The 57671-nt window shown below is 62.2% G+C and carries 41 protein-coding genes (2 of these 41 running past the window's edge); 36 read left to right on the top strand and 5 right to left on the bottom strand.

Going from position 1 to position 57671, the window contains the following annotated elements; all coding sequences use genetic code 11:
- From BLW71_RS09200 to BLW71_RS09175, 6 genes are all read left to right on the top strand, one after another.
- Nucleotides 1–2557, top strand: the 3' portion of a protein-coding gene (locus BLW71_RS09200; protein WP_091795406.1) for a bifunctional diguanylate cyclase/phosphodiesterase. Its footprint begins 242 nt before the window's first position; 2557 of the gene's 2799 nt are visible here — the last part of the coding sequence; the start codon falls outside the window, past its left edge; the stop codon is at nt 2555–2557.
- An 82-nt stretch (nt 2558–2639) separates the two neighbouring features.
- A complete protein-coding gene (locus BLW71_RS09195; RefSeq protein WP_091795404.1) occupies nt 2640–3773 on the top strand; it encodes an acyltransferase family protein in 1134 nt (377 codons plus the stop codon).
- A gap of 170 nt (nt 3774–3943) precedes the next feature.
- The gene (locus tag BLW71_RS09190) at nt 3944–5206 is read left to right on the top strand and encodes an MFS transporter (RefSeq protein ID WP_091795401.1); all 1263 of its coding nucleotides are present in this window, start codon (nt 3944–3946) and stop codon (nt 5204–5206) included.
- Between the two features lie 114 nt (nt 5207–5320).
- Nucleotides 5321–6238 carry a LysR substrate-binding domain-containing protein gene (locus BLW71_RS09185; RefSeq protein WP_091795399.1) on the top strand — a complete coding sequence of 306 codons (918 nt, stop codon included), beginning with the start codon at nt 5321–5323 and terminating at the stop codon, nt 6236–6238.
- 163 nt (nt 6239–6401) lie between these two features.
- A complete protein-coding gene (locus BLW71_RS09180) occupies nt 6402–7709 on the top strand; it encodes an MFS transporter (protein ID WP_091795397.1) in 1308 nt (435 codons plus the stop codon).
- Between the two features lie 60 nt (nt 7710–7769).
- Nucleotides 7770–9017, top strand: a complete 1248-nt coding sequence (locus BLW71_RS09175; RefSeq protein WP_091795394.1) for a metal-dependent hydrolase family protein — start codon at nt 7770–7772, stop codon at nt 9015–9017.
- A gap of 34 nt (nt 9018–9051) precedes the next feature.
- Here BLW71_RS09175 and BLW71_RS09170 read toward each other — a convergent pair whose 3' ends face one another.
- Nucleotides 9052–9963: a DMT family transporter gene (locus tag BLW71_RS09170; protein ID WP_091795391.1), complete on the bottom strand. Its 912-nt coding sequence runs from the start codon at nt 9961–9963 to the stop codon at nt 9052–9054.
- Between the two features lie 125 nt (nt 9964–10088).
- On the opposite strand from BLW71_RS09170, the gene BLW71_RS09165 reads away from it, so the two are divergent.
- From BLW71_RS09165 to BLW71_RS09150, 4 genes are all read left to right on the top strand, one after another.
- Nucleotides 10089–11018, top strand: coding sequence for a LysR family transcriptional regulator (locus tag BLW71_RS09165; RefSeq protein WP_091795388.1), 930 nt, complete (start codon nt 10089–10091; stop codon nt 11016–11018).
- Nucleotides 11019–11149: 131 nt separating this feature from the next.
- Entirely contained in the window at nt 11150–12244 is a 1095-nt protein-coding gene (locus tag BLW71_RS09160; protein WP_502686817.1) for an asparaginase, read from the top strand.
- Nucleotides 12245–13240: 996 nt separating this feature from the next.
- Entirely contained in the window at nt 13241–13819 is a 579-nt protein-coding gene (locus BLW71_RS09155; RefSeq protein ID WP_091795383.1) for a lysozyme, read from the top strand.
- A 49-nt stretch (nt 13820–13868) separates the two neighbouring features.
- Complete coding sequence (locus BLW71_RS09150) at nt 13869–14216, top strand: hypothetical protein (protein ID WP_286161957.1); 348 nt, start codon at nt 13869–13871, stop codon at nt 14214–14216.
- 338 nt (nt 14217–14554) lie between these two features.
- Here the strand turns inward: BLW71_RS09150 and BLW71_RS09145 are convergent, their stop codons facing one another.
- On the bottom strand, nt 14555–15535 hold the full coding sequence (locus BLW71_RS09145) for a chemotaxis protein (protein WP_091795377.1): 981 nt from the start codon (nt 15533–15535) through the stop codon (nt 14555–14557).
- 424 nt (nt 15536–15959) lie between these two features.
- Here BLW71_RS09145 and BLW71_RS09140 point away from each other — a divergent pair, with 424 nt between their 5' ends.
- From BLW71_RS09140 to BLW71_RS09130, 3 genes are all read left to right on the top strand, one after another.
- A complete protein-coding gene (locus BLW71_RS09140; protein WP_091795374.1) occupies nt 15960–16523 on the top strand; it encodes a DUF4142 domain-containing protein in 564 nt (187 codons plus the stop codon).
- Nucleotides 16524–16708: 185 nt separating this feature from the next.
- Complete coding sequence (locus tag BLW71_RS09135) at nt 16709–18442, top strand: tetratricopeptide repeat-containing glycosyltransferase family protein (RefSeq protein WP_091800648.1); 1734 nt, start codon at nt 16709–16711, stop codon at nt 18440–18442.
- Nucleotides 18443–18530: 88 nt separating this feature from the next.
- Nucleotides 18531–19556, top strand: a complete 1026-nt coding sequence (locus tag BLW71_RS09130) for an aldo/keto reductase (RefSeq protein ID WP_091795371.1) — start codon at nt 18531–18533, stop codon at nt 19554–19556.
- A gap of 113 nt (nt 19557–19669) precedes the next feature.
- Here the strand turns inward: BLW71_RS09130 and BLW71_RS09125 are convergent, their stop codons facing one another.
- Nucleotides 19670–20413 (bottom strand): SDR family oxidoreductase, encoded by a 744-nt coding sequence (locus BLW71_RS09125; protein ID WP_091795368.1) that lies wholly within the window; start codon nt 20411–20413, stop codon nt 19670–19672.
- Between the two features lie 137 nt (nt 20414–20550).
- Here BLW71_RS09125 and BLW71_RS09120 point away from each other — a divergent pair, with 137 nt between their 5' ends.
- A complete protein-coding gene (locus tag BLW71_RS09120) occupies nt 20551–21450 on the top strand; it encodes a LysR family transcriptional regulator (protein WP_091795365.1) in 900 nt (299 codons plus the stop codon).
- A 139-nt stretch (nt 21451–21589) separates the two neighbouring features.
- Nucleotides 21590–21907, top strand: coding sequence for a single-stranded DNA-binding protein (locus BLW71_RS09115; protein WP_091795362.1), 318 nt, complete (start codon nt 21590–21592; stop codon nt 21905–21907).
- Here the strand turns inward: BLW71_RS09115 and BLW71_RS09110 are convergent.
- Nucleotides 21877–22803, bottom strand: a complete 927-nt coding sequence (locus tag BLW71_RS09110; protein ID WP_091795359.1) for a LysR family transcriptional regulator — start codon at nt 22801–22803, stop codon at nt 21877–21879. The two genes, BLW71_RS09115 and BLW71_RS09110, sit on opposite strands and share 31 nt — an antisense overlap.
- A gap of 122 nt (nt 22804–22925) precedes the next feature.
- On the opposite strand from BLW71_RS09110, the gene BLW71_RS09105 reads away from it, so the two are divergent.
- From BLW71_RS09105 to cuyB, 4 genes are all read left to right on the top strand, one after another.
- Nucleotides 22926–24692: an acyl-CoA dehydrogenase family protein gene (locus BLW71_RS09105; protein ID WP_091795356.1), complete on the top strand. Its 1767-nt coding sequence runs from the start codon at nt 22926–22928 to the stop codon at nt 24690–24692.
- The gene (locus tag BLW71_RS09100; protein ID WP_091795352.1) at nt 24689–25918 is read left to right on the top strand and encodes a CaiB/BaiF CoA transferase family protein; all 1230 of its coding nucleotides are present in this window, start codon (nt 24689–24691) and stop codon (nt 25916–25918) included. The genes BLW71_RS09105 and BLW71_RS09100 overlap by 4 nt, the downstream gene beginning before the upstream one ends.
- Before the next feature lie 57 nt (nt 25919–25975).
- Entirely contained in the window at nt 25976–27289 is a 1314-nt protein-coding gene (locus BLW71_RS09095; RefSeq protein ID WP_091795349.1) for an MFS transporter, read from the top strand.
- Nucleotides 27290–27442: 153 nt separating this feature from the next.
- Complete coding sequence (gene cuyB, locus BLW71_RS09090) at nt 27443–28939, top strand: cysteate racemase (RefSeq protein ID WP_091795346.1); 1497 nt, start codon at nt 27443–27445, stop codon at nt 28937–28939.
- Between the two features lie 361 nt (nt 28940–29300).
- Here cuyB and BLW71_RS09080 read toward each other — a convergent pair whose 3' ends face one another.
- Entirely contained in the window at nt 29301–29795 is a 495-nt protein-coding gene (locus BLW71_RS09080; RefSeq protein WP_091800645.1) for a tlde1 domain-containing protein, read from the bottom strand.
- 484 nt (nt 29796–30279) lie between these two features.
- On the opposite strand from BLW71_RS09080, the gene uvrA reads away from it, so the two are divergent.
- The 17 genes from uvrA to BLW71_RS08990 form a co-directional block, all read left to right on the top strand.
- A complete protein-coding gene (uvrA, locus tag BLW71_RS09070) occupies nt 30280–36165 on the top strand; it encodes an excinuclease ABC subunit UvrA (protein ID WP_091795337.1) in 5886 nt (1961 codons plus the stop codon).
- Between the two features lie 978 nt (nt 36166–37143).
- Nucleotides 37144–37854, top strand: coding sequence for an energy transducer TonB (locus BLW71_RS09065; RefSeq protein ID WP_091795334.1), 711 nt, complete (start codon nt 37144–37146; stop codon nt 37852–37854).
- Between the two features lie 76 nt (nt 37855–37930).
- On the top strand, nt 37931–38836 hold the full coding sequence (locus tag BLW71_RS09060) for a MotA/TolQ/ExbB proton channel family protein (protein ID WP_091795332.1): 906 nt from the start codon (nt 37931–37933) through the stop codon (nt 38834–38836).
- Nucleotides 38837–38848: 12 nt separating this feature from the next.
- Nucleotides 38849–39271, top strand: coding sequence for an ExbD/TolR family protein (locus BLW71_RS09055; protein WP_012432473.1), 423 nt, complete (start codon nt 38849–38851; stop codon nt 39269–39271).
- A gap of 206 nt (nt 39272–39477) precedes the next feature.
- Nucleotides 39478–39906 (top strand): ExbD/TolR family protein, encoded by a 429-nt coding sequence (locus tag BLW71_RS09050; RefSeq protein ID WP_011487696.1) that lies wholly within the window; start codon nt 39478–39480, stop codon nt 39904–39906.
- Between the two features lie 9 nt (nt 39907–39915).
- On the top strand, nt 39916–41100 hold the full coding sequence (locus BLW71_RS09045) for a tetratricopeptide repeat protein (protein ID WP_091795329.1): 1185 nt from the start codon (nt 39916–39918) through the stop codon (nt 41098–41100).
- A gap of 303 nt (nt 41101–41403) precedes the next feature.
- A complete protein-coding gene (locus BLW71_RS09040; RefSeq protein WP_091795326.1) occupies nt 41404–41979 on the top strand; it encodes a helix-turn-helix domain-containing protein in 576 nt (191 codons plus the stop codon).
- 305 nt (nt 41980–42284) lie between these two features.
- Complete coding sequence (locus tag BLW71_RS09035; RefSeq protein ID WP_091795323.1) at nt 42285–45026, top strand: TonB-dependent receptor plug domain-containing protein; 2742 nt, start codon at nt 42285–42287, stop codon at nt 45024–45026.
- A 282-nt stretch (nt 45027–45308) separates the two neighbouring features.
- On the top strand, nt 45309–47258 hold the full coding sequence (locus BLW71_RS09030; RefSeq protein ID WP_286161956.1) for an extracellular solute-binding protein: 1950 nt from the start codon (nt 45309–45311) through the stop codon (nt 47256–47258).
- 8 nt (nt 47259–47266) lie between these two features.
- The gene (locus BLW71_RS09025; RefSeq protein ID WP_091795321.1) at nt 47267–48319 is read left to right on the top strand and encodes a microcin C ABC transporter permease YejB; all 1053 of its coding nucleotides are present in this window, start codon (nt 47267–47269) and stop codon (nt 48317–48319) included.
- Complete coding sequence (locus tag BLW71_RS09020; protein WP_091795318.1) at nt 48273–49388, top strand: ABC transporter permease; 1116 nt, start codon at nt 48273–48275, stop codon at nt 49386–49388. The genes BLW71_RS09025 and BLW71_RS09020 overlap by 47 nt, the downstream gene beginning before the upstream one ends.
- Nucleotides 49385–51052 carry an ABC transporter ATP-binding protein gene (locus tag BLW71_RS09015; RefSeq protein ID WP_091795315.1) on the top strand — a complete coding sequence of 556 codons (1668 nt, stop codon included), beginning with the start codon at nt 49385–49387 and terminating at the stop codon, nt 51050–51052. Before BLW71_RS09020 ends, BLW71_RS09015 begins: the two co-directional genes overlap by 4 nt.
- Nucleotides 51045–52481 carry a TldD/PmbA family protein gene (locus BLW71_RS09010; protein ID WP_091795312.1) on the top strand — a complete coding sequence of 479 codons (1437 nt, stop codon included), beginning with the start codon at nt 51045–51047 and terminating at the stop codon, nt 52479–52481. Before BLW71_RS09015 ends, BLW71_RS09010 begins: the two co-directional genes overlap by 8 nt.
- Nucleotides 52481–53842 (top strand): TldD/PmbA family protein, encoded by a 1362-nt coding sequence (locus BLW71_RS09005; protein ID WP_091795309.1) that lies wholly within the window; start codon nt 52481–52483, stop codon nt 53840–53842. The genes BLW71_RS09010 and BLW71_RS09005 overlap by 1 nt, the downstream gene beginning before the upstream one ends.
- A gap of 7 nt (nt 53843–53849) precedes the next feature.
- Nucleotides 53850–54431, top strand: coding sequence for a GNAT family N-acetyltransferase (locus BLW71_RS09000; protein WP_091795306.1), 582 nt, complete (start codon nt 53850–53852; stop codon nt 54429–54431).
- A 4-nt stretch (nt 54432–54435) separates the two neighbouring features.
- On the top strand, nt 54436–54984 hold the full coding sequence (locus BLW71_RS08995; protein WP_091795303.1) for a GNAT family N-acetyltransferase: 549 nt from the start codon (nt 54436–54438) through the stop codon (nt 54982–54984).
- Nucleotides 54985–54997: 13 nt separating this feature from the next.
- Nucleotides 54998–57671, top strand: the 5' portion of a protein-coding gene (locus BLW71_RS08990) for a multidrug efflux RND transporter permease subunit (RefSeq protein WP_091795300.1). 533 nt of this gene lie beyond the right edge of the window; 2674 of the gene's 3207 nt are visible here — the first part of the coding sequence; its start codon is at nt 54998–55000; its stop codon lies off the right edge, out of view.

Here is a 57671-nt window from a genome sequence, read left to right as displayed (position 1 = left end):
GCGCTATGTCGGCGCGCTGAATCTGGACGCGAATTTTTCCGGCGTCCATGCCGTCGGCGTCGTCGAATGGGTGCCTGCGGCGCACAAGGCGAGCCACGTGGCGAGAATGCGCGAGGAAGGCATTGCCGGCTATACGATCGAGCCCGCGGGGCAGCGCGAGGACTATGCGCCGGTCGTTCAGCGCGAGCCCTATGTCGGCCTCGCACGCAGTTCGCCCGGCTTCGACGCGTGGAACGATCCGGTGCGGCGCGCCGCCATGGAGCGGGCGCGCGACTCCGGCATGGCGGCGCTTTCGGGAACGGTGCATCTGTCGGTCGACATGGATTCGGACCGGCGGCCGGGGTTCATCATGTACCTGCCGATCTACGCCGCCGGCGAAACGCAGGAGAACGCCGCGCAGCGCCGGGCCCACATTACGGGTTGGGTCTATGCATCGTTCCATATGCACGATGTGATGGCGAGCCTCTATGGCGAACAGCCGGCCGGCGTCTCGCTGGCCGTCTACGACGGCGTAGCGCCATCGGACGCAGCGCTTCTGTATCGCACCTCGGCAGCGAGCAGCCGGCATGCGCCGGCGCTGATTTCGGCCAACGAATACCTGGTCGTGGACGGGCGCGACTGGACACTGTCGATGAACGCCTCCGACGAATTTCGCTCCCGGCTAGGGAGCAACGCCGAGATGCTGATTGCGGGCGCCGGCATTGGCTTGAGCCTGTTGCTGGCCCTTCTGACGTGGCTCATGGTGACAGGGCGGGAGCGCGCTATCCGGCTGGCTTCGGCCATGACGCGGGAGCTGCGCGAAAGCGAAGAAAAGTTTCGTGCGATTGCCGACTGCACGGTGAACCTGGAGATCTGGTGGGGACCGGACGGGAAACCGCGCTGGATCAATCCGTCCGTCGATCATTACACAGGCTACACAGTCGACGAATGCATGGCCATGCCTAACTTCGCGCGCACGCTGATCCATCCGGACGACATAGCGCGCGTTGCGCCGGAGTTTCAGAAAGGGCTTCAGGGCTTTCGCGGCGACGATCTCGAGTTTCGTTGCGTGCGCAAGGATGGCTCGCTACTCTGGCTTTCAGTGTCATGGGTTCCGATCAGCAATGCGAGAGGAGACTTCGTCGGTTTTCGCACGAGCGGGCGCGATATCACCGAGCGCAAGAAGTCCGAGGAGAAGATCCGGGAGCTGGCCTTCTACGACACGCTGACCCGCCTGCCCAATCGCGCGCTGCTCCTGGACCGCCTGAGAGAGTCGATGTTGGCGAGCCGCGAGAACAACGTGTGCGGCGCGCTGATGTTCATCGATCTCGATCACTTCAAGACGTTGAACGATACGCTCGGACATGACAAAGGCGATCTGCTCCTGCGGCATGTTGCGTATCGGCTGTCCAGCAGCGTCAACAAGGGAGACACCGTCGCGCGGGTGGGCGGTGACGAGTTCGTTGTGGTGCTCGGCAATCTGAGTCTGGACAAGGCGGCCGCCACTGCGGAAACCGAAGCGGTAGGCGAAAAGATTCTCGCCGTGCTGGGCAGAACGTATCAGCTCAATGGCGTTCAGTTCCGCAGTACCGCGAGCATCGGCGTCACCGTCTTCAACGGCGAGCAGACCTCCACCGACGAACTGTTCAAACAGGCCGATCTGGCCATGTATAAATCCAAGGAGCGTGGCCGCAACGCCATGTGCTTCTTCGATCCCGCAATGCAGACCACCGTGCTGAAGCGGGCCGAGCTCGAGGTAGGGCTGCGCGACGCGATCGAGGAGAACCGTTTCGTTCTCCACTATCAGGCGCAAGTCGTGGACGGCGGCTATATAGCGGGTGCCGAGGCGCTCGTGCGTTGGGAGCATCCTGCGTGCGGCCTGATAGCGCCGGGCGAGTTCATTCCGCTGGCGGAGGAGACGGGCCTCATCCTGGAGATTGGGCGAACCGTACTGGAGTCTGCCTGTGCGCAACTCGCGCTGTGGGCAACGCAGCCGTCCATGGCGCATCTGTCGATCGCAGTGAACGTCAGCGCCCGGCAATTTCGCGAACCGGACTTCGTGGAAAGCGTGCTGGCAGTCATCAATCGAAAAGGGGCGAGGGCGGACAGGTTGAAGCTGGAACTGACCGAAAGTGTTCTCGTTGAAAACGTCGAGGACATCATCGAAAAAATGGACGCCCTGCGGGCCCGCGGCGTGACTTTCTCGCTGGATGACTTCGGGATTGGATACTCGTCGTTGTCTTACCTGAAACGATTGCCATTGGACCAGTTGAAAATTGACCGCTCTTTCGTGCGCGATATTCTGGAAGACCCTAATGACGCCGACATTGCGAGAACCATTGTGGCGCTGGCGCGCAGCTTCGATCTTGGCGTGATCGCCGAGGGCGTCGAGACTGAAGCGCAGAGAGACTTTCTTGCCGTAGCAGGATGCCATGCCTATCAAGGTTTCTTTTTTTGCGAGCCGCTTCCGATCCAGGGTTTCGAGCAGTTCGTGCAGAACTTCGGGTCCAGTGGGCAGAGGGAAGTCTGGCCGCGGGGGCGGGATGAGAGAAACGTCGATTCGGGCTCGATGACCTGAGCGATATTGCGCAACGCACAATCGTACGATCGTTTCTGAATATTACAATCCCGCGTATTTCTGTAATCTGTAGAATGCGCGAATGGAAACACACAGCATTCGAGACGCAAGCTCTTTGCGCTACGTAGCCGGCCTCGACGGACTTCGGGCCATTTCAATGCTGCTGGTCGTGCTGTTTCATTACACGAGCTATTTTTCCAGCCGCCTCGCGGGGCTCGACGGTGCATGGCCCGCCATCGTGCGTATTGCGTCGACCGGCTGGATCGGCGTCGACGTGTTTTTCGTGATTTCTGGCTTTCTGATCACCACCACGTTATTGAAGAGGCCGGTCGACTCGGTCGCGTCATACTCGACATTCATTCGGCGCCGTGCAATCAGGTTGCTGCCGGCCTACGTCGCAAGCCTGCTGATATTCACGCTTGTTGCGCTACTGCTCGATCCGCATAGCAAGGTATTGAAAAACGAGTATCTGCTATGGACATTCACAGCCAGCCTGCAGTCGCTGCTGGGTGACCGGGTCGCGCTTGCCGATCAGCATTTTTCCATGGCGCATTTCTGGACACTGGCGGTGGAGTGGCACTTCTACCTTGTCTTCCCCATTCTCGTCGCCCGTTGTCGCTCGTACTTTCGCCCGGCGGTGGCGCTGTTGCTGATCGCGATAGCTTTCAGAGTGATATGCCATTTCGCCGGGATATCCGACAACGGCATCTATACATTCACGCTTTGCCGGATCGACTCGATCGCGGCAGGTTGCCTGCTGGCACTCGTGCCGGCCCGCATTGGCCGCAGGCAGTCAGCAGCGGCGGCGGTGCTCGGCGCGGTGATCTTCATATCGATCTGGTTTGCCCTGGCGCTTGCAGACGTCCCATTCAAGACGCTGGCGTGGCTTCAGACTTTTGGCTATACCCTACTGGCGGTCTCGCTCGCGTTGATGATGTACCGGGTCATCCATTCCTCCCAGCGCTCAATGATCGTGCGTGCGCTGGAATTCAAGCCCCTTGCGGCAATGGGGCGCGCAAGCTATAGCCTGTACATCTGGCATTTGCCCTTTTATCCGGCCATCGTGCTGGCCGCGCAAAACAACTTCACAGATGCCAGGCTCGCCTATCTGGTCGCGGCACTGACCGGCGTCCTGATGACGGCGGCGCTCGGAGGTCTCTCTTATCTGTTCGTGGAATCCCGGTTTACCCGCGCGCGCCCGACCGTGCTTGCCTGAAGACGGAGTGCCGTCGCGCCGCAACGCGTTGCCCGTGCTGCCGATTCTCCTCGATCGGCCACGTCATGTCACCACGGTAAGACTTGCCGCGCGGGGCCGTACAGCAAAACCGATCATCTTGCTCTAAACTGGCTGCCGCCCAAGCAAGCCCAATCAAGACCAAGATACTCATGCCGCCAGAGCCCGCCGACCCATCCGGTTCCTCATCCGTTAGTTTGCCGAAACAGCCTGCATTTCAACGTTTCTGGTGCACCCGCATCCTCTCGTCGCTGTCCTTCCAGATGCTCGCCGTGGCGATGGGCTGGCACATCTACGCGCTCACCCATAGCGCCTTCGCACTGGGCCTCGTCGGCCTCGCGCAATTTCTGCCGATGTTCGTGCTGACGCTCGTCGTCGGCCATGTCGCCGACCGTTACGACCGCCGGCGGATCGCGGCCATCTGCCAGAGCCTCGAAAGCGTCGCAGCATTGCTGTTCGCCGTCGGCACGTTCGGCGGCTGGATTAGCGCGCCGGTCATCTATGTGCTGGCCGCATGCGTCGGCGCGGCGCGCGCCTTCGAGTCGCCCGCGGTGGCTTCGCTGTTGCCGGGCGTCGTTCCGCGCGGACAGTTGCCCAAAGCGACGGCCTGGGCCACGTCCGCGAATCAGACCGCGCAGATCGCGGGTCCGGCGCTGGGCGGTCTGCTTTACGGCATTGGCCCCGGCGCGGCCTATCTCGCCTGCACGCTGTCGTTCGCCGCCGCCGCCACGGCCGTGTGGGGCATTCCGCTGCGGGCCAGGCCGGCGAACCGCGCGCCCGTCACGCTCGACTCGGTTTTTTCGGGCATTGCCTTCATTCGCAAGGAGCCGGTCATTCTCGGCGCGCTGTCGCTCGATCTGTTTGCCGTGCTGTTCGGCGGCGCGACCGCTCTGCTGCCGGTCTTCGCGCGCGATATCCTGCACACGGGGCCGCTTGGCCTCGGGCTGTTGCGCTCGGGTACGGCCATCGGCGCGCTCGCGGGCACCATCTGGCTCGCGCATTTCCCGCTGCGCAACCGCCCCGGCGCGGCGATGTTCGGCGGCGTGATCGCGTTTGGCGCGGCCACGGTCGTGTTCGGTCTGTCGCATCAGTTCTTTGTGTCACTCGCCGCGCTCATGGTGCTGGGCGCGTCGGACACCATCAGCGTGGTAGTGCGCCTGTCGCTCGTGCAACTGCGTACGCCGGACGAAATGCTGGGGCGCGTCAGCGCGGTCAATTCGCTTTTCATCGGGACGTCGAATCAATTGGGCGAATTCGAGTCCGGTGTGACGGCGGGGTGGTGGGGCGCGCAGCCGGCTGTCCTGGTTGGCGGCGTGGCGACCATCGCGGTTGCTCTGCTGTGGATGCGCTTTTTCCCGGAACTCAGGCGCACCCGCTCGCTGGAGCGTGAACAGGAACTGGCGCCGAGCCACTGATCGCCGCAGGCGGCGCAAGGATATGCCGCGGCTCGCGCGACGCCTGCGTGCGCATGATTCGGCACGGGGCTTCACCCGCTATGATGATGACATCGTCACTCGGCTCCTCTCATCATGCGCATTGCCCCATTGCCTCCGCTCCAATGCCTGGTCGCATTCGAATCGGCCGTACGGCATGCCAGTTTCACTAAAGCGGCCGCGGAACTGCATCTGACGCAGAGCGCGATCAGCCGCCAGATCGCGCAACTTGAAGACTTCCTCGGCCGCTCGCTCTTCGTGCGTGAGCACCGCGCGCTACGTCTGACGATCGCCGGTGAAGGTTACGCGAAGCACGTGCAGTGGCTGCTTGCCAATTGCTCCGAGGCCACGCTGGATGTGATGAAGCGCTACGGCGATATGGAATTGACGATTGCGTGTTCGTCCGGCGTCGCGGTGCTATGGCTCACGCCGCGGCTCGGCGCGTTTCGCGCGGCACACCCGAACGTCAAGGTCAGGATGATCGTGCGCGACGGGCTCGCGTCGCTATCGCCCGCGGAATTCGATGTGGGCCTGTACTACATCCGCCAGCGCGCCGAGCCGCATTTCGCCGCGCGCCGCCTGTTCGACGAAGACGTGTACCCGGTATGTTCGCCGGGATATCTCGCCGGCCGGGTGCTGCAACCCGCCGATCTCGTGCACGAAACCTTGTTGATGCAGGAAGACGGCCAGCGGCAATGGATGTCGTGGTCCGAATGGTTCCGTCTCAATGATGTGCAGATGCCGGCTTCGCCGCAGGCGGTGGTCGTCAATCATTATCCGCAGCTCGTGCAGATGGCGATCCTCGGCGAGGGCGTGGTACTTGGCTGGCGGCACATGATCGACGCATGCCTGAGCGAAGGACTGCTGGTGCGCGCCACGCAGGCGTCGGCGAGTCACGGTGGCGGCTATTACGTCGTGTCGCCGAATGACCGCTCGCAGAACCAGGCGGCGCGCCTCTTCACGCGCTGGGTGTTCGAACAGGCCGAAGCACAGACGGGCAGGGCGCCGGGCTGAAACAGGCATGCATGCGCTACACGCATGCATGCATGCGAATCTTTCGTTTCGAAAACAAATCAGGTCTCTCTAGCATCGGGGTTATGCAAGCGAAAGCGCCATTCGATCATGGCGTGGCGCGATGCGACTATCGCCGACAGGCAGCCAGATGAGGAAAGGGACCATGCAAGGAACGCTTTCATCCAACCTTCCACTCTCCGTGGATACGCTCGCGCGGCAACGGCGCCGCGCCATTATCGCCACGGTGCTCGGCAATGGGCTCGAGTGGTTCGACTTCACCGTCTATAGCTTTTTCGCGGTCATCATCGCGAAGCTGTTCTTCCCGACCGGCAATGAGCTGACCTCGCTGCTGCTCGCCGTGGCCACCTTCGGCGTGGGTTTTTTCATGCGTCCGGTGGGCGGCATCGTGCTCGGCGTGTACTCGGATAAAGTCGGACGAAAGGCGGCGCTCTCGCTGACCATTCTGTTGATGGCGGGCGGCACCGCGCTCATCGGCCTCGCGCCGACCTATGACCAGATCGGCTTGTGGGCGCCGGTGCTGATCGTGGTCGCGCGCTTGTTGCAAGGCTTTTCAGCGGGCGGCGAGATGGGCAGCGCGACCGCGTTCCTCACGGAATACGCGCCGCAGGACAAGCGCGCGTTCTATTCGAGCTGGATCCAGGCGAGCATCGGCTTTGCCGTGTTGCTGGGCGCCGCCGTCGGCACGTTCGTGACGGCGAGTCTGAGTGCGGACTCGCTGCATTCGTGGGGCTGGAGAATGCCGTTTCTGATCGGCATTCTGATCGGGCCGGTCGGCTATTTCATTCGCAGCCGCATGGACGAAACCCCCGCGTTCAGCGCGGTGGCCGAAGAAGCCAAAAACGATTCGCCGCTTGCCGAAGTGTTCCGTACCTTTCCGCGCGAGACGTTCGCCAGCTTTTCGATGGTGATTCTGTGGACCGTTTGCACCTATGTGCTGCTGTTCTATATGCCGACCTATTCGGTGCGTACACTGCACTTGCCGCAATCCACCGGTTTTCTTGCCGGCATGCTCGGCGGCCTGATGATCATGTGCTTCTCGCCGGTAGTCGGCAAACTTGCTGACCGCTTCGGCCGCCGCCGTTTTCTCTCGGGCGCCGCTGTCTCGATCCTGCTGCTCGCCTGGCCGATGTTCGCCTATATCAACCGGGCACCGGGCCTCGCTTCGCTGATGGTGTTCCAGGGCGTGTTCGGCGTGCTGATCGCGACCTACACCGGCCCGATCCTCGCTGCATTCTCCGAGCTGTTTCCGACCAAGGTGCTGTCGACGGGCCTCTCCGTCGCCTATAACTTCGCCGTGACGATTTTCGGCGGCTTCGCGCCGTTCTTCATCACGTGGCTGATTGCTTCGACCGGCAGCAATATGGCGCCCGCGATCTACGTGATGATCGCCGCGACCATCAGCCTGGTGGGTACGTTCTTCGTGCGCGATCCGCGCCGGGCCGGCACCTGAAGCGGCGGGTCCGGCCGAGGTTGGCCGGACGCATTTCCTCATCAAGTCAGGAAGATATCAATGAGCATTACGGTAATCAGCGGCGGCAACCTACTCGATCTGGTCCAGGGCGTGTTGATCGAGCATCAGCATGTCGTGATCGAAAACGGCCATATCGTCGAAGTCACCGATCGTCCCGTCGATCTGCCCAACGCGCGCGTGATCGATGCCCGCGGCAAAACGGTGATGCCCGGTCTGATCGATTGTCACGTGCACGTATTGGCTTCGCGCGCGAACCTCGGCACGAACGCGGCGCAGCCGAATATCCTCACCGCGATTCGCGCGCTGCCGATTCTGAAGGCCATGCTCGGCCGCGGCTTTACGAGCGTGCGCGATGCGGGCGGCGCGGACTGGGGTTTGACGCAGGCGCTGGAAAGCGGGCTGGTGCCGGGGCCGCGTATTTTCCCGTCGGGCAAGGCGCTCTCGCAGACGGGCGGACACGGCGATTTCCGTCCGCGTGGCGACATGCTCGAACCCTGCTCGTGCTGTTTTCGGGCGGGCGCGATTGCGCGCGTGGTCGACGGCGTGGATGCGGTGCGGCTTGCCGCGCGTGAAGAGATTCAGAAGGGCGCCACGCAGATCAAGATCATGGCCTCGGGCGGCGTCGCTTCGCCGACCGATCCGATCGGCAACACGCAGTACTCCGAGGATGAAATTCGCGCGATCGTCGCCGAGGCCGAGGCGGCCAATACCTACGTGATGGCGCACGCGTACACGGGCCGCGCGATCTCGCGTGCGATTCGCTGCGGCGTGCGCACCATCGAGCACGGCAACCTCGTCGACGAAGCCGCCGCGAAGCTGATGCGCGAACACGGCGCGTTCGTGGTGCCGACGCTGGTTACGTATGATGCACTGGCCAGACACGGCGCCGATTATGGTTTGCCGGCCGACTCGATCGCCAAGATCGAAACCGTGCGGCAAGCTGGGCGCGATTCGCTGCAGATCTATGCGAATGCCGGCGTGCCGATGGGATTCGGTTCGGACCTGCTCGGCGAAATGCACACGTTTCAGAGCGACGAGTTGCGCATTCGCGCCGACGTGCTCGGCAATCTGGAAGCCTTGCGTTCTGCCACGACGATCGCTGCGGAGATCGTCGATCCGAGCGGCAAGCTGGGCGTCATCAAGGCGGGCGCGATTGCCGACATCCTCGTGGTCGACGGCGATCCGCTCAAGGACATCGGCGTGCTGACCGGGCAGGGCGAACGCCTCGAGTATGTGTTTCAGCGAGGCGAAGTGGTGAGCGAGCGCGGCAGCGTTGCATCGCGCTGATCGGCACACGTGGGTTTTGGCGCGGGCCGTTGTTTCAGGCCCGCGCGGCGCTCACGCGCAGTGCGGTCCATCGCACCGTCGCCAGAATCGATGCCGCGACGATCAAGGCGCCGCCAACCCAGGCGGTCACCGAGACTCGTTCACCCAACCACAGGCACGCAAACAGCGCCCCGAACGCCGGTTCGCTGCCCATCAACAGCGAAACGCGTGTGGGGCTGCTGCGCTTGATCGCGAAGTTCTGCGCGAAGAACGCGAACAGCGTGCACGCGAGCACCAGATACCCCACATAGCCCCAGAAAGCAGCGTGCCCCGCAATCGCGGGCATCGGCTGCCACTGTTTCGGCGCGAATAGCCAGGCGGCCGCGGCGCTGCCGAACGCCACCACACCCGACTGAACCGCGGTCACCGACAAAGGCGGCAGGGCCGAATCGCGCATCGCGCGTTTGGTCACGCACACCGTCAATGCGCGCAGCAGGGCGGCGAACAGAATCAGCGCATCGCCCGGATTGAAACTGAGTGCGCCGTCGCCGGCGAGCAGCCATGCGCCGAGCAGGGAGAGCGCCACCGCCAGCCATTCGACGCGGCTCGGCCGGCGCTTGAGCAGCAACCATTCGACTATCGGCGTCAGCACCACACATAGGCTGATCAAAAAGGCGGCGTTGGCTGCGCGCGTCATCAGGATCCCGAAGGTTTCGCACAGGAAGATGCCCAGCAGCAGCGCGCCGGCAATGAACACGCCGCGCAGCGTGCGGGCGTCCGCAGCGCGCAGGTGGCGCAGGGCCGGCGCCAGGATCACGAAGGTGATGCCGAAGCGCAGCGCCAGCAAACCCAGCACCGGATAAAACTCCAGCGCACTCTTGACCACGCCGTAACTGGTGCCCCACACCACGGCGACAGCGAGCAGCATCAGATCGGACAGCATGAGCAGGCGTTCCTGTTTCGACATGGCGAACCTCGAGCTAAAGAGCCCGTATTGTCGAACTTTGCGTCACGCGTGATAATCGGGTCATCGCGCACAGCGTTTATGTCGCGAATGCATTAATAGACCGCTCCCACTCACGGATCCCGACGATGACCCCAACGGAGCTTTTCGCCTTGCTGCCGGATATGGCGGTGTTCGCGCGTGTCGTCGATGCCGGCAATTTCTCGGTGGCGGCGCGGCAACTCGGCAGCACGCCGTCCACGGTCAGCCGTCAGATCAAGCGGCTCGAAGACGCGCTGGCGACCCGCTTGCTCGAGCGCTCCACGCGCACGGTGCGGGTCACGGAATCGGGTGCTCAGGTGGCGCGCTTCTGCCGCGACATGGTGAGCGCCGCGTCCGGTGCGGTCGACGCGGCAGGGCAACTGGCCGGCAAACCGCAAGGCAGGGTCAGCTTGAGCGCGCCGACCCAGTTCGCAAAGTCCGTGATCCACCCGCTCGTTCCAGGCTTTCTGCGCGCTTACGACGAGGTGGACCTGCAACTCCTTTTCGCCGATCAGGACATCGACCCGCTAGCCGACGATGTCGATCTGGTGATACGTCTGACCGAACATCCGCCGCAGGGTCTCGCGGGTCGCCGACTGGGCGCGGTGCGCTGGCTGCTGGTGGCGTCGCCCGCGTATTTGAGCGAACGCGGCACGCCGGCGCAGCCGCGCGACCTGCTGAAACACGCGTGCATCTACCTCGGCGAGACTGCCGACGACAACCGCTGGCGCTTTCGCCGCGGCACGGAGACACAGAGTGTCGATGTGACAGGGCGCTACATCGCCAATCATGCCGGCGCGCGGGTTGAAGCTGCGCTGCAGGATTTCGGCATTGCATGCGTACCGGAGTTCGCCGTCTCGGAGTCGCTGTCGAGCGGCGAACTCATACAGGTCTTGCCGGAATGGAAACTCGAAGCGCGCGCGTATGTGGGCTCGGTGTGGCTGCTGTATCCGCCGAACCGATTTTTGCCGCCGAAGGTGAGGGCATTGATCGACTATCTCGTCGAGCATCTTCACGATGCGCTTGATACTGCATGAGAAACATTGCGCGCGTGCTGAATAGCGAGGACTTGCCACGCTGTGATGGTCCGAAAGTGAGGCGAACGTAGAATCGCCCGCGTCATCCACGATTCGATGCTGCCGCAACGATTAAACCGATCACGAGGAGAATGAGCATGAGCTTGCGCACTACCGGGCCGATTGCGGCGACTGTCTATCGCGGCGATTCGATTGAGAACACGCATCTGGCTCACGTCGCGGTGGTCGACGCGGATGGGCGCTTGCTGGCGTCATTCGGCGATCCGTCGCGCGTGACGCTGGCGCGTTCGGCGGCCAAGCCGGCGCAAGCGCTGGCGGTGCTGGAAACCGGCGCGTTGGAACGGTTCGGCTTCGACGAAGCCGATCTCGCGTTGATGTGCGGCTCGCACAGCAGCGAGCCGCGCCACATCGAACGCACGCGACACATGCTGGCCAAGGCGCATGCGAGCGAAGCGGACTTGCGTTGCGGCGGCCATGCGCCGTTATCCGACGCGGTGTACGTCGATTGGCTCAAGCGCGACTTCAAACCGGGCGGTGTATGCAGCAACTGCTCCGGCAAACATGCGGGCATGCTGGCGGGTGCGCAGTCGATCGGCGCGGCGATAGCGGGTTACGAGCGACCCGAGCATCCGTTGCAGGTGCGGGTGAAACACACGGTCGCGGACGTATGCGATTTACCCGACGATGCAGTGCAATGGGCCACGGACGGCTGCAATCTCCCGACACCGGCCTTTCCGCTCGATCGCCTGGCACGTTTGTTTGCGAAGCTCGCTGCTGCGCAGGACGTGGTATCGAAGGAGGCGACCGCCACACCGCGCACGAAAGCGCTTGCCCGAATCTACCGCGCGATGACGACCTATCCCGAGTTGGTCGCGGGCGAGGGCCGCTTCTGCACGCAGTTGATGCAAGCCTTCGATGGCGGCCTGGTCGGCAAGGTTGGTGCGGACGGTAGCTACGCGATAGGTGTGCGGGCCTCGGCGCAGACGGAGAGGGCGGGCGCGAGCGGCGCACTGGGTATTGCGGTGAAGATCGAGGATGGTAACGTCGGCATCCTGTACGCGGTGGTCGCCGAATTGCTGGCGTTGCTCGACATTGGAACGCTGGAGCAACGCACGAAACTTGCGGCGTTTCATAGACCGAAGATGTTGAACACCATGGGCATTGAAACGAGCCGGCTGACTTTTTCGGTCACGCTCAGCCGCTCAAAGGAGCACGGAGTGCAATGAACGATCGCGGCGGTGCGCGCGGCGCGGCCAGAAGAATGACTGCCTTGTCTTCGGGGTGAAGCTGCGGGAACGCTGATTCCACACGCGCAACTACCGTGACTGAGCGGGGATACGCAATGGAGCTAGCGGTGCAAAGCCGCTTGGAACGACGCTTCGCATAGAAACGCCAGAAAGGGTACAACGGGATACTGTTCTCATGGAATTGCCCGCGATCCAAAACTGATCGATTAAAGCCATAACGTGCATCAGACCGCGCTGGTTCAATTGAGAGACGATTTACCGGAGGCGCAGGAAAAGACGAAATGTCTGTCAGTGGCTACGGCGGGGAGTTGAATGAAACGTCGTGGCAGCCTGTCCTGTGGTGTCCTGGAAGCGAGGCGCAAAAAAAATAGATTGAGATATGCGTCGCGCATGCCCATTTCCTTTTTCGGACCAGTCTTATAGGAACTGCGCTCCATTGCCGCGAGTCTTGATGGTCTTGTTAATCACAAGCGGGAGACGGCACATGAAAAATAAGGATAACAAAGAGGTATTGCATCTGTTCAAAGATTGGCCCACCAACGCGATTTAACTCCGCCAAGCGTAGACAAACTATGAGACGACGCATTGCAGTGGTCGGCGACACGTTGAGCAGCGGCGGCCGGATTCCGCGCTCGACGGGGATATCGTCCTGTGCCAATGTCCAACTCCGCCTCACGTTACTGCGAGCCTCGCCGGCGAGTCGTGGTGCGATGACCGGGCCGAAGAATTCACGCATAGCGTGAATCCCCCTGGTATGAACGGGGCGACAGCCGACAAGCAGCCCGATCGCTACGATGAGCAATTTTCGCTACTCGACGCGGCTGGTAGCGCGCTACCGAAGACGTATTACACGGTGTTCTTGCCATCGGGCTACCGCGTCCACGGTGTAAAGGATTCGCAGGGCCGAACTAGTCGCCATCATACGGATAGCGCGCAATCCATACAAATCCACCTCGGCCACAAGGAGGAGCACTAATGCCTGATGCACTTGCAACCGCAACAACCAACACCGATCCGAATTCCTCTGTTACGGTGTACACGGACCGATTTGCCAAGCCGTGGATTGTCAGTAGTGGTGGCCTTTCCTTTATTTCTGTGTGGGAGTCGGGGCTACTGAACGGCGTGAACTTTCAAGGGCACTACGTCACGGAGGGTTTTATTTTGCAAGCGTATCTGGATAACGCCGGCATTCCAACGGTTGGGTGCGGGCACCGGATATTACCCACAGACCATATCCAGGTTGGACAGTCAATATCACTGGAGCGGGCGCGGGGCTTTAAGAGGCGGGATGTCGAACGAATGGAAAGAAGACTGAATAGTGATGTAATGGTGCCGCTATTTCAATTTGAATATGATGCTCTTGTTAGCATCGTTTATAACTGCGGCGCGGGCGACGGCGCAACAGGCATAATCCAGAAAGTGAACACTGGGCACTACCGGGCAATGTCTGACTTCATTTGTACCTACCGAGTGGGACACAATCGCGGGTTGCCGCAAAGGCGATATTCGGAGGCACGTCTTTTCGCGTCGGGGGTCTACGATGCCTCTCATTAGCAAAGCGATTATTTTTTGCGTTGTCTTCGCAGGGCTTTGCAACGTGGTCATGGCGAACCCGGATCAAGAGTGTCTAAAACATCTCGGCGGCGGATACGGAGACACCTTATGTTATGGCAATCTAAGCGCCGATTTAGCCAGGAACAACAAGAAGATTTATGAAAATGTTCGTGCGAAGATACCAGTGGCGAATTCTCACGCGAAGCTACTGGACGCATACATGTCTGCACAAGACAATGCACTGAAATTCTGTGAATTGCAGCGCGACGCAGGCGCGGGATGGGAGAGAAGTTCAGATGGTTCCATGTTTCCAGCGCTCTATGGCGAATGTGTTTACAACGTCCGCAAGGCGCAGAATAAATTTCTGACGGATCTTCTGGAAATGTCAAAATGGTGAGAGTGCGCAGAATAACAATTGCCACGCAAGCCATCTACCGGCATTGGTTGGATTGCCAGCTTCGGTGAGCCAATGTCCTGTTAAATTTCATCACAACGCTAGTGCTCTTGCTTTAGCATGATCGTTTGAGTCTGCCGGTCCACGAACAGGACATGCCGATGGCGACCTTCCCCGTCATCCGACGCTGTTATGAAATGCAGTGGACCGGAGCCCCAAAAAACGCCTCGTTTTCCTGAGTTACCGAAGAAGCAGAAGGCCATCCGTAATACAAGGCGCTTGCGGCCTGCAGATCAGGCTGTTCGAGGGTTTACCAGGCATCGCCTCACCGAAAGGAAGACTCAAACAACACCTTCAGCCGAAGGCACGACCCCCAGCGCATTCCGAATCGCATTAGCCAACTCAGCAGCGGCAAACTTGGCCACATACCCATTAGCCCCGGCATTTTTCACATGCGCCTCGTTAGCCGCCCCGGTAAGCGAAGAATGAATAATGACCGGAATATCCCGAGTCCGTTCATCCGCCTTGATCTGCCGGGTCAGCATGAACCCGTCCATCTCAGGCATCTCGAGATCGGTCAAAACCAGCGCAATACTATCCTTCACCCGCGTTCCATTGGACGCGGACTCCCGAGCAACCTGCTGCAAGGTATTCCACGCTTCTTCCCCGGTCTTGGTCATGACAAAGTCAGCCCCAATCGCGCTCAAAGCCTGCTCGATGAGCTTGCGAGCAAACCCGGAATCATCAGCAGCAAGAATCTTCGCCCCACGCCGGATACCCAACGCCTCTCCCACCGAAGCGGGATCGACACTCGGATGCTGTGACGGAAACACGTCACGCAATACCTGCTCCACATCGATTACCTGAGCGAGCCGCGAGTCACCCGTATTGCCGTCGATTCGCGCAATACTCGTGACAAGATTGCCGCCGGCCGCGCCCTCGGCGGACAACACCTGGTTCCACTCCAGCCGCACGATATCGTCGACTTCCTCGACCGCGAACGCCTGCGTGGAGCGCGCGAATTCCGTCACCAGCAAGATGTTCAGACCGCGCGTCGGCTCGCAGCCCATCAGCCGCGGCAAGTCGATAACGGGGATGATCTGCCCGCGAATGTCCACCGCGCCCATCACGAACGGCGACGAACCGGCGATCGGCGTGACCGCCGGCATCGTCGAGATTTCGCGCACCTTGAAGACGTTGATGCCATAGAGCTCGTGCGCGTCGCTGCCGGGCACGGAGCCCAGCCGGTATAGCAGCAGCTCGAATTTGTTGGAACTCGTCAGGTTGCTGCGTTCGTCGCTTGCTCGGTGTTCTACTGCCATTGCATCTCTCCAGGGTTGCGGTGCGTGTGATGCGCCATACAACCGTTACGTTCGATCCCTGGCGCGCGCCCTACCTTTCTGTTATCGGCGCGGCGCGCGGAAAATTCAGCGTTTGCACGCTGTTTTCCTCGCATTCTCTGGTTAACACGCAGTCTATAGCCGAGCCACCACGTGAACACGAAGGGGCGCGACCCCGCTGGTCGCGATACACGACCGCCAGGACATTCATATGAAGGTTACCTGCGGTTACAGAAGCGACAGCGTCGTATCACATGGTCCACAGCATGGCTCCTAGAATGCACAGCGATAAAAGCGTGGCGCCGTCAGTGACTGGAAAGCTGGCTGAAAGGTCATTGTGCAGCCGGCATGCCCCCCGATGCGCACACGCATTGCCGTTGTTTCGCTTCCACCTCAAGGAGAACGTATGATCCGCTTGCCTCTCGCCACCCTCAGCAGCGCCTGCATGGCTGGTCTGCTCATCGTCGCCACTGCGGCCAATGCGCAAAGCTCGCCCGCAGCACCCGCAGCGGATGCCGGCCGTCTGCATGCCGCCGATCAGACGTTCATCGCGGACGGCACCAAGGCCGTCGCAACGCAGCGCGACGCCGCACGCATCGCCACCTCGCGCTCGACCGACCGCGACGTCAAGGCGTTCGCCGAACGTGTCTCCACCGACAATGCGAAAATCTCCGACGCGCTGCGCGCAGCCAGCCCGCGCGGGGTCGATGTGCCGAAGAACGATCCCGACGCGGCCGTGCTCGCGAGCATCAATAACCTGCGTGGCGCCGAGTTCGACAAGGCCTATATCGAACAGGTCGCGCTCGCCGGTGAGCAGAAAGCACTGTCCGCATTTCAGGCGGAAATCGCTTCGGGCCGCGACGAACAGTTGAAGGACGCGGCAAAGAAGGCGCTGCCGACTATCCAGGAGCACTATGCAATGGCGCAGGATCTCGCCAAGCGCAAACATCTGTCGACTACCGCGCAGTAAGCGGCAAACGTTTTGCTACGCGTCACGTCGCGGCGTGACGTGACGCGACGCTTGACAGTTCGAATGCGCTGTTTTCGGCGATAATCGGCTTCGCTCTTTCGGAGTTCGCTGCGCGTGTGACCTCGCGCGACGCGCGCTCCGAAAGCTTCCCCGATTTTCACGCGCATTCGATCAAAGCTCTCCGCATGGGCAAGCCTGCCAATCTGCCACAACAGTTGGACCATATGCTTCGGCAAGCCGTCGGGCTCCAGCAGAACGGCGCATTCGCCGAGGCCGAAGAACTCTATCGCGAGATTCTCGAACTCAAACCCCGTCATTTCGACGCGCTGCAATTGCTGGGTGCGCTGGCGCTGCAAGCGGGCCGTCTGCAAGAGGGCGTCGAACTGCTCAGGAAAGCGCTTGCTGTCAACGCAAAGCAGGCGCCGATTCATTCGAACCTCGCCTATGCGTTGAACGCCTTGCAGCGTTTCGACGAAGCACTGCTGAGTGCCGATCGCGCACTGGCCTTGCAGCCAAAATTCCCTGACGCACTGAACAATCGCGGCACCGCGCAAGCCGGCCTGAACCGGCCGCTCGACGCGCTCGGCAGTTTTGATCGGGCGATCGCGCTGATGCCCGATTTCGCGCAGGCCTGGAACAACCGCGCCTGCGAGCTGCGCGATCTGGGCCGTCCCGCGGATGCGCTCGCGAGCTGCGAACACGCGCTCGCATTGCAGCCGAATTATCCCGATGCGTGGAGCAATCGCGGCAATGCGTTCAGCGATCTGAACCAGCCGGAGGAAGCCGAACGAAGCTACCGTCGCGCGCTCGAATTGGCCCCAGCGTTCGCCGATGCCTGGAACAATCTGGGTCTCACACAAATCGATCTCAACCAGCACGCGCAGGCGCTATCGAGTTACGAACGCGCACTGGCCGCGAATCCCGCGGCTGCCGAGACGCATTGGAACGCGTCGTTATGTCTGCTGCAAATGGGGCAATTCGAATCCGGTTGGCAGAAATATGAGTGGCGTTGGGAGCGCAGCCGGATCAAGGCAAGCCGGCGCACTTTTGCGCAGCCCCTTTGGCGCGGGGACTTTTCGATCGACGGCAAGACGATTCTGTTGCACGCGGAGCAGGGCCTCGGCGATACGCTGCAGTTTTGCCGTTATGCCGCGCTGGTGTCGAAGCTCGGCGCGAAGGTCGTGCTCGAAGTGCCGCCCGAATTGATGCGCATCATGCGCACGCTCGACGGCGTGGACCAGTTGATCGAAGCCGGCCAAACGCTGCCGGCATTCGATTGCCACTGTCCGCTGCTGAGCTTGCCGCTCGCGTTCAAAACAGATATCGACAGCATTCCGTCTGCCACGCCTTATCTCTTCGCGGATGCCGAAGCGGCTCGCCAATGGCACGATCGAATTCACGTGGCAGACGACGGCCGCCTGAAAGTCGGACTCGTGTGGGCAGGCGGAAACCGGCCGCATGTCGCGGAGCTTCGCAAGAACGATGCGCGCCGCTCGATCGCGCTCGAGCGATTTGCGCCGATTCTCGATGTGCCGGACGTGCGGTTCTTCAGCCTGCAAAAAGGGCCGACGGCACAGCAACTCGATAACGCCGGGTTGAGTGGCCGCATCGTCGATTACACAGAAGAGCTGGGCGATTTCGCCGACACGGCGGCATTGGTCGCAAACCTCGATCTGGTGATTTCCGTGGACACGTCCACGGCTCATCTGGCCGGCGCGCTCGGCAAGCCGGTCTGGATTCTGAACCGCTTCGACACCTGCTGGCGCTGGATGCTGGAGCGCGCCGATACGCCGTGGTATCCGCGTGCGAGGCTGTTCAGGCAACCCGCATTGGGCGATTGGGACAGCGTGATGCAGGCCGCGCGCGACGCGCTGGCCGCGTCGAGCGCACCGGCTATGGGCGCCGCTCACTCGCGATAGCGATACCGATCTCGCTCCCGGCGCGTTTGCTCGGACGCGCGTAGACTGATCGTCCGTTTATCGACGGTCAAGCCACGGAGATTCATCAATGGAATACAGACATCTGGGTGCATCCGGTTTCAAGGTGCCGGTGCTGAGTTTCGGCACGGGCACATTCGGCGGCAAGGGCGAATTCTTTCAGGCGTGGGGCGCGACCGACGTCGCCGAGGCGCGTCGGCTGCTCGACATCTGCTTCGATGCGGGCGTCACCATGTTCGACACCGCGGACATCTATTCGAGCGGCGCGTCCGAATCGGTGCTCGGTGAAGCGCTCAAGGGCAAGCGCGACAAAGCGATCATCTCGACCAAGGCGACCTTCCGTTTCGACGATGGGCCGAACAGCGTCGGCTCTTCGCGCTTCCATCTGATCCAGGCGGTGGACGCCGCGCTCAAGCGCTTGCAAACCGATTACATCGACCTGTTCCAGTTGCACGGCTTCGACGCCAGAACGCCGGTCGCCGAAGTGCTCTCGACGCTCGACGATCTGGTGCGTGCCGGCAAGATCCGTTATACCGGCGTGTCGAATTTCTCCGGCTGGCATCTGATGAAGTCGCAGGACGTAGCGGACCGCTACGGTTATCCGCGCTACGTCGCGAATCAGACCTACTACTCGCTGGTGGGCCGTGATTATGAATGGGAACTGATGCCGCTCGGCGTCGATCAAGGCGTGGGCGCGGTGGTGTGGAGTCCGCTAGGCTGGGGGCGTCTCACGGGCAAGATCAAGCGCGGCCAGCCGTTGCCCGATTCGAGCCGCTTGCATAAAACCGCCGATATGGGGCCGCCGGTGCCGGACGAGTACCTGTTCCGCGTGCTCGATGCGATCGACGAGATAGCCGGCGAAACCGGCAAGACCGTGCCGCAGATTGCGTTGAACTGGCTGCTGCAACGGCCGACCGTGTCGACGGTACTGATCGGTGCGCGCAACGAGGAGCAATTGCGGCAGAACCTGGGCGCGGTAGGCTGGAATCTGACGCCTGAGCAGGTGGCCAGGCTCGACGCGGCGAGCGCCGTGCGTCCTGCTTATCCGTACTGGCATCAGGAAGGATTCGCGGAACGTAATCCGAAGGCGGTGTAGGTCAGCGCGCTCATTCGGAAATGGCCTGCATGGCGGGCGCTCCGGTTCGGCGTCGCCTCGCGAGTTCGGCCGGAGCGGTGAAAAGTTCGCGGTAGTGACAGTGGCCGGACGCTTCAGGCGATGCCGCCATTCGCTCGTAAAATCTGACCGTTCACCCAGCCCGCATCCGGTCCGGCGAGGAACGCCACGACCGACGCAATATCGTCCGGCTGACCGAGACGTTGCAGCGGCGGCATCTTCGCGAATGTCTGGATCTGCTCTTCAGTCTTGCCGTCGAGGAACAGCGACGTCGCGATCGGCCCCGGCGCCACCGCGTTGACGGTGATGTTGCGGCCGCGCAGTTCCTTGGCGAATACGTGCGTGAAGGCTTCGACCGCCGCTTTGGTCGCGTTGTAGATCGCGTAGCCAGGCATGTTCAACGCGAGTGCTGTGCTCGAAAAATTGACGATGCGTCCGCCATCGTTCATGCGGGCGGCGGCTTCCCGCAAGGTGTTGAAAGTGCCGCGCACGTTGATGTCGAAGGTCTGGTCGTAGAGCGCGTCGCTGGTGTCGGCGAGCGGCATGGTCTTGAGCACGCCGGCGTTGTTGACCAGCACGTCCACCTTGCCTAGTTGCTGTTCGGTGATCTCGAACAGGCGGCGCACGTCGTCGGCGTTCGATACGTCGGCCTTCACCGCAACGGCTTGCGCGCCGGCAGCAGCGAGTTCCGCCACGAGTGCGTCGGCTTCGGCCGAGCTGGACGCGTAATTGACCGCGACGGCGAAGCCTTCTTTGGCCAGACGTTGCGCGACCGCCGCGCCGATGCCGCGCGATGCGCCGGTCACGATGGCGACTTGAGTATGGGCAGGCTTGTTCATGAGGCGTTCCCTTGGTCCGGTGAGTAGATGAGCTGAATCATGGACGCTTTTCGCCCATAGATAATCCGGTTAGACTGGCCATCATCATTCCATTTGCTTTAACAATGGGCGCGCAGCCCGCCCGCCAGGCACCGAACATGGATCGTTTTGAGGAAATGCGCGTTTTCGTGCGGATCGCCGAGCGGCAGAGCTTCACGCGCGCCGCGGACGATCTGCAGATTCCGCGCGCCACCGTGACCAACCTGATGAAGCGCATGGAGCAGCGGCTCGGCGCGCGGCTGCTCGAACGCACCACGCGTACGGTGCGCCTCACGCACGACGGCGAGGCGCACTACCGCCGCTGTGTGCGGCTGATTGCCGACATGGAAGAGGCGGAGGGCTCGTTTTCGAACCTCGCGCCCAAGGGACTGCTGCGGGCGAATTTGCAGGGCACGCTGGCGCGGCACTTCGTGGTGCCCGCGCTGCCGGCGTTTCTCGCGCGCTTTCCCGAGATCGAATTGACGATCGGCGAAGATGACCGGTTCGTCGACCTGGTGCGCGAGGGTGTGGATTGCGTGCTGCGGGCAGGCAATCTGCAGGATTCGACGTTGGTGGGGCGCCGCGTTGCGCAACTTGCGCAAGTCACCGTCGCGAGTCCGGCGTATCTCGCAGCCTATGGCGAGCCGGCCGATCCGGCGGCGCTGTCCGCGCATCGGGCGGTCAATTATGTGTCGAGTGCAACGGGCAAGGCCGTACCGCTCGAATTCAACGTGGCGGGGCGAATCGTGGCGACGGTGCTGCCGTCGGCGGTGTCGGTGACCGGCACCGAACTCTATACCGGCTCGGCGCTTGCCGGGCTCGGTATCGTGCAGGTGCCGCAATACCGGGTCGCGGCGGAACTGGAAGCGGGCCAGTTGAAAATCATTCTTGCGGACTTTCCGCCACCGCCGATGCCGGTGTCCGTGCTGTATCCGCAGAACCGTCAGTTGTCGTCGCGAGTGCGGGTGTTTGCGCAGTGGTTGAGCGACATCTTCAGCCCGCGTCGCGCGGCGGCTTGAACGTCTGGCGTCAGCCCATACGCCGGGCCGCACGCAATCGCGCGGCTTTTTATGCGGGCGGCGCGGCTTCTCGTGGGATCATACGCGCCGTGCGGGGCGATTCTGCTTTTGCACGGTACGGCACAAAAGGAGCAGGGCAATGATCGATGGACTGGTGGGCGGGCGGTTGTACGGCGAGGCGCAGATCCGCACGGGGCAGAACGGCAGGCGTTTCGTGACCTGCAAGGTGCGCGCGACCACCAACGACGGCGACACGATTTTCGTCAACGTAATTGCCTTTGACGACGACGTGCAAACCGCGCTGCTCGCGTTGAGCGACGCGGACAGCGTAGCGCTGAGCGGCACCTTGACGCCCAAGGTCTGGACCGACAAGAACGGGCTCGTCAAACCCGCGGTGGATATGGTCGCCCACAAGCTGCTAACGGCCTACGAAGGACGCCGCGAAGCGGACGAGTGACGCGTGGCTCCCGGCGCACCGCCAGCATCGCTGAGATACTCGACAAAGCGCTCGGCGACAGGCTCCGCGTCGCCGCTTCTGCGCAACAGAAGCACTTGCGATGACAGCGTCTCGCCCGTTAGCGGCAAAAAACACACGCGCGGATCCTGCACCTGGCGCAACGTGTACGGCACCAGCGCAACGCCCATGCCGAAGCCGACCATCGTCACGACGGTCTGCCACAAGCGCGCCTCATGGCGAATCAGCGGACTGAATCCTGCTCCCACGCACTGCGCGATGATCAGGTCGTGATAGTGCGGCGACACGGTACGCGGAAACAGAATGAACGGTTCCTGCGCCAGCGCGCGCAGATCGACCTTGCGTTTGCGCGCGAGCGGATGAGCGGCGGGCAGACAGCACAGGAACGGCTCGGAGAAGATCGGCGTGGAAGTGACATCGGACGGGAAATTGCCCCAGTGCGCGCAACCCATGTCGATCTGCATCCGCTGGATTGCGTGCACCTGCTCGCTGGTGTTCATCTCCTTCAGGACGATTTCGACGCTGGGGTAATCGGCCTCGAAGCGTTTCACTGCTTGCGGCATGCCGCGGTACAGCATCGAATTCACGAAGCCGATGCGCAAGCGGCCGGCGAGGCCATGCGCCGAGCGAACGGTCATGCGTTGCGCTTCGCTCGCCTGCAATAACAGGCGGCGCGCTTCGCCGAGCAGCACTTGCCCGGCGTTGGTCAGCGACACGGTTTTGTTGGTGCGCGCGAGCAACTGCACGCCGAGTTGCTCCTCGAACTTGCGAATGTCGAAGCTGAGGGCGGGCTGCGAAATGAAGAGTCGCTTGGCTGCGCGGCCGAAATGCAACTCCTCGGCGACCGCGACGAAATAGCGCAACTGTTTCAGGTCCACGGCTGTCTCCCGGTTTCTTATCGATAATCTGTGTCTATCGTACCGGATATAGTTTGTATTAGACGATTATCGTCGGCGCTCATATGCTCCTTTCACTAGCACTATCGTGCATGGAGACAAGCATGAGCGAAGACGACGCGCAGCCGGCACATGGCTCGTCCAATATTCCCGACAGCCGGGGCATCAACTTCTTCACCAGCGATCCCGACTTCGAGCGTCTGCTCAAGCTGCATCTCGGCGACACGCTGTTTCACGAACTCGAAGGTCAGTTCGTTTCGCTGGGCCAGCGCGCCTCCGAAGAACTCGATGCCTGGGCGCTGTCCGCCGACAAGCATCCGCCGCAATTGAACCATCGCACGCGGCGCGGCGAAGCACTGCAAAGCATCGACAAGCATCCCGATTACGTCGCGCTGGAACGCGTGGCATATGCGGAGTTGGGACTCGCTGCGATGAGTCATGAGACGCACGACGGCGCAATGTCACCGCCGCCGCTCGTCAAGTACGCGCTGACCTTCCTGTTCGTGCAGGCGGAATTCGGCCTGTGCTGTCCCGTGAGCATGACCGATTCGCTCACGCGCACGCTGCGCAAGTTCGGCGCGCCAGAGCTGGTCGCGCGCTTTCTGCCGATGCTCGCCTCGCGCGATTTCGACACGCTGTTTCAGGGCGCGATGTTCATGACCGAACAGGCGGCGGGCTCGGACGTCGCGCGTATTGCCACGCGTGCGTCGCTCGGGACCGATGCGAATGGCGAAGAAACGTGGCGCCTCTACGGCGACAAATGGTTCTGCTCGAACGCCGACGCCGATCTCGCGATGGTGCTCGCGCGTCCGGACACGGCGCCGCCCGGCATCAACGGACTCGGTCTGTTCCTCTTGCCGAAGACACTGCCGGATGGATCGCGCAACAGCTATCGGATCGTACGTCTGAAGGACAAGCTCGGCAGCCGCTCGATGGCGAGCGGCGAGATCGTGCTGGACGGCGCGGTGGCCTATCTGATTGGCGAAGTGGGGCGCGGTTTTCATCAGATGGCCGACATGATCAACATGTCGCGTTTGTCTAACGGCGTGCGTGCCGCGGGTTTGATGCGCCGTGCGCTGACAGAAGCGCTGCACATTGCCCGCCATCGTGAAGCGTTCGGCCGCAAGCTGATCGATATGCCGTTGATGCAGCGTCAGTTGCTCAAGATGATGCTGCCCGCCGAACAGGCGCGTTCGATGTTCATGCGCATTGCACTGCTGCTGCAACAGGCCGACGCAGGCGACCGGCAGGCGGCTAAATGCGTGCGCATCCTTACGCCGCTCATCAAGTTCCGCGCTTGCCGCGACGCGCGCCGCGTGACCGGCGACGCGATGGAAGTGCGCGGCGGCACCGGCTATATCGAAGAATGGAGCGACGCGCGGCTCGTGCGCGACGCGCATCTCGGCTCGATCTGGGAAGGCACGAGCAACATCGTCGCACTCGACATCGCGCGCGCGGCGAAACGCGACGGCGCGCTCGAACCGTTGCGCACCTATCTGCAGGATCTGCTCGGCACGGCGGGTTTGCCGACGGCCAGCCTCGCGTTGCTGCGCTCGACGCTCACGCGTGCGTGCGATGCGCTGGCCAAGGTGGCGGATTCCGGCTGCGACGAATGGGTTCGCCAGGCCGGCACCGCGTTGTATCACGCGAGCGCCGCCGTGCTGATGGCTTGCGAAGGCGTGCATTTCGCACCCGATTACCGGCGTCTTGCGCTCGCTCATCTGGTCGTGCGGCACAAGCTGTTGCCCGTGGATCCGCTGGCATTGCATTCGGCATCGGATGAAAGCGCTGTGATCGATGCGTTGGTCAATGGCCGCAGCGTGACGCTTGAAGAGGCGCTGCAACTCTTGCCGGCAGGGAGCGCGCAATGACCACACACGTGAACGACGGCAAGCAAGGCGCGCTGCAGGGCATCAAAGTCATCGACCTGAGCCGTGTGCTCGGCGGCCCGTACTGCACGCAGGCGCTCGCCGATCACGGCGCGCAGGTGATCAAGCTCGAACCACCGGACGGTGACGAAACCCGCGGCTGGGGGCCGCCGTTTTATGGCGACACCGCGTGGTACTTCGCGGGCGTGAACCGCAACAAGCAGGGCATCGCGGTCGATCTTTCGCGCGACGAAGGCCGCGCGATTCTCTGGAAGCTGCTCGAAGACGCCGACGTGCTGGTCGAAAATTTCAAGCCCGGCACGCTCGCGCGCTGGGGCATGGACTACGAGCGCGATTTGCGTGAGCGCTTCCCGAAGCTGATTCATTGCGCCGTATCCGGGTTCGGTCCCGACGGTCCGCTCGGTGGTTTGCCCGGCTACGACGCCGCGATTCAGGCGATGACCGGCCTGATGAGCGTGAACGGCGAGCGTGACGGGCCGGCCACACGCGTCGGCTTGCCGGTGGTCGACATGGTTACCGGCCTGAACGCGCTCGCCGGGATTCTGCTCGCACTCGCCGAGCGCGCGCAGAGCGGTCGTGGCCAGTCGATCGATATTGCGTTATACGACTGCGGCGTATCGCTGCTGCATCCGCATCTGCCGAACTATTTCGGCTCGGGCCGCACGCCGCAGCGCAGCGGCAATGCGCATCCCAACATCACGCCGTACGACAGCTATCGGACCGCGACCGCGCCGATCTTCCTCGCGGTGGGCAACGACCGGCAGTTCGCGAAACTGTGCGCGCATCTCGGCGCAGCCGACCTCGCCGACGACCCGCGCTACGTCGATAACCGCAGCCGCTGCGCGCATCGCGAGCCGCTGAAGGCCGCGCTCGAAAGCCTGCTCGCCGCGCACGAGTGCGAGCCGCTCGCGCACGCGCTGATCAACGCGGGCGTGCCGTGCGGGCCGGTGCAGACCGTCGACGTCGTGGCACGGCATCCGCACACCTTGCATCGCGGCATGGTGGTCGAGATGGGCGAGTATCGCGGCACCGCTTCGCCGATCAAATTGTCGCGCACGCCGGCCACGTATCGAAGTGCGCCGCCGTCGCTCGGTGCGGATACGCGCGACGTGCTCGATAGATTGGGTATCGACTCCGCGACCCAGCAGCGTCTGTTCGAAGCCGGCGTGCTCAAAGCGGGCGGGCACCCAGCATCAGCGCAGCAGTGAGCGGTGACGGCACGAAGAAGCCGCGCCATCCAGAAGAAAGACCTAGGAGACAGAGACATGAATCGCGAGCCCGATGTCCACGCCGCAGGCCGGCAACCCACGCGCGCCGCAGCCGCGGCTTTTGTCGGCACCACGATCGAGTGGTACGACTTTTATATCTACGCCACGGCGTCCGCACTGATCTTCGGCAAGCTGTTCTTTCCCGGCAGCGATCCGTTTTTCGCCACGCTGGCTTCGTTCGGCACGTTCGCGGTCGGGTTCTTCGCGCGACCGTTCGGCGGGCTGGTGTTCGGCCACCTCGGCGACCGTATCGGCCGTAAGAAAGCGCTCGTGGCGACGCTGGCGATCATGGGCGTGGGTACTGTCGGCATCGGCTTCCTGCCGACCTATGCGAGCGCCGGTGTGTGGGCGCCCGTGCTGCTCGTGCTGCTGCGCGTCGCGCAGGGGATCGCGATCGGCGGCGAGTGGGGCGGCGCGGTGTTGATGGCGAGCGAACACGCGCCGCAAGGACGGCGCACGTTCTTTGCGTCGTTCGCGCAACTCGGCAGCCCAGCGGGGCTGATTCTGTCGCTGCTCGCGTTTCGCGCGGTGGCCTCCATGGACAAGGACGCGTTCCTCACCTGGGGTTGGCGTCTGCCGTTTCTCGCGAGCGCGGTGCTTCTAGTGGTCGGCCTGCTGATCCGGGCGGGCGTTGACGAATCACCGGAATTCAAGGCACTGAAGGCGCAACGTCGAGTGGCCACGCTACCGGTCGCCGAAGTCGTGCGTGATGCGTGGCGCACGCTCTTGCTGTGCCTCGGCGCGAACGTGATCCGTGTGGCCGGAGCGTGGTTCGTCAACACCTTCATGCTCAATTACACGACGCAGACCCTCGGCCTCGATCGATCGTTGATTCTCGATTGCCTGTTCGTCGTGGCGTTCATCCAGTTGTTCACGCAACTAGGTTCGGGATGGTTCGCCCAACGCATCGGTACGGGACGATTCCTGAAGGGGGCGGCGGCGTTGGCGATGCTTTCGCCGTATCCCATGTTCGCGCTCGTTTCGACCGGGCGGCCGGTGGCGATCGTGATCGGCATCGCGCTGGCGGTGATGTGCATGTCGAGCTCGTATGCGGTGATGGCCGGGTTCATGTCGACCGCATTCGCCGTGCGTGTCAGGTATTCGGCGATTTCGCTGTCGTATCAGGTGTGCGCCGCACTGGCCGGCGGCCTCACGCCGCTGATCGGAACGTTGCTCGCGCATCGATATCCAGGCGCCTGGTGGCCGCTGGCCGTGTTCTATAGCGTGCTGGCCGGGGTGTCGCTGGTGTGCATCAGTACGCTGGAGCGCCACAAACGCGTGGCGGCGCACGGCGTCGTCGAAGCGGCCTAGCGGGATATCCGTGCCGTCGACGCCTGGAAACGCGAGGAAATGTGCGCTTCGTGGTTAACCCCACGTCATACTCCCCCGACATAATGTCATCCTCAGTGGCGCCAAAGCCGCCTACCATCAAAGCGGATGGCAAGAAAAACAGGGGAAGTCATCATGAATCGCTATCGTTCGCTGGGCGTCGTGACCGGTGCGGCGCAACTCGCCAGCGCCGATGTCCTGTGCAGAATGAACGCTGTCTGGCAGCGACACGGCGCGGCGCGTCCATTCGATCTCGTTCTCGAGCAGCAGTCCTGGCAGGGGCCCGCCCCGCAGAGCGAAGTGAGCGCCCAGTTCAAGATTCATGTGTTCGATACCCTACGCGCGTTTGAAAAGCGGGGTGTCGAAGCGATCGTGTTGCCGTGCTTCCTGAGTCATACCTTCATCGACGAACTCTCGGCGAATGTCGCCGTGCCTGTCGCCAACATCATGACGGCGCTGACGGCGCATGTGCGGCAAGCGTTTCCGTCGGTGCGACGGATCGGCGTGCTGACTTCGGACGCCATCCGCGATAACGGCCTTTTCGAGCGTTATTTCGGCGCTGCGCAGTTCGACGTGCTGCATCCACGTAACGAAGCGGGCTTCGACTGTGTGACGAGCGCAGTCTTTAGCGACGAAGGCATCAGGAATGGCCGCCTTTTTGGCCGCCCGGTCGAATTGTTGCGCGCGGCGTGCGCGGATCTCATTGCGCAGGGCGCGGAGATCATCCTGCCCGGGCTGGTTGAGATCGCGCTGGTCGCGCCCGCGCTCGGGCTGCTCGAAGTGCCGTTCGTCGACGTCAATCTGGTCTACGCGCGCTACGTCGCCGCGGCCCAATATTCGCAGCCGGAGCGGCGCTTCAAGGTAGGCGTGCTGGGCGGCGTGGGGCCCGCGGCGACGGTCGATTTCATGGCCAAGCTGGTACGCAACACTCCGGCCGCATGCGATCAGGATCACATCAAGATCATGGTCGAGCAGAATCCGCAGATTCCGGATCGCACCGCCGCGTTGCTCGGCAACGGCGAGGATCCGACGCTCGCGCTTTACGCCGCCTGCAAGACGCTCGAAGAGGGGGGCGCGGACCTGATCGCGATTCCGTGCAATACGGCGCATGCGTTCGTCGAGCGGATCCAGCCTTCGCTCGGTATTCCGATCGTGAATATGCTGACCTGTACCGCGGATTATCTGCACGAGACCTTTCCGGGTCTGCGCGAAGTCGGCGTGCTGGCGACCACCGGCACGCTCGCGAGCCGCGTTTACGAACGCTCGCTCGAAGCACGTGGCTTTGTGCAGATCGCGCCCGGCGAGCAGGCTCAGGCGCGACTGATGCACGCCGTCTACGGACCGAAGGGCGCGAAGGCCGGTTTTACCGCGGGCGAATGCTGCGATGACCTCGCCGCGGCCGTGGACGATCTGGTCGCGCAAGGCGTGCAAGTGATCGTGCTGGGCTGTACCGAGTTGCCGCTGCTATTGCGCGATGCCGTGCTGGCCTGCGCGGGCGGGCGGGTGGTGCGGCTTGTCGATCCGACCGAGGTGCTGGCGAGGCGCTGCGTGGTGTATGCGCTGGGGGAAAGCGCGGGGCTGGAGGGGGTTCCGGTGGCGCAACGGATCAGCGTTGAGAGTGTTTGCGGATAGGCGGGCACGTCGCGCCGGGCTCTGTAGTCAAGAGCCGATTGCAGCAAGTCCGCCCGCACCGTAGGGTGGCGCGCCGGCGCTAGCGCGTCTGTGTAGCGGCGCTTCAGAGGCGCAGTCTACGTCCGGGCGCCGGTGCGTCTCCACCACAATGCCCAGAGCACGACCGCGAACAGCACCGCGGCGTCCAAGGCGCCAAGTATGGGCAACGGATCAGTCCACTTGTCCATGTTTATCGATCGGGAATAGTAAGGTGCGCCGCTGCCATAAGCCTCCGTCAGATTGCATACGTTGAGCGCGCCTGTGGCAAGCAGGACGGCACACACCACAACAACGGATAAAATGCGTCCTGGGCCATTTCTGATCATTTTGAGTATCGGACCTTTAGCAGGATGAAGCAGTCTCGATCGGCTTTCACTTCGTCCTGGAGTTCGCGCACAAAGTTCTCCATTCCACCATGCAGGTTGATACAGCCGGCACTGCCCGGGTGCGTGCCGCCGTGAATGAAGAAGCCGCCACGCTTAAACGTCATAGTGGTTGGAAATACATGGATAGTAATCCTGTGAACTCCCCATGCTGCGGTCGGTGCGACGTTGTACCAGCGATTGGTCCACATCTGCGACGGCTGAAGCCAATAGTCTCCTTCGGGGATCGGGCCTTCCTGACTTTTCTGCTGTCTGTCCAAAGAATAGTCGAACCGACCGTCTGGCGAAGGGTGACCTGACACGGCCCAGTAGAAGTAGGAGCGCTTGCCACCGGTCATCCTTAGCGAATGCCCATTGAAAGCAAGTGCGAGGCTTGAACGTTTGCAACCGGGTAATCTCGGGTAAGTCTGCTCCGACGCGTACAAATTGCTCATGCATTCCTCTTTGGTCATCAAAGGGGATTCAGACTATCCGCGTCGCGGCTGCGACTTGTGCAAATTTGTCAATCGGGCGCAAGCTTGGAATGTCGCGCTAGTCGATTACCTGCTTCCCGTGATTGATCGCAACGAATGCGCGCGTTGCAGTCGTTAGCGGCGGCCCTGCGGCGCGCGGAGCCGCGAACCACCGCCAGCCGTGGGAACGGCGTTTCGGGCATTGTCTCGGATAGCGTCTTGACCGGTCACGGTAACGCCCGATCGGGTAGGCTGGTGCTGGCGGAACAGCAGGTCCTGGCCGCCGACGGCTCCTGGCAAGACACTTGAAATTGTGACTTGCGGGCCAAACCTGTATAAATATACAGTATAGTATCCCGTTGCAAGCTGGGCCTCCGCGTGCGTCTCCGCCGGCCCCGCTGCACTGAACTTGCGCGGTCGCGAGGCGTCCGTGAGAGGTAGCCCACTCATTCAGGCGGTCGAAAAATTGGCATCTAACGGCATTATCAAGATTCGCGGCGCGCGCCAGCACAACCTCAAGAACGTCGACCTCGACGTACGAACCGGCGAAATGACGGTCGTGACCGGCCCGTCCGGCTCCGGCAAGTCGAGCCTCGTGTTCGACACGCTTTACGCGGAAGGGCAGCGGCGCTACGTCGAAACATTCAGCGCCTACGCCCGGCAGTTTCTGGACCGCATGGACCGGCCGCAAGTCGACCGTGTCGACGGCGTGCCGCCCGCCATCGCGATCGACCAGACCAACCCGGTGCGCAGTTCGCGCTCCACCGTCGGCACCATGACGGAGCTCAACGATCACCTGAAGCTGCTGTACGCGCGCGCGGCCGAACTGTTCGACCGCCAGACGGCCCGCCAGGTGCGGCACGACACGCCCGAAACGATCTACGCCGAGTTGCTCGAGCGCACCGCGCAGAACGAGCCGCGGCTCGTCGTCACGTTCCCGGTCGAACTGCCGGAGTCCGCGTCCGAGCAGGAAGTCGAGCAGTGGCTGTCGGCGAGCGGCTATACGCGCGTTCAGGCGCAGCGCGAAGTCGATTCGCCGACCGGCAAGCGCAAGCTGCTCGACGTGGTGGCCGACCGTTTCCGGCTGAGTTCGGTGGACAAGCAACGCGCGGTCGAGGCGATCGAGGCCTCGCTCAAACGTGGCGGCGGGCGCGTCGATATTTACGTGCTGCCGGCGTCGTCCGAAGGACCGGAAGCTCAGGAAAGCGAACCGGAAATCTGGCGCTTCTCCACCGGGTTGCATAGTCCCGAAAGCGATCTGCGCTATGCGGACCCGCAGCCCGCGCTGTTCTCTTTCAATTCGGCGTACGGCGCGTGTGAAGTCTGCCGTGGGTTTGGCCGCGTAATCGGCGTCGACCTCGGCCTCGTGATTCCCGATGCGCGCAAGACGCTGCGCGATGGCGCGATCAAGCCCATGCAAACGCCGGCGTGGAAGGAATGCCAGGACGATCTGATGCGCTACGCGGCGAAAGCCGACATCCGCCGCGGCACGCCGTGGGGCGAACTGACGGACGCCGAACGCGACTGGGTCATCAACGGGTCGCCGGACTGGAACGGCAAGTGGCAAAGCCACTGGTACGGTGTCAAACGCTTCTTCGAGTATCTCGAATCGAAGGCGTACAAGATGCATATTCGTGTGCTGCTGTCCAAGTACCGCAGCTACACGCCTTGCGAAACCTGCGGCGGCGCGCGGCTGAAAACGGAATCGCTGTTGTGGCGCCTCGGCAGCAAGGCGAATGCGGACGACGTGCTGCCGGCCGCGCAGCGCTTCCTGCCGCGCGGCGTCGACTGGACGCGCGCGCAACTCGAAGCGTTGCCGGGTCTGACCGTGCATGACCTGATGCTGATGCCGATCGAGCGCATCCGGCGCTTCTTCGACGAAATCAGCTTGCCGAGTGCTTTGCTCGACGACGCACTCAAACTGCTGCTCGCCGAGGTACGCACGCGCCTCAAATATCTGTGCGACGTGGGCCTCGGTTATCTGACGCTCGACCGGCAAAGCCGCACGCTGTCCGGCGGCGAGGTGCAGCGGATCAACCTGACCACGGCGCTCGGCACGTCGCTCACCAAGACGCTTTTCGTGCTCGACGAGCCGAGTATCGGTCTGCATCCGCGCGATCTGAACCGCATCGTCGAAGCCATGCATCGCCTGCGCGACGCGGGCAATACGCTGGTGGTGGTGGAACACGATCCCTCCGTGATGCTCGCGGCGGATCGTCTGATCGACATGGGGCCTGGGCCGGGCGAGCGCGGCGGTTCGATCATTTACGACGGCGTGCCCGAGGCTATCCGTTCGTCCGGCACGCTTACCGGCGAGTACCTCGGGGGCCGCCGGCATGTGGCCGACGCGGCGCACTGGTCGCAGCGGCCGGTGGATGCCGCCACGCCGCGCATCGTGCTCGAAGGCGCGACCGAACACAATCTGCGCGATGTCACGGTGGAGATTCCGCTGGAGCGGCTCGTCTGCGTGACGGGCGTGTCGGGTTCCGGCAAATCCACGCTATTGCAAGACGTGTTGTATCCCGCCATGGCGCGGCACTTCGGACTCGCCACCGAATCGCCGGGCGCATTCAGAAGCCTCAGCGGTGCCGATCAGGTCACCGACGTGGTGTTCGTCGACCAATCGCCGATCGGCAAGACGGCGCGTTCGAACCCGGCCAGTTATGTCGGCGCGTTCGACGAAATCCGCAAACTGTTCGCCAAGGCGCCGCTCGCGCAACAACGCGGTTACGGCCCGGGCATGTTCAGCTTCAACTCTGGTGACGGCCGCTGCCCGACCTGCGGCGGCTCCGGTTTCGAACATATCGAAATGCAGTTCCTGAGCGACGTGTATCTGCGTTGCCCCGATTGCGACGGTCGCCGTTATCGCGCGGAACTGCTCGAAGTGAAAATCGAGCGCGGCGAACCGGCGCGCGCGCTGAGCATTGCCGACGTGCTGGAATTGACGGTGAGCGAAGCGATCACCTTCTTTGCCAAAGACGCCGAAGTGTTGCGCGTGCTGCAGCCGATCGTCGACGTGGGCCTCGAATATGTGAAGCTCGGCCAGCCGGTGCCCACGCTGTCAGGCGGTGAGGCACAACGGCTCAAGCTCGCCGGGTTCCTCGCGGAATCGGCCCAGGCGCGAACCGCGCGCAGCGCGAAGCAGCCGGTCGCAAAACGCCTCTTCATGTTCGACGAACCGACCACCGGCCTGCATTTCGACGACATCGCCAAGCTCATGCAGGCGTTCGGCAAACTGCTCGCAAGCGGTCATTCGCTGATCGTGATCGAGCACAACCTCGACGTGATTCGCGCCGCCGACTGGCTGATCGACCTCGGTCCCGAAGGTGGCGACGGCGGCGGGCGAGTGCTGTGCGCCGGCACGCCGGAAGACGTCAAGGCGTGTGCGGAATCGCATACGGGCGAAGCGCTGCTGCAATACGACCGCGCCATGAGCGCGGCGAAAGAGCCGGCGTCGCAAGGCATTCCGCTGCAAAAGGCGCTGAGCGCCGCGCGTGCGCGCCGGGCGATCGAAGGCGAGGACGTGGTGCGCATCGTCAATGCACGCGAGCACAACCTGAAAGCGCTGGACGTGGACATCCCACACGGCAAATTCAACGTCATTACCGGCGTATCCGGTTCGGGCAAGTCCACGCTCGCGTTCGACATCCTGTTCCACGAAGGGCAGCGCCGTTACCTCGAATCGCTGAACGCCTACGCGCGTTCCATCGTGCAGCCGGCGGGGCGGCCCGAGGTCGACGCGGTGTACGGTATCCCGCCGACTGTCGCGATCGAGCAGAGGCTTTCGCGCGGCGGCCGCAAGAGTACCGTGGCGACCACGTCCGAGGTGTGGCACTTCCTGCGTCTCCTGTATGTGAAGCTCGGTTTGCAGCATTGCATTCACGACGGCACGCCGGTCACGTCGCAAAGCGTCGAGTCGATCGCGGCGCAGTTGCTGCGCGATCACAAAGGACAGCACGTCGGCTTTCTCGCGCCGCTGGTCGTGAATCGCAAGGGCGTCTACACGGATCTTGCCAAGTGGGCGAAAGCGCGCGGCAATACGCATCTGCGCGTGGATGGCGAGTTCGTGCCGGTGGACCCGTGGCCGAAGCTCGACCGTTTTCGCGAGCATACGATCGAATTGCCGGTGGCCGACCTCGTCGTTTCGCCGGACCATGAAACCGAATTGCGTCAGGCGCTCGACCAGACGCTGGAAGTCGGCAAGGGCGTGATGCATCTGCTGGCGCCGCTCGACGGTTTACACGACGCGATCAGCGGCGGCCGTCCCACGGCCAGCCTTGGCGCCGTGAAGGTGCTGTCCACCAAGCGCGCGTGTCCGGTGTGCGGTACGAGCTACCCGGAACTCGACCCGCGCATGTTCTCGTACAACAGCAAGCATGGCTGGTGCACCACCTGTGTCGGCACGGGCCTCGCGCTCACGCGTGAGCAGCGCGCGGCATACGACGACACGATCGTGGTCGACGACAATCGCGGCCGCGAACAGAGTCTGCCTTCGGAAGAGCAGGAACCCGAAGGTCTCGTGGATGAACCGTGTCCGGATTGCGCGGGTACGCGTCTGAATCCCACCGCGCGCGCGGTCACGTTCGACGCGCAGGCCATTGTCGATGTCGCGCAATGGACCGTGTCCGACACGCGCGCGTGGATCGACACGCTGGAAATGACCGGCCGCGACGCGGAAATCGCGCGCGACGTGATCAGTGAAATCGGCAGCCGCCTGCAGTTCCTCGAAGAAGTGGGGCTCGGTTATCTGAGTCTCGATCGCGCCGCGCCAAGCCTCTCGGGCGGCGAGGCGCAGCGCATCCGGCTTGCCGCGCAACTCGGCAGCAATCTGCAAGGCGTGTGCTACGTACTCGACGAACCCACCATCGGTCTGCATCCGCGTGACAATCAGATTCTGCTGAACGCTTTGCGTAAGCTGGGTGAGAAGGGCAATACGCTGGTGGTTGTCGAACATGACGAAGACACCATCCGGCGTGCCGATCACATCATCGACATCGGGCCGGGCGCGGGCAAGCGCGGCGGCACGCTGGTGGCGCAGGGCAGTGTGGCGGACCTGTCGGCGCAACCTGATTCGCTGACCGGACAGTTTCTCGCCCACCCCATCGTGCATCCGTTGCAGCCGCGCCGCGAAGTGGTCGCGCCGGGCAAGCGCACGGCCGCTGTGCCGGAAAACTGGCTGACGGTACACGGCGGCAAACTGCACAACCTGCGCAACGTTACGGTCGGCATTCCGCTCTCGCGGTTGGTGGCGATTACCGGCGTCAGCGGTTCCGGCAAGTCGACGCTTGCTCGCGACGTGTTGATGACAAATTTGCTGGATGCCGTCGGACGTTCGGTGCTGTCGTCGCCGGCCACGCGCCGCGCGCGCGCGGCGGCCGAGGAGAAACCCGCTGCGAACCGGCGCTCCAGCGTGCTGGCACGCACGGCGCCGCGCGCACCCTTGAATGTGACGCATGCTTGGCAAGGCTGCGATGCGATCACTGGCTGGGAGAGCATCGACCGCGTGCTGGAAGTCGATCAAACGCCGATCGGCAAGACACCGCGTTCGTGTCCCGCCACGTACATCGGCGTGTGGGACGCGATCCGCAAGCTGTTCGCTGGCACGCTCGAAGCCCGTGCACGCGGCTATACGGCCTCGCGCTTCTCGTTCAACACCGGCGAAGGCCGTTGTCCGGCCTGTGAGGGGCAGGGTGTGCGCACCATCGGCATGAGTTTTCTGCCCGACGTGAAGGTGCCTTGCGACGTATGTCACGGGCAGCGCTTCAATCCGGAAACGCTCGCGGTCACATGGCGCGGCAAGAATATCGGTGACGTGCTGACCATGGAAATCGACGAAGCCGTCGAGTTCTTCGCGCCCATCTCGAACATCGCACATCCATTGCAGTTGATGAAGGACGTTGGGCTCGGTTATCTCACACTGGGTCAGCCTTCGCCCACGTTGTCGGGCGGCGAAGCGCAGCGCATCAAACTCGTCACCGAACTGAGCAAAGTGCGCGACGACATTACCCGGCGCGGACAGAAGCCGCCACACACCCTATATGTGTTGGACGAACCAACCGTGGGCCTGCATATGGCGGATGTGGCCAAACTGATTCGTGTTCTGCATCGTCTCGCGGACGGCGGCCATAGTGTCGTTGTCATCGAGCACGATCTCGATGTGATCGCCGAGGCGGACTGGATCATCGATCTCGGTCCGGAAGGTGGGGTCGGCGGTGGGTCGATAGTTGCTGCTACGGACCCCGAAGGACTGTCTCGCGTTGCGGCGAGTCATACAGGCGCTGCGTTGCGGCCCGTTCTGGCGCGATCGCGGAGCGACGACCTCGTGGTAACGGGCGAAGGTACGAACGGTTGATGAAAAAGAGAGCGGCGCAATCAACTTTGCGTCGCTCTCTCTTTCCGTTCGTTGAACTCCGGCAGTTCATACAAGCTCGTCCCAGACGTTGCTGATATGCGCAACTCGTTCGGCGCCAGGTGCCGAAACGCGCCATGCGAATTCAACCTGCCAGCAATCATTGTCCGAATTGTTGGCGTAATGTAATTTATTGGAATTAATTTGTAATTAAGCTTATGGCGTAATTGGAATGCGTATTTAGAGTGTCGTAAATAGCGCTAAAAGTATTTTTAAACGCTGCTTTCCTTCTGCTATCGTCTCGCCATCGGCGGCGGTCTCGCCCCGACGACTCACCATCCAGACAAACAAACTGATCGCGATCCGCTCGAATTACTGAGCGCCCGCGCGGAAAGGCTTGCCCGGTGGACTTCCTGGCGTACTCGGCGAGCATGCAGCCGGCAGATTCAAGTGCATCGGTGCACGTTGTAAGTGCAGAGAAATCCCAATTCTCGGGCATAAAACGTCGAATGCTTATCTGCTCGACATACACTTATTCTTTTAAAGCGGCGCCAATTCGCGGCGAGTTAGAGTTATCTCTCTAAACTAAGTATGCCGCCATCAAAAAAAGTTTGACCGGACATTTTTTGTCCTGCTATCTTTGCCTCCCATGAAACGCATGTGACGTTCGCGCAAAAAGTTCCAGGCGTTACGACACACATCGATCAGGTTGTCTCCAGCGTTCATGCAAGGCAGAAGTTGGCGGTTCAAATTTAATCTATTAGTAGTTCTACTTAGATCGGCTTTCAGGCTCGCATGACATGCGGCCGCAGCCTCCTTGAGTCACGTCCGATTCGTCGGATCGAGGCCGGGGAGTGCTGCGTCCATTTTGGACTGCGAACCAAGGATAGTCGTTCGCCGGATGATTGAAGTGAATGTTATTTGCGGTATGTAAGCGCACTGCAGTTACAGAAATGAACGGTTCACGCCGGAGGAGTAAAGGTGGGTACGAAAGTCGAAGGGCAATTTCCGGCAGCAACGGCCCATATGGAGAGGCCAGGGCGCCCGCGAGAGTTTGGGCGCAAGCAGCAAAACCCAGTACGCCGCTTTGGCGGCATCGCAGTCGTTCTGCTCCTGCATATCGTGCTGATCTACGCACTGATCAATGGCCTTGCCACCAAGGTCGTGCAGGTCATTCAACATCCTATCGAAACGAAGATCATCGAGCCGGTGAAGCCGCCACCGCCGCCGCCGCTGCCTACGGTGCAACTGCCGCCGCCGAAATTCGCGCCGCCGCCGCCGCCGTTCGTGCCGCCGCCCGAAGTGCAGGTGCAAACGCCGCCGCAGCCGACCATTGCGCATCAGGCCGCACCGGTTGTCTCGGCACCTGCCGTGGCTCCGCCCGCACCGCCGGCACCGCCCGCGCCGAGCAAGCCTGTGAGTACAGAAGTCGGAGTCGTGTGCCCGAACTCGGATCAGATCCGTTCGTCGATTCGCTACCCGAAGGAAGCGCAGGAAAACAACGTAACGGGTGATGTTCTCATTGAATTCGTCGTCGACCCGCAGGGCCATATTACGAATGAACGTGTTGCCAAATCCGCAGACGACTCCTCGCTGGATCGTGCTGCATTCAACGCGGTCAAGCAGTTCTCGTGCGTTTCCCAAGGCCAGGCTGTCCGTGTGCAAGTTCCGTTCTCGTTTAACCTGAACTGAATTCACAGGCTGTTCGGTACCGGTAGCGATTTATCAGTCTTAGTTTGGAAGTTGTACTAATGAACTTGGAGCAGGCATGAAGAAGCGTACTCTCGCCGCACTGGCGGCAAGCATGTTGATCGCCGTAACTACGGTGGATACCTTTGTTGCACCGCAAATGGCCCACGCACAGGCCAGCGACGCCTCGGCGTCAGCTGCCGCGCCGGCCACGGCCGCGCCGCAAACCGCGAGTTCGGCCGCCGACGAAGCGGTCCCGCCGCCGGCGCCGGCCACGTCCGAAACCGTCAATAACCCTTACGGCCTCGGCGCACTCTGGAAGAACGGCGACTTCGTCGCTCGCTTCGTGCTGATTCTGCTGGTGCTCATGTCAATGGGTAGCTGGTACATCATGATCACCAAGTTCGTCGAGCAGTTCCGCGCGAACCGCCGGGCCAAGAGCGCCGATGAGCAATTGTGGACCGCGCCGTCACTGGTTGAAGGCGCGCAGCGTCTCGACGAAGCGTCGCCGTTCCGCTTCATCGCCGAAACGGCTATCGAGGCTGGCGAGCACCACGACGAAGCGCTGCTCGAAGCCGTGGACCGCAATACCTGGATCGATACCTCGGTCGAGCGTGCGATCACCAACGTGTCGAATCGTCTGCAAGACGGTCTGGCTTTCCTCGGTACGGTGGGTTCGACAGCGCCGTTCGTCGGCCTGTTCGGCACCGTGTGGGGCATTTATCACGCGCTGACGGCGATCGGCATTGCCGGCCAGGCTTCGATCGACAAGGTCGCGGGCCCGGTGGGTGAGGCGCTGATCATGACCGCCATCGGTCTCGCGGTGGCGGTGCCCGCCGTGCTCGGCTACAACTTCCTGGTTCGCCGCAACAAGTCGGTGATGGAGCGTGTGCGTGCATTCGGCGCGCAACTGCATACCGTCTTGCTGGCCGGCAGCCGCCGCCCGGCGCGCGCCGCGGCTCGCGAAGCGTCGCTGGTTCAATAAGCGGAGTCCGTCATGGCAATGAGCGTTGGGCAGGACGACAACGACGAGGTCATCTCCAGTATCAACACCACGCCGCTCGTCGACGTGATGCTGGTTCTGCTGATCATCTTTCTGATCACGATTCCGGTCGTGACGCATACGGTGCCGGTGCAATTGCCGAAGGAGACGATCCAGCCACTGCAGACCACCCCTAAGAGTATCGTCATTGCGGTCAACCGTGACGGCGATTTCTTCTGGAACGAGAAGCAGGTCGATGCGCCTACGCTGCTGGCACGCCTGAAGACCGTGTCGGTCATGACGCCGCAACCGGAAGTGCATGTTCGGGGCGACCAGAGCGCGCGTTATGAATTCATCGGCCGGGTCATTACCGAGTGCGAGCGTGCCGGTATCGCGAAGGTTTCGTTTATCACGGAGCCGCCAGCGCGCGGTGGTTAACTTTGCATGGGATCGGACTAAGTGCGGTGCATGGGACCAGAGTAAGCGCTAAAGCGCTAACTCCGGCCGACAGCTAAAGCACCAAGTCCGGTCGACAGCTTTGCATGGGACCGGACTAAGTGCTAAAGCACCAAGTCCGATCGACTAGCTTTGCATGGGATCGGACTAAGTGCTAAAGCACTAAGTCCGATCGACAGGAGCCGAGAATGGGAATGAATGTATCGTCGGGCGGCGGCAGTGAACCGGACGTGATGGTCGATATCAACACCACACCGCTGATCGACGTGATGCTGGTGTTGCTGATCATGCTGATTATCACGATTCCGATTCAGACGCATGCCATCAAGATGAACCTGCCGGTCGGCAATCCACCGCCACCGATCACGCAACCTGAAGTAGTGCAGATCGATATCGACTTCGACGGCACGACCACGTGGAACGGTCAGCCAGTGCCGAATCGTGCTGCGCTCGAATCCAGGCTCGCTCAAGTGGCGGCTGAACCGGTTCAGGCCGAAATTCATCTGCGGCCGAACAAGCTGGTGCCGTACAAGGATGTCGCGGAGGTGATGGCGTCCGCGCAACGACTGGGCGCGACGAAAATCGGCCTGATCGGTAATGAGCAGTACATGCAATAGGGAAGGGCAATGCAAACGATTCAACAACGCTTCAGGCGTGTCGTCATCGCGGCCGCTCTCGTACTGCCGCTCGCCGCTCATGCCGCCGACACGCTGCGGCCGGACGTGGCGAAACCGCTGAATGCCGCGCAGGATCTGTATCGCGCGCACAAGTACAAGGACGCGCTCACGAAGATCGATCAGGCGGCGGCCGTGTCCGGTAAGACGCCGTATGAAAGCACCATGATCGAACAGATGCGCGGTGCGGCAGCGGCGGCGGCCGGCGAGTCCGGTGTCGCCGCTCAGGCTTACGAAACGTTGTTGAGTTCCGGGAAGTTGAGCGGCGCGGACGAGCAGCGTACGTCCGCGGCTTTGGCCGGCATCTACTTCCAGCAGAAGAACTATGCACAGGCGGCGAAGGTCGCGCAGCGCTATCTGAAGTCCGGTGGCAGCGATCCCGACATGCGTACGCTGCTGGTTCAGTCGTACTACCTGTCGAACGATTGCGCGAGCGTGGTGAGCCTGCTCAAGCCGGGCATCGATGCGCAGGTGCGCGCCGGTCACGCGCCTGACGAGTCACAACTGCAATTGCTCGGCACGTGTGCGCAACGCGTGAAGGACGATGCCACGTATCGCAGCACGCTCGAAAAGCTGGTTGCCTATCATCCGAAACAGTCCTACTGGGACGATCTGTTCTCGGCGATTCGCAGCAAGCCGGGCTATTCGTCGAAGCTCGATATCGACACGTACCGGTTGCGCCGCGCGACCGGCTCGCTCTCGAGCGCCGACGATTACATGGAAATGACCCAGCTCGCGATCGTGGCGGGTACGACGGCTGAAGGCAAGCAGGTCATCGATCAGGGCTTTGCGTCGGGCGTTCTGGGGCGCGACGCACAAGCGGATCGCGAGAAACGCCTTCAGGCATTGGCGGCAAAACGGGCGCAGGCACCTGCAGATCCGGCGAATCCCATTGCGCCTGTCGACATGGCATTCAACCAGGTGTTCGCCGGGCAGGCAAAACAGGGGCTCGCTGCCATGGACGCGGCAATCGCGAAGGGTGGGATCGACCACCCGGACCAGGCGCAACTGCACTTGGGTGAGGCGTACTACGTGGCCGGCGATAAAGCGCGTGCGGTACAAACCTTCCGTGCCGTGAAGGGCACCGATGGTTCAGCCGACCTCGCCCGTTTGTGGGTGCTGGTGGCGTCGAAATAAGAGCACTCTGTTCCCGTTATGTTTCATCTGACGAGGCGCGCTCGAGGTGTCCTCATGGCGGGCGCGAGGGAGCGCGCTCGTCGTAAGGAATGTGGACCGTCTCCGATGTCTGAGCGTGGTTGCACTCGCAACTACCGCCGGGCATTCGGAGGAGGCGGAAGTCTTCTGGAAAACACACAGATCGAGTTATCCATAGCGGCATCCCGGCAGGCTTATCGGGAATGGTCGAGGGAGGATGTTGCGTTCTATGAAACATAATTTGTATATATCAAACTATTTTTGACTACGGGATTCTGTCTTGCTATGGTTTTGCCACTCAATAACAAGGCACACGTTGCAATCTCTATAGGAAGCAAAATCCGCGCGCTTCGCCAACGGCTCAAGCGCACGCTGGATGAAGTGGCAAAGACTGCGGGCATTTCCAAGCCCTTTCTGTCGCAAGTGGAACGGGGTCACGCAACACCTTCTATTACATCGTTAGTAGGTATTGCTCGAGCGTTAGGTGTCACGGTGCAGTACTTCGTCGATACGCCGACCGAAGACAAGTCGGTGCGTAGAGGCAGTGACCTGAAGTACTTCGGATTTGACGGCAGTGCCAATCTGTTTGGGCGGCTCACGAATCTGTCGGTTGGCAGCAAGCTGGAAGTCATTCTCGTCAGGATGCCGGTGGGACAAAATCCCTCGGAAGTCACGACGCACGCAGGGGAAGAGTTTCTGTATGTGATGAGCGGCCAGATCTCGCTCACGTTGGAAGGCACAACGTTCGTATTGCAGGCAGGCGACACTGCGCATTACGAATCTACCGTGCCGCACTCCTGGTCCAATACCGCACGTGAAGAAGCGGTGATCGTTTGGGTAGGGACGCCACGATTGTTTTAGTGCCGCAGGTCATGCTTTTGCAAATAGCACTCAATGTGTATTTGTAAGCATTACTTAAGTTTGTACCCGAGATTTGGGAATTGAGGGCCGGCGAGTGGCGGGATCCACTCGCGTGGCGGTAGAGATGACAACAATTTGAAAAGCGCTGCGCGTTTCGATTGCAATAAATTAGTAGTCCAACACTGAGTTATTTGATGTTGCTTTAACGGAGCGCGGCGCAAGATCGCCGTATATCGAGTGGAGAGGTTCACAAGACCTCTCATCACATATTGCTGTGGCCTTACTGACGAGCGAGAAGGGGAAAAATGAAACAAAGGGCATTGGCGCTGGCCATTAGAAGAATAGTCTGGGCTGAACTGGCATTGTCGGCCGCAATCGCCGTACCGGCGTTTGCACAAAGCCAGCCGGCCACCACCGGCACAGCGGCGGGCGCAACGACGGAAAGCGCGCCGGCGACGGGCGCTGCTGCCACGCCGTCCGCGGACAGCAGCACCGCGACGCCGGCGGGCAAAGGGGTTCAGCAACTCAAGAAATTTGAAGTGACCGGCTCGCTGATCCGCACGTCGGACAAGGTTGGCAATACGGAAGTCCAGACCATCACGCCCAAGGAAATCCAGCAAAGCGGTTATACGACCGTGGCCGACTTCCTGCGCGGCACGTCCGCGAACTCAGGGAGCAGCTGGGGCCAAACGACGATGAACAGCTCCGCGCAAGGCGGTGGCGGCATTGCATTGCGCGGTTTGAGCGAGAAGTACACGCTGGTGCTGGTGGACGGCCAACGGGTGGCGAATTACGGCAAGGCGGTGAACTTCACCGACACGTTCTTCGACGTGAATTCGATCCCGCTCAACATGATCGATCACATCGACATCGTGAAGACCGGTGCGGTCTCGGTGTATGGTTCGGATGCGATTGCAGGCGTGGTCAACATCATCACGAAGAAGGACTTTCAGGGCTTGCAGATCGACGGCCAGCTCGGCAAGGCGCAGCATCCGGGCGACGCGCAGGGTAACTTCAGCGTGCTCGGCGGCGTTGGCGATCTGAATGGCGACCGCTTCAACGTGACGGCCGCCGCGAGCTACTATCGCGACACCGGCTCGTCGCTTGCCGATCGCGACATGACCGCAAATCAGGACTTCAGCCAGTTCCCGGGCGGTCTCGCGGGCCCGCTCGGTCCGAACCAGCAGTCGTACTGGACCTCGGCCGACGGCACCAAATCGGCGCTCAGCCCTTGCCCTCCGGGCAGCGTGTCGGCGAACGGCGCGACCACGTGTAAATCGAACCCGGCGAGCGCCACCTCGCTCATGCCGGCGATCACACGCCTGAATGCTAAAGTGCGCGGCACCTTCAAGATCAACGACGACGTGCAGGCTTACGCCGATTTGTGGGTGAGCCGCAACGAAACCGTACAGAACGAAGGTCCGGCAGTGCTGAGCAGCCAGACGAACGCGTTCAACCCGGCTACCGGTTCGGCGTTGCCGCTGTCGCGCACGGTCTCGGGCACCAACCCGTACAACCCGTTCGGCGTGCCGACGCAGATCAACTACACGTTCCCGAACACTGTTTCGGCGGATACGGTGTCGACGTTCTGGCGTGCAATGACCGGCGTGAAGGGGTCGTTTACCACCGCCAAGTTCGGCGACTGGGATTGGTCCGCGGATTACGGCCATTCGCAGAGCACGGTCGACACGACCTACGGCAATGCGCTGAATGTGGCTGGCGTCGAGAACATTCTGCAGAACGGCGTGTTCAATTTCTCGAACCCGTCGGCCACGCCGAACGGCTTGAACGGCGTGTTCCAGAACGACTACGAACAGGCAATCTCGAAGCTCGACAGTGTTACGGCGAAAACCTCGACGGGTAACCTGTTCAATCTGCCTGGTGGCCCGGTCGGAGTCGGTTTCGGTACGGAATTCCGTCACGAAAGTAACCTGATCAACTCGCGCACGTATAGCGCGCTTGGGGTCACGGCGCCGGCAAACGTGCAGACGGTCGACGGCGAGCGCAACGTGGCCGCCGTGTACTATCAGGTCGATATTCCGATCATTCACAACCTGACGTTCACGCAAGCGGGCCGTTACGACCACTACAGCGACTTTGGCGGTGCATTCTCGCCGAGCTTCGCGTTGCGCTTCCAGCCGGTCAAGATGCTCACGACGTATGCATCGTACAGCCGTGGCTTCCGCGCGCCGACCCTGGTCGAAAACTCGCAGGCTACGTATCTGGCCCACCAGAACCTGGTGGACCCGAACGATCCGAGCGGCACGCCGACCAAGCACTTCACGACGGAACAGGTCAACGGCAATCCGGCGCTGCAGCCTGAGCACACGAAGAACTACAACATTGGCTTCGAGCTCTCGCCGGATTCGTCGACGGATATCGGTGCGGCGTTCTACAAGATTCACATCGACGGTGTGATCGGCACGAACGATCCGAACGCGGTGATGGACGCAAACAACCCGTCGAACGTGATTCGCAATCCGGACGGCACGGTGGCCTACATCAAGGAACAGTTCGTCAACCTCGGTTCGCTCGACACCGACGGCTTCGACATGAACTTCCGCAAGTCGGTCGGCACGAAGTACGGTACGTTCACGCTGGCAGGCGACTGGGCCTACGTGTGGCACTTCAAGCTGAACAGCCCGGGTGCGCCCACGCAGGACTTCGCCGGCAACAACCTCGCGTTGCTGCAGCCGTTCGGTGCGTCCAATCCGCGCTGGAAGGGTAATACCAGCTTGTCCTGGGATTACCGCAAGCTGACCACGACGCTGACGTGGCAGTACACCGGCCCGTACACGAACGCGGTGGCGTCCGAGTTCGGCGACGGTGGCACGCTGTCGGTGGCGTCGTATAGCCAGTTCAACCTGATGGCTACGTATCGCGGCTTCAAGAACTGGACGATCTACGGCGGCGTCAACAACATCTTCGATCGTAAGCCGCCGTTCGACGTCGAATGGCAGGCCACGCCGGATATCACGGGCTACGACCAGTCGTTGTACACCAATATCGGCCGCTTCTTCCAGGTCGGTGCGTCGTACCGCTTCTGAAGTCTTTGATGGTTGTGATTCATCCGCAGTCTGTCTAGTGGGTCGGCCGCTCCGGTTTCGGGTCTCCCGTTCCGGAGCGGCAAACCACGTTTAAAGACGTACATTGGTGTTCCCCGTGCACAATGCTCGCTCAGCACCACGACGAGCGACAGCGGGCGGCAAGCAGCAGCGCAGCGCTAGCGGGGAAAGCTACGGGAGCGACGGCGTCGGGCCGTCACTCGCGCCGATTCGACTTACCGCGCGCCGGCGTCAAGCCGGCGCGCGTCCTTACGCATTCCGAAGATGAGACTTGTGAAGTTTCGCCGGCCGCGCGCCGTGCCCACGGCAGCATCAGCGTCCGTGCCGCGGCTTCGCACCGCCGCGCGGATCGCGTTGTGCGCCGGTGCGTGTCTGGCATTGAGCGCGATCTGCGCGCAGGCGCGGCCCTCGATTGCGCAATACGACGAGCCCAAATATCCCGCCGGCTTTACGCACTTCGACTATGCGGATCCCACGGCACCGAGCGACGGCAAGCTCAGCTTCCAGAACTTCGACGAACTGCAGAGCTACGATTCGCTGAATCCGTTTCTCGTGCGCGGCGCGCCCGCGCCGGACATTTTGCATCTGATGTTCGATACGCTGATGCAGCGCAGCTGGGACGAACTCGCCTCCGAATACCCGCTCATTGCCGACGACGTAGAAGTCGCGCCGGACCTGGCCTCGGCCACGTTCCACATCAACCCCTCCGCGCGTTTTTCGAACGGCGATCCGATTACCGCGGCCGACGTCAAATACTCGTTCGATATGCTGACGAGTTCCAAGGCGTCGCCCTTGTTCAATGCGCAGTTCTCCGTGATCAGGCGCGCCGTGATTGTCGACCCGGCGACCGTGCGCTTCGAATTCAAGCATGCCGAGCGCGACGCGCCGCTGATCGCCGGCGACTTGCCGATCTTCTCGCCGAAGTGGGGCGCGCGTGCGGACGGCACACGTTTGCCGTTCGATCAGATCGCGAACGAGGCGCCGATCGCGAGCGGTCCGTATCTGATCGAGTCGCGCAAGAACGACAAGCAGATCACCTATCGGCGCAACCCTGACTACTGGGCCGCGAATCTGCCGTCGCGGCGCGGCATGTATCGCTTCGCAAGTATCACGTTCAATCTGTACCGTGACCACTACACGCAACTCGAAGCCTTCAAGGCGGGCGACGCGGACGTTATCGTCGAATACAGCGCGACGCAGTGGGCCCGCAAATACGTCGGCAAGAACTTCGACAATGGCCTGTTGAAGAAGGGCGAATTCGCCGATGGTCCCGCGCAGATGCAGGGACTGCTCATGAATCTACGCAAGCCGATGTTTCAGGATCCGCGCGTGCGCCACGCGCTGACGATGGCATTCGACTACGACTGGATGAACCGGATGATGTTCTATGGGCAATACCGGCGCACCAGCAGCTATTTCGCGGCAAGTCCGTTCGGCGCGACCGGCATGCCCGGTCCGAAGGAACTGGCGTTGCTCGAACCATTGAGAGCCAGCGTGCCGCCGGAAGTGTTCGGTCCGATGCTCAAACAGCCCGACACGATCGCGCCGAACTCCTTGCGCGGCAATTTGCGCGTGGCGCGTGATCTGCTGGCGCAAGCCGGCTGGCACTATCGCGACGGCGCATTGCGCGACGCCAACGGCACGCCGATGACGATCGAAATCATGGACGATCAGCCCGGCATGGATCGTCTGATCCTGCCGTATATGCAGGCGCTCGGCATGCTCGGCATTCAGGCGCATATGCGGGAAATCGATAGCGCGTTGTACCAGAAGCGGCTGGACAATTTCGAGTACGACATGACCACCTTCATCTATCCGCCGGTCACGATTCCGGGCGCTGAACTGACGCGCCGTTTCGGTAGCGCGGCCGCGTCCGAGGTCGGCTCGGAAAACTATCCGGGGATTCGTTCGAAAGCGGTCGACTCGCTGATTCACTCGGCGCTTTCCGCGACCAATCTCGACGACCTGCAAGCGGCGACCCGTGCGCTGGATCGCGTACTGATCTATTCGTTCTACCTCGTGCCGGAGTACTACGCGCCAGGCGCGCGTATCGGCTACAAGACCACGATCGGCTTTCCGAAGATCGTTCCCAAAACGTACCAATACGAAGACTGGGTGATCGACTACTGGTACGCGAAAAAACCAGGCGCACGCGTCACTCAAACCACCCAGGCTGCGCAGTCCGCCGGGTCATCCGCGGCTGCGGCCCACTGAGGAACAACATGCTTGCCTACATTCTCAGACGTTTGCTGTTGATGGTGCCGACCCTGCTCGGCGTGGTCACGCTGACTTTTGTCGTCACGCAGTTCGTGCCGGGTGGGCCGGTCGAACAGGTGATGACGCAACTCCGCCACGGCGCTGGCCGTGGCGGAGAGGCGGGGGCGGGTGGCGGCGGTTATCACGGCAGCCAGGGTGTCGATCCGCAGCAGATCGAGCAGATCAAGAAGCAGTTCGGCTTCGACAAGCCACCGCTCGAACGCTATCTGTTGATGCTCAAGCGCTACGCGACGTTCGATCTCGGCCAGTCCTACTATCAGCATGACAGCGTGTGGGACGTCATCAAATCGAAGTTGCCCGTTTCGATCACGCTCGGCTTATGGACGGTGCTGCTGACGTATCTGATATCCGTGCCATTGGGGATCGCGAAGGCGGTGCGCAATGGTTCGCGCTTCGATACCGTCACGAGCGTGCTGGTGCTCGCCGGTTATGCGATTCCTGGTTTCGTACTCGGCGTGTTGCTGCTCATGCTCTTCGGTGGCGGCACGTTCTGGCAGGTGTTTCCGATGCGTGGCCTCACGTCGGATAACTTCAACGATCTCAGTGCATTTGGCAAAGTACTCGACTATTTGTGGCACATCGTGCTGCCGGTCACGGCCTCGGTGGTGGGCAACTTCGCGATCGTCACGATTCTGACCAAGAACACCTTTCTGGAGGAAATCGGCCGTCAGTATGTATTGACGGCACGCGCCAAGGGTGCGCCGGAGCGCGACGTGCTGTGGAAGCACGTGCTGCGCAACGCCGCGATTCCGTTGCTCACCGGTTTGCCGGCGGCATTCGTCGGCGCGTTTCTGAACGGCAACCTGCTGATCGAAACGCTGTTCTCGCTCGACGGCATGGGCCAACTGTCGTACGACTCGGTGATTCGCCGTGATTATCCGGTTGTGCTTGGCTCGCTCTTTCTGTTCACGCTGATTGCCCTCGTAACCAAACTTATTGCTGACGTCTGCTATGTCCTCGTCGACCCCCGCATCCAATTCAACCGCCTGGACCGCTGACGCGGCCGGCGCGGCGCACGCGGCGTCGCCGTCTCCGTGGCGGCGCACGTGGCTGCGCTTCAGGCAGCAGCGTCTGGGCTACTGGAGCCTCGTGATCTTCGTGTCGCTGTTCGTCATCAGCCTGCTCGGCGAGGTGTTGTCCAACGACCGTCCGTTGATCGTGCGTTACGACGGGCACTATTATTTTCCCATCGTGAAGGACTATCCGGAGACGCTGTTCGGCGGCGACTTTCCGGCGCGTGCCAATTACCTCGACCCGTATATCCGTTCGCGGCTCGAATCGAACGGCAACTTCGCGGTCTATCCGCCGAATCATTTCCACTACGACACGATCGACTATTTCGCCGCGCATCCGTATCCGGCGCCGCCCACCGCGAGCAACTGGCTCGGCACGGATCAGTTCGGGCGTGACGTGCTGGCGCGGCTGCTCTACGGCTTCCGTCTGTCGGTGCTGATGGCGCTGGCGCTCACGGTGTCCGGTGTCGTCGTTGGCGTGTTGACTGGCGCGATTCAGGGCTTTTACGGCGGACGCACCGATCTGATCGGCCAGCGCCTGATCGAAATCTGGAGTTCGATGCCGGACCTGTATCTGCTGATCATTTTCGCGTCGATCTTCGAGCCCACGTTGTGGCTGCTCTTCATTCTGTTGTCTATGTTCGGCTGGCTCGTTCTGTCGGACTACGTGCGCGCGGAATTCCTGCGCAATCGTTCGCTCGATTACGTGAAAGCGGCGCGCACCATGGGCCTGAGCAACTGGCAGATCATGTGGCGCCATGTATTGCCGAACAGCCTGACGCCGGTGATCACCTTTTTGCCGTTTCGCATGAGCGCCGCGATTCTCTCGCTGACCAGCCTCGACTTTCTCGGTCTCGGCGTGCCGCCGCCAACGCCGAGCCTCGGTGAACTGCTTCAGGAAGGCAAGAACAATCTCGACGCGTGGTGGATCTCCATGTCGGCATTTGCCGCGCTGGTGATCACGCTGCTGTTGCTGACTTTCATGGGCGACGCATTGCGCAATGCGCTGGATACGCGCTCGCGCGGTTCGGCTTTCGGCGGAGGTCCGCGATGACCAACACTCAAGCGCCGACCAACCGGCCATTGCTGGAAATCGACCGTTTCTCCGTGCGTTTCGGCGACAAAGTGGCGGTGCACGAACTCAGCCTGTCCATTGCACGCGGGGAGCGCGTGGCATTGGTGGGCGAATCGGGTTCGGGCAAGAGCGTGACCGCGTTGTCCATTTTGCGGCTCGTCGAGCATGCCGAATTGAGCGGCCGCATGCTGCTCGATGGTGAGGATCTGCTGCAGAAAACCGAGCAGCAGATGCGCGGCTTACGCGGCGCGGATGTCGCGATGGTGTTTCAGGAGCCGATGACCGCGCTCAATCCGCTCTTTACAATCGGCAAACAGATTGCCGAGAGTTTGCGTCTGCACGAAGGTCTGCGGCCGAATGCGGCGCGTGAGCGTGGCATTGAGTTGCTCAGGCGCACCGGCATTCCCGAACCGGAACGGCGTATCGACAGCTTTCCGCACCAACTGTCCGGCGGCCAGCGGCAGCGCGCAATGATCGCGATGGCGCTCGCGTGCCGCCCGCGTTTGCTGCTCGCCGACGAGCCCACTACCGCGCTCGACGTCACCGTTCGCCAGCAGATCGTCGATCTGTTGATTTCGTTGCAGGAACAGGAGGCGGCTGAACGCGGCATGGCCGTGCTGCTGATCACGCACGACCTGAATCTGGTGAAGCGTTTCGCGCAGCGCGTCGCGGTGATGGAAAAGGGCGTACTGGTGGAGACCAATACGACCCAGGCGCTGTTCGCGAGTCCGCAGCATCCCTACACGCGGCGCCTGCTCGACAGCGAGCCGCAGCGTGCGGTGGCGCCGGTCGAGCAGGGCGCGCGCCGGTTGCTGGAAGTGCAGGGACTGGCCGTCGACTACCGCACGGCGGCGAAAGGCTGGCGTTCCCTGTTCGGACGCTCAACATTCCGCGCGGTGCAGGATGTCGATCTGAGCGTGCGGCGCGGCGAAACGCTCGGCATTGTCGGTGAATCGGGTTCGGGTAAATCCACGTTGGCCGCAACCGTGCTCGGCCTGCAACAGCCGGCCGCCGGGCATATCCATATCGACGGCATGCCGCTATCCACGCTCAAAACCGCGAGCTCGCGCCGTGCGTTGTATTCGCGCATGCAAGTCGTGTTTCAGGACCCGTTCGGCTCGCTGTCGCCACGCATGACGGTCGAGCAGATCATCGGCGAGGGCCTCGCCGTGCATCGGCCGGAAGTGGACGCGAAGGCGCGGCGCGCACGCGTCGGCAGCCTGCTGGAAGAAGTCGGCATGCCCGCCGATGCGATGCTGCGCTACCCGCACGAGTTCTCCGGCGGCCAGCGGCAACGCATTGCGATTGCGCGAGCGCTGGCGGTCGAACCGGAATTGCTGGTGCTCGACGAGCCGACTAGCGCGCTTGACGTTTCGATTCAGAAGCAGGTGCTGAATCTGCTGACAAATCTGCAGAAAAAGTACAAGCTAAGCTACTTGTTCATTACGCACGATCTGGCGGTGATGCGAGCCATGGCGCATCGCGTGATCGTGATGAAGTCGGGACGCATCGTCGAAACCGGCGACACGCTCGACGTGTTGCACGCACCGTCGCATCCTTATACGCAGTCGCTGCTGGCGTCGTCGCTCAATGTGCCGGAGCCGCGCGCCGCACAGACGCACACGGGAAAACTCCATGATTGACGAACGTTGGGCGCAGGCCGCCCGTACGCTGAAAAGCCGCGCGGCCTTCTGGTCGCTGCGCATTGTCGACGAACAGATCGACGATCACGAGATCCGCAACGACATCGCGCAGCCGCTGCGCACGGTGCGCGATCGCGGGGCGATGCTGATTGCCTGGGTGGGCGCCGGCGCGGGTTATGCCGCGACCGCGAACCTGTCGGCGGCGGGTTTGCAGGCGGCGCTCGATATGGCGACCGCTCGCGCGGAAGCGAGCGCGGCCTTGTCGTTGATCGACCACCGCGAAGTCGCGCGTCCGGTGGCGAGTGGCGAGTATGTGTCGCCGAATGCGCAGCATGCGTTGCCGAGCCGCGCCGAGTGGCTCGACCGTTTGGGCGCCGAATGCGCCGCGGCCAATCTCGACGGAAGAATCGTGGAGCGCGTGGCGGCGGTACAGATCATCCACACGGATCAGCTCTACATGACCGGCGACGGCGTTCGCATCGACCAGCAATTCCGCTTCGTGATGCCGCAATTGAGCGTCGCCGCGCACGCAAACGGCGACACGCAAGTGCGCACGCTCGGCGGCAACTACGGCACGCTCGGGCAGGGCGGCATGGAAGTGCTGGCGCGCTTTAACTTCGAAGGCTCGGGCGCACGTGTCGCCAACGAGGCGTTGCAACTGCTGGCCGCGCCGAATTGCCCGGCAGGCAAGCGCGACCTGTTGCTGATGCCTGACCAGATGATGCTGCAGATTCATGAGTCGATCGGCCATCCGCTCGAACTCGACCGCATTCTCGGCGACGAGCGCAATTTCGCGGGCTGGAGTTTCGTGAAGCAGGACATGTTCGGTTCGTACCGCTACGGTTCCGAGTTGCTGAACGTCACCTTCGACCCGGAACTGCGCGAAGAAGCGGCAGCCTACGCATTCGACGACGACGGCACCGAAGCACACAAACAGTATCTGATTCGCAACGGCGTGCTGGAGCGTCCGCTCGGCGGCGCGTTGTCGCAGCAGCGCGCACGTATGCCGGGTGTGGCGAACTCGCGCGCGTCGAACTGGAACCGGCCGCCGATCGACCGCATGGCGAATCTGAATATCGAGCCCGGCGAAAGTTCGCTGGAAGAGATGATCGGCAACATCGAACACGGCATTCTGATGCGCACCAATACGTCATGGTCGATCGACGATCATCGCAACAAATTCCAGTTCGGCTGCGAGTTCGGCCAACTGATCGAAAACGGCAAACTCACGCAGGTCGTGAAACAGCCGAATTATCGCGGTATATCCGCGAATTTCTGGCGCAGTCTGAGCGCGGTGGGCAATGCGGCTACGCGTGAAGTGTATGGCACGTCCATGTGCGGCAAGGGCGAACCGGCGCAGATCATTCGGGTGGGCCACGCTTCGCCGGCCTGCGTATTCAGCAATATCGACGTGTTCGGAGGCGCATGATGAGCCAGTTCATCTCTTCGCGCGCCGCGACGTCGGTGGATTGGCAGCGGCATTTCACCGCGCTTGCCGATGCGATCGAACGCTTGCAACAAGGCGGCGAAACCACGCTCAGTTCGTTTGCGGGTGAGCATTCCGACTTTATTCGACTCAATTCGGGCAAGGTACGGCAAACCGGCAGCGTGTCGCAAGGCAAGCTGACCTTGCGCCTGATCGACGGCGCGCGTCAGGCTTATTCCACGCTGACCGTATGCGGCGATCTGCAACAGGATCTCGACGAAGTGAGCGCGGCGCTCGCCACCTTACGAGCAGGGCTGCGCGACGCGGCGGACGATCCGCATCTGCTGTTCGACACGTCGAAATGGGAGCGCACCACCCAGCGTTCCGGCAAGCTGCCGGACCCTGACGGTTTGGCGCGGATCGTCGCCGAATCCGCGCAAGGGATCGATTTCGTGGGCTTTTATGCGGGCGGCACGATCGTGCGCGGCTTCGCGTCCACGAGCGGCAGTCGCGGCTGGTATGAGGTGGACAACTTCAATTTCAGCTGGTCGTTGTACGACCCGAGCGGCCGCGCGATCAAAACGACCTACGCCGGCGACGACTGGAGCGACGCCGTGTTCTCGCGCAAGGTTGAGCAGGCCGCGAGCCGCCTTGCCGTGCTCGCTCGCACGCCGCGCGCGTTGGCGCCGGGACGCTACCGTTCCTATCTGGCGCCCGCCGCGTTGTCCGAACTGCTCGGTGTTGCCGCATGGAGCGGCTTTTCCGCACGCGCCCAGGCCAGTTCACGCAGCGAGTTATACAAGCTGCATGTGGGAGAAGTCGTAGTCGACCCGCGAGTGACGATCAGCGAAGATCTGAGTCTCGGCATCACGCCCGGCTTCAACGACGACGGCTATCTGCGCGACAGCGTCCCGTTGATTCAGGCGGGCCGCAGTGCCGAACGGCTGACCAACGCACGCAGCGCGCGCGAATACGGTTTGACGCCCAATGGGGCGCTCGCCGGCGAGTCACCGGCAGCACTCTCTATGCAAGCGGGCGATCTGCTCGAAGAAGACGTGCTGGCGAAACTCGGTACCGGGCTCTATATCGGCAACCTCTGGTATGTGAACTTCTCGGACCGCATGAATTGCCGCCTCACCGGCATGACGCGCTTTGCGACCTTCTGGGTCGAGAACGGCGAAATCGTCGCGCCACTCGAGGCCATGCGTTTCGACGACAGCCTGTACCGTTTGCTCGGCAGCGAACTCGAACAACTCGGCGCGCAGGCCGAACTGCTATTGAGCGACTCGACATGGGGCGAGCGCGCCACGGGTGGCATGCAATTGCCCGGCATTCTGGTGAAGTCATTCGAATTGACGTTATGAGCCGCCTATGGATCAACAAGAAATAACAAAATCGAAACCTGAGAGCTTGCCCGAGGGGCTGACGCTGCGTGCGTTGCGCGTGGCCGACACGGAGCAATTCCACGCCATGCAGCAGTTGCCGGGCGCGATGAACGGCAATCCGCATATGCCATATCGGACGGTGGCCAGCACGCGCGAGTACCTCGAAAAACTCGCGGCCCCGGAAATCGCGATCGCCGCGGTGATCGGCGACACGCTGGTCGGTGACGCGGAACTCACGCCTTTAAAGGGGCGCCGCGCGCATGCCGCTTCGCTCGGCATCGGTGTGCACGACGCATGGCAACGGCGCGGCATCGGTCAAGTACTGATGGCCGAACTGATCGACCTGGCTGACAACTGGCTCGGTCTGCGCCGCCTCGAACTGCATGTCTTCACCGATAACCACCCGGCGCTCGCGCTGTATCGCAAGTTCGGCTTCGAAATCGAAGCACATCAGCGCGGTGCGGTGTTGCGTCGCGGCGCGTTGATCGATTGCTATTTCATGGCACGGTTGCGTGAGCCGGCGCCGTGGATGTCGCCGGCACCGGCCGCCCATTTCGCAGCGGAATAAGACCATGAAAGAAGAAAGGTTGCCGGACGGCGGAGCGCATGACAAATGTATTATGGTGCGCGCGCTCGAATCGTCCGACATGGATGCGTTCGCGGAGATCATGAGCTTGCCTCGTGTGCGGCGTGGCACCCTGTCAGTCGGCTATCGCAGTCCTGAACAACTCGCGGCGTGGTACGAGCGGCGCCTCAAAAGCGGCGTGAACGTGTGCGCTGTTCTCGACGGCTGCGTGGTCGGCCACGCCGGGCTGGAGATTCACCGGCCGAGCCGCGCGCACTGCGCCCATATGGGGCTCGCCGTGCACGACGCGTATCATCGGCGCGGTGTCGGCTCGGCGCTTCTGCAAGCCTTGATCGACTGCGCAGACGGCTCGCTCGGTTTGCGCCGTATCGACCTCACGGTATTTTCCGATAACGCGCCAGCCATCGCGCTGTACCGCAAATTCGGCTTTGTCGAAGAGGGCTTCTCGCGCGCTTTTGCGATACGCGACGGCGTACTCGCGGACGTGCTGCACATGGCCCGCCTTGTCGACGCACCGAGCCTCCAGGCCATCTGAACGGGTTCATTGAGTGCCATTCTTCTTCATCGACCGCCCGGTATTCGCTTGGATCGTCGCGCTCGCCATTGTCGTGGCGGGCGCGCTGGCTATTCCGCAACTGCCGGTGGCGCAGTATCCGCGTCTTGCGCCACCGCGCATCGTGATTTCCGCCACCTATCCGGGCGCTTCGACTGAAGTCGTGGACGCGAACGTCGGCAGCATTATCGAGGAGAGTCTCGATGGCGCCGACAATATGCTGTATTACGAAACGACCAGCGACAACCTGGGCGAGCTCGAGATCGACGCGACTTTCGCGCCCGGCACCAATCCCGATCTCGCGCTGGTCGACATTCAGAACCGGCTCAAGCAGGTCGAACCGCGTTTGCCGCAACAGGTCGTGCAGCAGGGCATTACCGTGTTCAAGGCGGCCAACACGTTCCTGATGCTGGTGGCGCTCACCTCGACCGACGGCACGCGCGACTCCGTGCAATTGAGCGACTATCTGAGCCGCTACGTGTTGCGCGAACTGAAGCGCGCGCCGGGAGTGGGCTCGGCTCAACTGTGGGATGCCGACGAAGCGCTGCGTATCTGGCTCGATCCAATGAAGCTGCGTGAATACGGACTCGGCGCCGCCGAAGTGAACGCCGCCATTGCCGCGCAGAACGCGACCGTCACGGCCGGTACGCTCGGCGACGCGCCGTTCGTGCCGGGCCAGCAACTCACAGCCTCGGTGAACGTGAAGGGGCAATTGATCTCGCCCGCGGAATTCGGCCAGATCGTGCTGAAGGCGCGGCCGGACGGCTCGGCCGTGCGCCTGCGCGACGTGGCGCGGGTGGAAGTCGGGCGCGACAATTACTCGTTCTATTCGCGCCTGAACGGCAAGGCCGCGGCGACGGTCGGGATTCAGCTCGGGCCGCGCGGCAACGCACTCGAAACGTCGAACGCGATTCGCGCGCGGCTTGCCGAGTTATCGAAGGGATTGCCTTCGGGCGTCTCCATCGAAATCCCGTTCGACAACGCGCATTTCGTACAGATCGCGATTCATGAGGTGTTGGTCACGCTCGCGGAAGCAGTGGTGCTGGTGTTCTTCGTGATGTGGCTGTTCCTGCGCGATCTACGCTATACGCTGGTGCCCACCGTGGTGATTCCGGTCACGCTATTGGGCGCGTTTCTCGCCATGTACGCCTGCGGTCTGTCGATCAACGTGTTCACCCTGTTCGGCCTCGTGCTCGCCATCGGGATTCTCGTCGACGACGCGATCGTGGTGGTGGAGAGCGTACATCGCGTGATGGAAGAAGAGGGCTTGCCGCCACGGGAAGCCACGCGCAAGGCCATGTCGCAGATCGGCGGCGCGATCATAGGCGTGACGGCGGTGTTAACAGCGGTGTTCGTGCCGATGGCGTTTTTTCCCGGCGGCGTCGGCGGCATTTACCGGCAGTTTGCGGTGGCGATGATCGCGTCGATGCTGGTGTCGTCGTTCATGGCCTTGTCGTTGACGCCCGCACTCTGCGCGAACCTGCTGAAGGCGCATACGCAATCGGTGCGTCAACGCGATGCGCGTCGCGGCATTCCGGGTTTGGCCGCGCGCGCGGCGAGCCGCTTCACGGCCGGCTTCGATCGCGCCGCGCATGGCTATCGCGGGCTGACCGCGCGCACGCTGCGCCGTATTGGCCCGATGCTCGCGGTCTACGCGGTGCTGGTGGGTGTGTGCGGCTTGCTCTATTGGCAAATGCCAGGCGGTTTTTTGCCGAGCGAGGACGAAGGCCAGTTGCAGGTGATGGTGCAGTTGCCCGCGGGCGCCACGCAGGCTCGCACGCTGGCCGTGGTCGAGCGCGTGGAAAATATTCTGCACGCCGAGCCCGCCATCGCCAACGTGACGAGTGTGATCGGCTGGAGCTTTTCGGGCAGCGGTCAGAACGTTGCGATGGGCTTTGTCGAACTGAAGGACTGGGGCAAGCGCAATGTCGACGCGCTAGCCTTGCGCGACCGGCTCAACGCAAAGTTCGACCAGATTCTGGATGGCAATGTCGAGGCGCAGTTGCCGCCGTCAGTGCCGGGCGTCGGGCATTCGGACGGTTTCGTGTTTCGACTGGAAGATCGCGGCGGGGTGGGGCTCAACGCGCTGAAGGCCGCGCGCGAGCAACTGTTCACGCAGGCCAAGGCGAGTCCGGTGCTGGCCTCGGTGCACTTTCAGGATCTGCCTGACGCGCCGCGCGTCGAACTCATCGTCGACCGCGCAAAAGCGTATGCGCTCGGCGTGTCGTTCGATCGCATCGCGGACGTGCTCGGCAGCACCTTTGGCTCGACCTACATCGACGATTTCCCGGCGGGCGGCCGCATGCGCCGCGTGATGATCGCCGCCGACGCCGCCGCGCGCATGACCGAAGACGACCTGCTGGCGCTCGCGGTGCCCAACTCGACGGGCGGCATGGTGCCGCTCTCGGCTATCGCGACGCGTCAGTGGACGATCGGCCCCGTAATGCTGACGCGTTACAACGGTTATCCGTCGCTCGACGTGAGCGGTCACGCGGCGACCGGTTACAGCTCCGGCGCAGCCATGGCGGAGATGGAACGGCTCGCCGCCGCGCTGCCGGTCGGCGTCCAGTACGACTGGGTCGATGCGGCACGCGAGGAAACCTCGGCCGCGAAACTCACGCCGCTGTTGGTCGGCCTCTCGTTGTTAGCGGTATTCATGGCGCTCGCCG

This window comes from Burkholderia sp. WP9 (genome assembly GCF_900104795.1).
Classification (GTDB): domain Bacteria; phylum Pseudomonadota; class Gammaproteobacteria; order Burkholderiales; family Burkholderiaceae; genus Paraburkholderia.
The sequence above is the reverse complement of the archived record's forward strand: the minus strand, read 5'-3'. Positions and strand labels throughout refer to the sequence as shown.

Coding starts and splice junctions, on each gene's coding strand:
- BLW71_RS09095 (WP_091795349.1), top strand. CDS start 25,976: ATGAATCGCGAGCCCGATGTCCACGCCGCAGGCCGGCAACCCACGCGC.
- BLW71_RS09030 (WP_286161956.1), top strand. CDS start 45,309: ATGAGACTTGTGAAGTTTCGCCGGCCGCGCGCCGTGCCCACGGCAGCA.
- BLW71_RS09015 (WP_091795315.1), top strand. CDS start 49,385: ATGACCAACACTCAAGCGCCGACCAACCGGCCATTGCTGGAAATCGAC.
- BLW71_RS09145 (WP_091795377.1), bottom strand. CDS start 15,535: ATGGCAGTAGAACACCGAGCAAGCGACGAACGCAGCAACCTGACGAGT.
- BLW71_RS09100 (WP_091795352.1), top strand. CDS start 24,689: ATGACCACACACGTGAACGACGGCAAGCAAGGCGCGCTGCAGGGCATC.
- cuyB (WP_091795346.1), top strand. CDS start 27,443: ATGAATCGCTATCGTTCGCTGGGCGTCGTGACCGGTGCGGCGCAACTC.
- BLW71_RS09080 (WP_091800645.1), bottom strand. CDS start 29,795: ATGAGCAATTTGTACGCGTCGGAGCAGACTTACCCGAGATTACCCGGT.
- BLW71_RS09170 (WP_091795391.1), bottom strand. CDS start 9,963: ATGTCGAAACAGGAACGCCTGCTCATGCTGTCCGATCTGATGCTGCTC.
- BLW71_RS09130 (WP_091795371.1), top strand. CDS start 18,531: ATGGAATACAGACATCTGGGTGCATCCGGTTTCAAGGTGCCGGTGCTG.
- BLW71_RS09060 (WP_091795332.1), top strand. CDS start 37,931: ATGAAGAAGCGTACTCTCGCCGCACTGGCGGCAAGCATGTTGATCGCC.
- BLW71_RS09140 (WP_091795374.1), top strand. CDS start 15,960: ATGATCCGCTTGCCTCTCGCCACCCTCAGCAGCGCCTGCATGGCTGGT.
- BLW71_RS09175 (WP_091795394.1), top strand. CDS start 7,770: ATGAGCATTACGGTAATCAGCGGCGGCAACCTACTCGATCTGGTCCAG.
- BLW71_RS09160 (WP_502686817.1), top strand. CDS start 11,150: ATGAGCATGAGCTTGCGCACTACCGGGCCGATTGCGGCGACTGTCTAT.
- BLW71_RS09045 (WP_091795329.1), top strand. CDS start 39,916: ATGCAAACGATTCAACAACGCTTCAGGCGTGTCGTCATCGCGGCCGCT.
- BLW71_RS08995 (WP_091795303.1), top strand. CDS start 54,436: ATGAAAGAAGAAAGGTTGCCGGACGGCGGAGCGCATGACAAATGTATT.
- BLW71_RS09125 (WP_091795368.1), bottom strand. CDS start 20,413: ATGAACAAGCCTGCCCATACTCAAGTCGCCATCGTGACCGGCGCATCG.
- BLW71_RS09050 (WP_011487696.1), top strand. CDS start 39,478: ATGGGAATGAATGTATCGTCGGGCGGCGGCAGTGAACCGGACGTGATG.
- BLW71_RS09035 (WP_091795323.1), top strand. CDS start 42,285: ATGAAACAAAGGGCATTGGCGCTGGCCATTAGAAGAATAGTCTGGGCT.
- BLW71_RS09025 (WP_091795321.1), top strand. CDS start 47,267: ATGCTTGCCTACATTCTCAGACGTTTGCTGTTGATGGTGCCGACCCTG.
- BLW71_RS09020 (WP_091795318.1), top strand. CDS start 48,273: ATGTCCTCGTCGACCCCCGCATCCAATTCAACCGCCTGGACCGCTGAC.
- BLW71_RS09165 (WP_091795388.1), top strand. CDS start 10,089: ATGACCCCAACGGAGCTTTTCGCCTTGCTGCCGGATATGGCGGTGTTC.
- BLW71_RS09040 (WP_091795326.1), top strand. CDS start 41,404: ATGGTTTTGCCACTCAATAACAAGGCACACGTTGCAATCTCTATAGGA.
- BLW71_RS09195 (WP_091795404.1), top strand. CDS start 2,640: ATGGAAACACACAGCATTCGAGACGCAAGCTCTTTGCGCTACGTAGCC.
- BLW71_RS09155 (WP_091795383.1), top strand. CDS start 13,241: ATGCCTGATGCACTTGCAACCGCAACAACCAACACCGATCCGAATTCC.
- BLW71_RS09190 (WP_091795401.1), top strand. CDS start 3,944: ATGCCGCCAGAGCCCGCCGACCCATCCGGTTCCTCATCCGTTAGTTTG.
- BLW71_RS09120 (WP_091795365.1), top strand. CDS start 20,551: ATGGATCGTTTTGAGGAAATGCGCGTTTTCGTGCGGATCGCCGAGCGG.
- BLW71_RS09000 (WP_091795306.1), top strand. CDS start 53,850: ATGGATCAACAAGAAATAACAAAATCGAAACCTGAGAGCTTGCCCGAG.
- BLW71_RS09135 (WP_091800648.1), top strand. CDS start 16,709: ATGGGCAAGCCTGCCAATCTGCCACAACAGTTGGACCATATGCTTCGG.
- BLW71_RS09055 (WP_012432473.1), top strand. CDS start 38,849: ATGGCAATGAGCGTTGGGCAGGACGACAACGACGAGGTCATCTCCAGT.
- BLW71_RS09010 (WP_091795312.1), top strand. CDS start 51,045: ATGATTGACGAACGTTGGGCGCAGGCCGCCCGTACGCTGAAAAGCCGC.
- BLW71_RS09180 (WP_091795397.1), top strand. CDS start 6,402: ATGCAAGGAACGCTTTCATCCAACCTTCCACTCTCCGTGGATACGCTC.
- BLW71_RS09115 (WP_091795362.1), top strand. CDS start 21,590: ATGATCGATGGACTGGTGGGCGGGCGGTTGTACGGCGAGGCGCAGATC.
- BLW71_RS09185 (WP_091795399.1), top strand. CDS start 5,321: ATGCGCATTGCCCCATTGCCTCCGCTCCAATGCCTGGTCGCATTCGAA.
- BLW71_RS09150 (WP_286161957.1), top strand. CDS start 13,869: ATGGCGAACCCGGATCAAGAGTGTCTAAAACATCTCGGCGGCGGATAC.
- BLW71_RS09105 (WP_091795356.1), top strand. CDS start 22,926: ATGAGCGAAGACGACGCGCAGCCGGCACATGGCTCGTCCAATATTCCC.
- BLW71_RS09005 (WP_091795309.1), top strand. CDS start 52,481: ATGAGCCAGTTCATCTCTTCGCGCGCCGCGACGTCGGTGGATTGGCAG.